The 49077-nt window shown below is 68.4% G+C and carries 51 protein-coding genes and 2 pseudogenes (1 of these 53 cut by a window edge); 12 read left to right on the top strand and 41 right to left on the bottom strand.

Going from position 1 to position 49077, the window contains the following annotated elements; translation table 11 throughout:
- From metK to pyrR, 13 genes are all read right to left on the bottom strand, one after another.
- Positions 1-1166: methionine adenosyltransferase (gene metK, locus BM150_RS13035; RefSeq protein WP_092927478.1), on the bottom strand; the 1166-nt coding region annotated here is incomplete at its 3' end.
- 113 nt (positions 1167-1279) lie between these two features.
- On the bottom strand, positions 1280-2542 hold the full coding sequence (coaBC, locus tag BM150_RS13030) for a bifunctional phosphopantothenoylcysteine decarboxylase/phosphopantothenate--cysteine ligase CoaBC (protein WP_092927476.1): 1263 nt from the start codon (positions 2540-2542) through the stop codon (positions 1280-1282).
- Positions 2539-2805 (bottom strand): DNA-directed RNA polymerase subunit omega, encoded by a 267-nt coding sequence (rpoZ, locus tag BM150_RS13025; protein WP_342752576.1) that lies wholly within the window; start codon positions 2803-2805, stop codon positions 2539-2541. Before rpoZ ends, coaBC begins: the two co-directional genes overlap by 4 nt.
- 216 nt (positions 2806-3021) lie before the next feature.
- A complete protein-coding gene (gene gmk, locus BM150_RS13020) occupies positions 3022-3609 on the bottom strand; it encodes a guanylate kinase (protein WP_092927550.1) in 588 nt (195 codons plus the stop codon).
- Between the two features lie 38 nt (positions 3610-3647).
- Positions 3648-3965, bottom strand: coding sequence for an integration host factor, actinobacterial type (gene mihF / locus BM150_RS13015; protein ID WP_092628730.1), 318 nt, complete (start codon positions 3963-3965; stop codon positions 3648-3650).
- Between the two features lie 476 nt (positions 3966-4441).
- The gene (locus BM150_RS13010; RefSeq protein ID WP_175496802.1) at positions 4442-5632 is read right to left on the bottom strand and encodes a glycosyltransferase family 87 protein; all 1191 of its coding nucleotides are present in this window, start codon (positions 5630-5632) and stop codon (positions 4442-4444) included.
- A 151-nt stretch (positions 5633-5783) separates the two neighbouring features.
- A complete protein-coding gene (gene pyrF / locus BM150_RS13005) occupies positions 5784-6629 on the bottom strand; it encodes an orotidine-5'-phosphate decarboxylase (protein ID WP_092927470.1) in 846 nt (281 codons plus the stop codon).
- Positions 6626-10003 (bottom strand): carbamoyl-phosphate synthase large subunit, encoded by a 3378-nt coding sequence (gene carB / locus BM150_RS13000; protein ID WP_092927468.1) that lies wholly within the window; start codon positions 10001-10003, stop codon positions 6626-6628. Before carB ends, pyrF begins: the two co-directional genes overlap by 4 nt.
- A complete protein-coding gene (gene carA / locus BM150_RS12995; protein ID WP_092927466.1) occupies positions 10003-11124 on the bottom strand; it encodes a glutamine-hydrolyzing carbamoyl-phosphate synthase small subunit in 1122 nt (373 codons plus the stop codon). Before carA ends, carB begins: the two co-directional genes overlap by 1 nt.
- On the bottom strand, positions 11121-11693 hold the full coding sequence (locus BM150_RS12990; RefSeq protein WP_092927464.1) for a PH-like domain-containing protein: 573 nt from the start codon (positions 11691-11693) through the stop codon (positions 11121-11123). Before BM150_RS12990 ends, carA begins: the two co-directional genes overlap by 4 nt.
- Positions 11693-13039 carry a dihydroorotase gene (locus tag BM150_RS12985; protein WP_092927462.1) on the bottom strand — a complete coding sequence of 449 codons (1347 nt, stop codon included), beginning with the start codon at positions 13037-13039 and terminating at the stop codon, positions 11693-11695. Before BM150_RS12985 ends, BM150_RS12990 begins: the two co-directional genes overlap by 1 nt.
- Positions 13036-13968 (bottom strand): aspartate carbamoyltransferase catalytic subunit, encoded by a 933-nt coding sequence (locus BM150_RS12980; protein WP_092927549.1) that lies wholly within the window; start codon positions 13966-13968, stop codon positions 13036-13038. Before BM150_RS12980 ends, BM150_RS12985 begins: the two co-directional genes overlap by 4 nt.
- On the bottom strand, positions 13968-14630 hold the full coding sequence (gene pyrR, locus BM150_RS12975) for a bifunctional pyr operon transcriptional regulator/uracil phosphoribosyltransferase PyrR (RefSeq protein WP_092927460.1): 663 nt from the start codon (positions 14628-14630) through the stop codon (positions 13968-13970). The genes BM150_RS12980 and pyrR overlap by 1 nt, the downstream gene beginning before the upstream one ends.
- Positions 14631-14893: 263 nt before the next feature.
- Between pyrR and bldD the strand changes: the two genes are divergently transcribed.
- Complete coding sequence (bldD, locus tag BM150_RS12970; RefSeq protein ID WP_043574581.1) at positions 14894-15382, top strand: transcriptional regulator BldD; 489 nt, start codon at positions 14894-14896, stop codon at positions 15380-15382.
- Between the two features lie 188 nt (positions 15383-15570).
- On the opposite strand, the pseudogene BM150_RS12965 reads toward bldD, so the two are convergent.
- The 9 genes and pseudogenes from BM150_RS12965 to BM150_RS12925 form a co-directional block, all read right to left on the bottom strand.
- Positions 15571-16251: pseudogene (locus tag BM150_RS12965) on the bottom strand (RNA-guided endonuclease InsQ/TnpB family protein); the annotation flags it as partial.
- Between the two features lie 155 nt (positions 16252-16406).
- Positions 16407-16832, bottom strand: a pseudogene (nusB, locus tag BM150_RS12960) (transcription antitermination factor NusB); the annotation flags it as partial.
- A gap of 75 nt (positions 16833-16907) precedes the next feature.
- Complete coding sequence (efp, locus tag BM150_RS12955) at positions 16908-17468, bottom strand: elongation factor P (RefSeq protein ID WP_092927456.1); 561 nt, start codon at positions 17466-17468, stop codon at positions 16908-16910.
- A 92-nt stretch (positions 17469-17560) separates the two neighbouring features.
- Positions 17561-18670, bottom strand: a complete 1110-nt coding sequence (locus tag BM150_RS12950) for a M24 family metallopeptidase (protein ID WP_092927454.1) — start codon at positions 18668-18670, stop codon at positions 17561-17563.
- 200 nt (positions 18671-18870) lie between these two features.
- Positions 18871-19083, bottom strand: coding sequence for a DUF397 domain-containing protein (locus BM150_RS12945; protein WP_092927452.1), 213 nt, complete (start codon positions 19081-19083; stop codon positions 18871-18873).
- Positions 19084-19275: 192 nt separating this feature from the next.
- Positions 19276-19785, bottom strand: coding sequence for an Imm1 family immunity protein (locus BM150_RS12940; protein WP_092927450.1), 510 nt, complete (start codon positions 19783-19785; stop codon positions 19276-19278).
- Positions 19782-20549: a DddA-like double-stranded DNA deaminase toxin gene (locus BM150_RS12935; RefSeq protein ID WP_092927448.1), complete on the bottom strand. Its 768-nt coding sequence runs from the start codon at positions 20547-20549 to the stop codon at positions 19782-19784. Before BM150_RS12935 ends, BM150_RS12940 begins: the two co-directional genes overlap by 4 nt.
- Positions 20550-20803: 254 nt before the next feature.
- On the bottom strand, positions 20804-21016 hold the full coding sequence (locus BM150_RS12930) for a DUF397 domain-containing protein (RefSeq protein WP_092927446.1): 213 nt from the start codon (positions 21014-21016) through the stop codon (positions 20804-20806).
- Positions 21013-21879, bottom strand: a complete 867-nt coding sequence (locus BM150_RS12925; RefSeq protein WP_092927444.1) for a helix-turn-helix domain-containing protein — start codon at positions 21877-21879, stop codon at positions 21013-21015. Before BM150_RS12925 ends, BM150_RS12930 begins: the two co-directional genes overlap by 4 nt.
- Positions 21880-22173: 294 nt before the next feature.
- Here BM150_RS12925 and BM150_RS12920 point away from each other — a divergent pair, with 294 nt between their 5' ends.
- The 8 genes from BM150_RS12920 to BM150_RS12890 all read left to right on the top strand — a co-directional run bounded on the left by BM150_RS12920 (position 22174) and on the right by BM150_RS12890 (position 27780).
- Positions 22174-22575: a hypothetical protein gene (locus tag BM150_RS12920; protein ID WP_092927442.1), complete on the top strand. Its 402-nt coding sequence runs from the start codon at positions 22174-22176 to the stop codon at positions 22573-22575.
- A gap of 324 nt (positions 22576-22899) precedes the next feature.
- Positions 22900-23262: a hypothetical protein gene (locus BM150_RS12915; RefSeq protein WP_092927440.1), complete on the top strand. Its 363-nt coding sequence runs from the start codon at positions 22900-22902 to the stop codon at positions 23260-23262.
- A gap of 3 nt (positions 23263-23265) precedes the next feature.
- Positions 23266-24165 (top strand): glycosyltransferase, encoded by a 900-nt coding sequence (locus BM150_RS12910; protein WP_092927438.1) that lies wholly within the window; start codon positions 23266-23268, stop codon positions 24163-24165.
- Positions 24162-25394 carry a glycosyltransferase gene (locus BM150_RS12905; RefSeq protein ID WP_175496800.1) on the top strand — a complete coding sequence of 411 codons (1233 nt, stop codon included), beginning with the start codon at positions 24162-24164 and terminating at the stop codon, positions 25392-25394. Before BM150_RS12910 ends, BM150_RS12905 begins: the two co-directional genes overlap by 4 nt.
- A gap of 9 nt (positions 25395-25403) precedes the next feature.
- Positions 25404-26318 carry a phosphotransferase family protein gene (locus tag BM150_RS12900; protein ID WP_092927434.1) on the top strand — a complete coding sequence of 305 codons (915 nt, stop codon included), beginning with the start codon at positions 25404-25406 and terminating at the stop codon, positions 26316-26318.
- A gap of 1 nt (position 26319) precedes the next feature.
- Entirely contained in the window at positions 26320-27141 is an 822-nt protein-coding gene (locus BM150_RS12895; protein ID WP_092927432.1) for a hypothetical protein, read from the top strand.
- Positions 27083-27475, top strand: a complete 393-nt coding sequence (locus tag BM150_RS24140; protein ID WP_165400658.1) for a hypothetical protein — start codon at positions 27083-27085, stop codon at positions 27473-27475. The genes BM150_RS12895 and BM150_RS24140 overlap by 59 nt, the downstream gene beginning before the upstream one ends.
- Complete coding sequence (locus BM150_RS12890) at positions 27472-27780, top strand: PTS transporter subunit EIIB (RefSeq protein WP_165400659.1); 309 nt, start codon at positions 27472-27474, stop codon at positions 27778-27780. The genes BM150_RS24140 and BM150_RS12890 overlap by 4 nt, the downstream gene beginning before the upstream one ends.
- 116 nt (positions 27781-27896) lie before the next feature.
- Here BM150_RS12890 and BM150_RS12885 read toward each other — a convergent pair whose 3' ends face one another.
- From BM150_RS12885 to BM150_RS12840, 10 genes are all read right to left on the bottom strand, one after another.
- On the bottom strand, positions 27897-28610 hold the full coding sequence (locus BM150_RS12885; RefSeq protein WP_092927548.1) for a formylglycine-generating enzyme family protein: 714 nt from the start codon (positions 28608-28610) through the stop codon (positions 27897-27899).
- Positions 28611-28815: 205 nt separating this feature from the next.
- Positions 28816-29910, bottom strand: coding sequence for an ABC transporter ATP-binding protein (locus tag BM150_RS12880; protein WP_092927428.1), 1095 nt, complete (start codon positions 29908-29910; stop codon positions 28816-28818).
- Positions 29911-29984: 74 nt separating this feature from the next.
- Positions 29985-31418 (bottom strand): xylulokinase, encoded by a 1434-nt coding sequence (xylB, locus tag BM150_RS12875; RefSeq protein WP_092927426.1) that lies wholly within the window; start codon positions 31416-31418, stop codon positions 29985-29987.
- Entirely contained in the window at positions 31415-32440 is a 1026-nt protein-coding gene (locus BM150_RS12870) for a zinc-dependent alcohol dehydrogenase family protein (protein ID WP_092927424.1), read from the bottom strand. The genes xylB and BM150_RS12870 overlap by 4 nt, the downstream gene beginning before the upstream one ends.
- 16 nt (positions 32441-32456) lie before the next feature.
- Positions 32457-33281, bottom strand: a complete 825-nt coding sequence (locus BM150_RS12865; RefSeq protein WP_092927422.1) for a DeoR/GlpR family DNA-binding transcription regulator — start codon at positions 33279-33281, stop codon at positions 32457-32459.
- A 184-nt stretch (positions 33282-33465) separates the two neighbouring features.
- Positions 33466-34500 (bottom strand): NAD(P)-dependent alcohol dehydrogenase, encoded by a 1035-nt coding sequence (locus BM150_RS12860; protein WP_245755466.1) that lies wholly within the window; start codon positions 34498-34500, stop codon positions 33466-33468.
- Positions 34497-35438 carry a carbohydrate ABC transporter permease gene (locus tag BM150_RS12855; protein WP_092927420.1) on the bottom strand — a complete coding sequence of 314 codons (942 nt, stop codon included), beginning with the start codon at positions 35436-35438 and terminating at the stop codon, positions 34497-34499. The genes BM150_RS12860 and BM150_RS12855 overlap by 4 nt, the downstream gene beginning before the upstream one ends.
- On the bottom strand, positions 35435-36361 hold the full coding sequence (locus BM150_RS12850; protein WP_092927546.1) for a carbohydrate ABC transporter permease: 927 nt from the start codon (positions 36359-36361) through the stop codon (positions 35435-35437). The genes BM150_RS12855 and BM150_RS12850 overlap by 4 nt, the downstream gene beginning before the upstream one ends.
- On the bottom strand, positions 36358-37827 hold the full coding sequence (locus tag BM150_RS12845; protein WP_092927418.1) for an extracellular solute-binding protein: 1470 nt from the start codon (positions 37825-37827) through the stop codon (positions 36358-36360). Before BM150_RS12845 ends, BM150_RS12850 begins: the two co-directional genes overlap by 4 nt.
- A 269-nt stretch (positions 37828-38096) precedes the next feature.
- Entirely contained in the window at positions 38097-38723 is a 627-nt protein-coding gene (locus BM150_RS12840; RefSeq protein WP_092927545.1) for a TetR/AcrR family transcriptional regulator, read from the bottom strand.
- An 80-nt stretch (positions 38724-38803) separates the two neighbouring features.
- Between BM150_RS12840 and BM150_RS12835 the strand changes: the two genes are divergently transcribed.
- The gene (locus BM150_RS12835; RefSeq protein ID WP_092927416.1) at positions 38804-39661 is read left to right on the top strand and encodes an alpha/beta fold hydrolase; all 858 of its coding nucleotides are present in this window, start codon (positions 38804-38806) and stop codon (positions 39659-39661) included.
- Between the two features lie 67 nt (positions 39662-39728).
- On the opposite strand, the gene aroQ is transcribed toward BM150_RS12835, so the two are convergent.
- The 7 genes from aroQ to BM150_RS12800 all read right to left on the bottom strand — a co-directional run bounded on the left by aroQ (position 39729) and on the right by BM150_RS12800 (position 45206).
- Positions 39729-40160: a type II 3-dehydroquinate dehydratase gene (gene aroQ / locus BM150_RS12830; protein ID WP_092927414.1), complete on the bottom strand. Its 432-nt coding sequence runs from the start codon at positions 40158-40160 to the stop codon at positions 39729-39731.
- Positions 40157-41266 (bottom strand): 3-dehydroquinate synthase, encoded by a 1110-nt coding sequence (aroB, locus tag BM150_RS12825; RefSeq protein WP_092927413.1) that lies wholly within the window; start codon positions 41264-41266, stop codon positions 40157-40159. Before aroB ends, aroQ begins: the two co-directional genes overlap by 4 nt.
- Positions 41267-41852: 586 nt before the next feature.
- Positions 41853-42374, bottom strand: coding sequence for a shikimate kinase (locus tag BM150_RS12820; RefSeq protein ID WP_092927411.1), 522 nt, complete (start codon positions 42372-42374; stop codon positions 41853-41855).
- Positions 42371-43579 carry a chorismate synthase gene (gene aroC, locus BM150_RS12815; protein WP_092927544.1) on the bottom strand — a complete coding sequence of 403 codons (1209 nt, stop codon included), beginning with the start codon at positions 43577-43579 and terminating at the stop codon, positions 42371-42373. The genes BM150_RS12820 and aroC overlap by 4 nt, the downstream gene beginning before the upstream one ends.
- Before the next feature lie 104 nt (positions 43580-43683).
- On the bottom strand, positions 43684-44388 hold the full coding sequence (locus BM150_RS12810) for a prepilin peptidase (RefSeq protein ID WP_092927409.1): 705 nt from the start codon (positions 44386-44388) through the stop codon (positions 43684-43686).
- Positions 44389-44517: 129 nt separating this feature from the next.
- On the bottom strand, positions 44518-44973 hold the full coding sequence (locus BM150_RS12805; RefSeq protein WP_092927407.1) for a PTS sugar transporter subunit IIA: 456 nt from the start codon (positions 44971-44973) through the stop codon (positions 44518-44520).
- Complete coding sequence (locus tag BM150_RS12800) at positions 44970-45206, bottom strand: PTS sugar transporter subunit IIB (protein WP_092628458.1); 237 nt, start codon at positions 45204-45206, stop codon at positions 44970-44972. Before BM150_RS12800 ends, BM150_RS12805 begins: the two co-directional genes overlap by 4 nt.
- Positions 45207-45510: 304 nt before the next feature.
- On the opposite strand from BM150_RS12800, the gene BM150_RS12795 reads away from it, so the two are divergent.
- Both BM150_RS12795 and BM150_RS12790 read left to right on the top strand, forming a co-directional pair.
- The gene (locus tag BM150_RS12795; RefSeq protein ID WP_092927405.1) at positions 45511-46779 is read left to right on the top strand and encodes a PTS transporter subunit EIIC; all 1269 of its coding nucleotides are present in this window, start codon (positions 45511-45513) and stop codon (positions 46777-46779) included.
- Between the two features lie 51 nt (positions 46780-46830).
- Positions 46831-47100, top strand: coding sequence for an HPr family phosphocarrier protein (locus BM150_RS12790; RefSeq protein WP_092927403.1), 270 nt, complete (start codon positions 46831-46833; stop codon positions 47098-47100).
- 377 nt (positions 47101-47477) lie between these two features.
- Here BM150_RS12790 and BM150_RS12785 read toward each other — a convergent pair whose 3' ends face one another.
- Together BM150_RS12785 and BM150_RS12780 are read right to left on the bottom strand one after the other, a co-directional pair.
- Entirely contained in the window at positions 47478-48371 is an 894-nt protein-coding gene (locus BM150_RS12785; protein WP_092927398.1) for a shikimate dehydrogenase, read from the bottom strand.
- A 67-nt stretch (positions 48372-48438) separates the two neighbouring features.
- On the bottom strand, positions 48439-49077 hold the 3' portion of the coding sequence (locus BM150_RS12780; RefSeq protein ID WP_092927396.1) for an endolytic transglycosylase MltG. 573 nt of this gene lie beyond the right edge of the window; only the last 639 of its 1212 coding nucleotides appear in the window; the start codon falls outside the window, past its right edge; the stop codon is at positions 48439-48441.

Genomic DNA, 49077 nt, shown 5'->3' with positions numbered 1-49077 from the left:
TCGGTGCGTTCCCAGGGCAGGTCCACATCCGTGCGCCCGAAGTGCCCGTAGGCCGCCGTCGGCGCGTAGATCGGCCGCAGCAGATCCAGATCCCGGATGATCGCCGCCGGACGCAGATCGAACACCTCGTTGATCGCGGCCTGAATCTTGACCGGATCCACGTTCTCGGTGCCGAACGTCTCCACGAACAGCCCCACCGGAGCCGCCTTACCGATCGCGTACGCCGTCTGCACCTCGATCCGGCTCGCCAACCCCGCGGCCACCGCGTTCTTGGCCACCCACCGAGTGGCATACGCCGCCGACCGGTCCACCTTCGACGGGTCCTTACCCGAGAACGCGCCACCACCGTGCCGCGCCATACCACCGTAGGTATCCACAATGATCTTGCGACCCGTCAGACCACAATCACCCATCGGACCACCCGTGACGAACCGACCCGTCGGATTCACCAGCAGGCGGAGGTCGGTGGTGTCGAGGCCGACACGCTCGATCTCCGGGTTGATGACGTGCTCACGGATGTCGGGAGCCAGCATGGCGTCGAGGTCGATGTCGCCGGCGTGCTGCGTGGACAGCACGGCGGTGTCCAGCCGGACCGGCTGGTCCCCGGCGTACTCGACCGTGACCTGGGTCTTGCCGTCGGCACGCAGGTAGGGCAGCACGCCCTCGTTGCGGACCCTGGTGAGCCTGCGGGACATGCGGTGCGCCAGGGCGATCGGCAGCGGCATCAGCTCGTGGGTCTCGTTCGAGGCGTAGCCGAACATGAGCCCCTGGTCACCGGCACCCTGCTGGGCGATCTCGTCGATGACACCCTCGACACGGGACTCGTGCGCACTGTCGACACCCTGACCGATGTCCGGCGACTGCGCGTCGATCGAGACGTTGATGCCGCAGGAATCGCCGTCGAAGCCCTTGACCGAGTTGTCGTACCCGATCTCCAGGACCTTCCCCCGCACGATCGCGGGCAGATCCACATAAGCCTCGGTCGTGACCTCACCGGCCAGGTGTACCTGACCCGTGGTGATCATGGTCTCCATGGCCACACGCGAACGCGGGTCCTGCGCCAACATCGCGTCCAGGATCGCGTCACTGATCGAGTCGGCCATCTTGTCCGGGTGGCCCTCGGTCACGGACTCACTGCTGAACAATCGACGCTGGTCGGGTCCCATCGACAAACCTCATCGCACCGCGCGGCTGGTGACGTCGGGCATTGGCCCGGGAGTCGCGGACAGCACCCGCTCACGTGACCGAGCAATCCGACGTCTCGGTACGAATTCTAGGCTCAGTGATCCGGGGCCGCAGCGAACCGCTCGACAACGGCGTCCCAAACCCTGGATGCGAGCAACGTCTTGGAGCCGTGCGGCACGGGGCGCTCCGCGCCCGAGGAAGCCAGCAGCCATCCCGCGTTGTCCTCGACCTCGAAGGCACGACCGTCGCCGACCGCGTTGACCACCAGCAGGTCGCACTCCTTGCGCGCGAGCTTCTTGCGACCGTACTCCAGCACCGTGGTGTCCGGGTCTCCGGTTTCGGCCGCGAATCCGGCGATCACCCCGGCACGCAGCCGACCGTTCGATCGCTGCTCGACCAACTCCCCCAGCACGTCCGGATTGCGCTCGAGCCGGACCGGTGGTGGTTCGCCCTCGTTCTTCTTGATCTTGTGCTCGGCACTCTCGGAGGGCCGGAAGTCGGCCACGGCGGCCGACATCACCACCGCGTCGGAACCGTCGGCGACCTCGAGCAGCTCCGAGCGGAGCTCCTCGGCGGTGCCGACCCGTCGGAGTCGCACCCCGGCCGGGACCACGAGATCGGCCGTGTTCGCGGCGACCAGCGTGACCTCGGCACCGCGATGCGCCGCGACTCGGGCCAGGGCGAACCCCTGTCTACCGCTGGAACGGTTGCCCAGGTAGCGCACCGGGTCCAGCGGTTCACGTGTCCCGCCGGCCGAAACGACGACACGCCGCCCTTCGAGGTCACGGGGTAGCCCCGCGGGCTCGGCCAGCAGCAACCGCGCGAGATCGACGATCTCACCGGGATCGGGCAGGCGCCCCCTGCCCGAATCGGACCCGGTCAGTCGTCCGCTGTCCGGTTCGGCGACCACGACTCCCCTGGAACGCAGCAGCTCGACGTTGTGTCGGGTCGCCGGGTGCTCCCACATCTCGGTGTGCATGGCGGGCACCAACAGCACCGGACAGTGCGCGGTGAGCAGCGTCGAGGTGAGCAGATCGTCGGCGAGCCCGTTGGCGGCCCGGGCGAGCAGGTCAGCGGTGGCGGGAGCGACCACCACCAGATCCGCCCGCTGACCCAGCCGCACGTGGGGCACCTCGGGCACGTCGTCGAACACGTCGGTCCGCGCCGGATGTCCTGACAGCGCCTCGAACGTGGCCGCTCCGACGAAGCGCAACGCGGCGGCGGTGGGAGCCACCCGAACGTCGTGCCCGCTCTCGGTCAGCCCGCGCAGCACTTCGCACGCCTTGTAGGCGGCGACGCCACCGCCCACCCCGAGAACGACGCGGGGCGCGTCACGCGCCCCCTGCTCGTCGCTCACGCGCCCTCGGAGTGCTGCAACACACCCGCGTGGATCTCACGGAGCGCGATGGAAAGCGGCTTCTCCCTCGGACCCGGCTCGACCAGCGGCCCCACGTACTCCAGCAGCCCCTCGCCGAGTTGGGCGTAGTAGTCCTGGATCTGCCTGGCCCGCTTGGCGGCGAAGATGGCCAGCGCGTACTTGGAGCTGACGTTGTGCAGCAGATCGTCGATGGGCGGGTCGGTGATTCCCTCGGCCGCGCCGCTGCTCGACTGGGACTGGATGTTGGCAGACTGGCCGCCGGGGAAGGCGGTCAGCGAGTTGGGGATGCTCACGTGTGTGGCTCCTGTGCTCTCCGACGGCGATCAAATTGGTCGGTCCGAGTCCCCACCGGCCCGGCGCGCGGAACCGTATCGAACCACCGGACGGCACTCGAAGGGACCGCTCGGGTGAAACACTCCGCCCCGCGGCGTCGCCGAAGCGACCGGATCGCGCGACGTCTACCGATCGTTCGAGGGCAGCGGCTGCCCGGGAGGGGGACCGACTATCAATCGTACCAACTCGTCCACCGCTTTCCGCACATCGGCGTTGACCACGGTGGCATCGAACTCGGTACGGGCGGCCAGTTCGGCACGGGCCGTTTCCAGGCGCTGGCGCACCACCTCGGAGTCCTCGGTCATCCGCCCGGTGAGCCGATGAACCAGGTCGTCCCAGGACGGCGGCAGCAGCATCACCAGCCGGGCGTCGGGCATGCTCCGCCGCACCTGACGAGCGCCCTGCAGTTCGATCTCCAGCACGGCGGGACGACCGGCCGCGAGCGCACGCTCGACCGGCGCGCGGGGAGTGCCGTAGTAGTTGCCCGCGTATCGGGCGTACTCCAACATCTCGCCCGCCGCGACCATGCGTTCGAACTCGGCACGGTCGACGAAGTGGTAGTGAACCCCGTCGATCTCCCCGGAACGGGCGGGACGGGTGGTCACGGACACGCTGAAGTAGATATCCGGTGCCTGTTTCCGCAGTTCGTCGAGCACGCTCGACTTGCCCACACCGGAAGGTCCGGATACGACGGTGAGCCGGGGCGTACCCATCGAGGCACGCCCCGGCAGCACGCCGTCGTCCGCGTCGATCACGCCCCGTTGAACTCGGCGAGCAACGCCTTGCGCTGACGCTCGCCGAGACCACGAAGCCTGCGGCTGCTAGCGATCTCCAGCCGCTCCATGATCTGTTGCGCGCGGACCTTGCCCACGCCGGGAAGGGCCTCCAACAGCGCGGAGACCTTCATCTTTCCGAGGGTCTCGTCGTTGTCGGCACTGTCCAAGACCTCGGCCAGGCTGGTCCCACCGCGCTTGAGGCGCTCCTTGAGCTCAGCGCGGGCGCGACGGGCGGCAGCCGCCTTTTCGAGTGCCGCAGCCCGCTGCTCCTCGGTCAGCTGGGGAAGGGCCACCATGTCCTCCGTGATGTGGGTTTTCTTGATCGGTGCGGCGACGGTACCGACCCAGGTCAGCTCGCTACAACGCGGGGCCGCCTTTTTCGAGTCGGTTTCATCGGTTCTCCCGTCGCCCGGCCTGTCGGGTGGCTCGCCCACGACGCTGACGACCACCGGCCGTTGCAAGTACTACCAACAACGAGGCTGAAGTGCACTAACCCGGGGCAAAACTGGCCCCAACTGTTCGATTTCCGGGCGGTTGAGCGACGCTGAGCGATTCATCGCAGGTCAGTAACCGCGATAACGGGCAGTCGGCGGAGGCTCGCGCACAACCGCGAACACCGGAGAACGGGAACCGGCGCGGCGGTCTCGAACCGCCGTCGGACGGTGGTGGGCCGCCCCCGCCCGTTCGAGCGTCTCCCACCGAAGAGTGGCCGATATCACGCCTCGTCGCGACAGTTCGCGCGACCTGCGATCGAGCGAACGAGTGACATTCACCGCCGAACGGCGGGATCCACACTCCGGAGACACCACCAGAGCGACAGCAACGCCACGATCGCGAGCAGCACATAACAATCCCCGATCAAATGCTGCGCCGGCGTCCAGGCCAGTTCGCGGCGTTGTCCGTGCGGCAGGAAGTGATAGGGCGCCACGACGAACACCGACGTCGTGAGCAGCGCGGCGCCGGGCAGCAGCAGACCACCACGGCGTACCGCCGCTCCGAACAACAGCAGCAGCGCGGGAACGCACCAGACCCAGTGGTTCGACCAGGAGGTGGGTGAGATCAGCAGCGACAGCAGTCCTACCGAGACCATGCCGGTCGGCGCGTCGCAGCGCCGCAGTATCGCCACGACCACCCCGACCAGGAACAGGGTCACGATCGCCCAGGACACCAACAGCCAGGACGAGTTCGGCACGGCCCGCGTCAACGCGCCCATGACCGACTGGTTGCTGTTGAGCGGGTGTCCCGCCACCTCGGAGGCTGGGCCGGTGCGGAGCCAGTAGTCGACCGAGGCACGGGCATCGACCGCGAAGCCGAGCGCGGTGCACCCCAGTCCGATGACGACGGTCCGCAGCGCGGCACGCGTGTCACGCCGCGCCAGGAAGAAGAGCAGGAAGGCCGCCGGGGTCAGCTTGATGGCGGCGGCGACACCGACCAGCACTCCGCGCGGCCATCTCGACCACGGCGCCAGGCAGTCGAGGGCGATCATCCCCATCAGCAGGATATTGATCTGGCCCTGGCCGAATCCGGCGTGGACCGGTTCGAGCAGCAGGCTCGGCGAGAGCACCGCCACGGTCGCAACGGTCGCGCCACGCGATCCGACCGAGTGCCAGGAGTGCCGGGTCACGAGCTGGATCACCACGGCCAGCGAAAGGACGTTCAGTGACCAGAGCAGCACGGTGGCCGCCCACATCGGCACGACGCCGAACAGGCTCAGCGGTAACACCGCGAACGGCGGGTAGACCCACGGCAGCAGGACTCCGTTGCTCAACGGCGCCCATCCGTCCGGGATCCGTCCCTCGCCCAGCCAGGAGCGAACCGCCCAGCGGTACACCTGCAGATCGCCGCGGATCCGGTAGACGGCCTCCCCTTCGCCTGACAGGTAGACGAGGCACAGCGCGCTCAGGGCGAGCAGCAGCACCAACGAGGCGAGCACGAACGAGGAGCGCCGACGCCGAACCACCGACGTACGGAGGAACTCGGCGACGTGTCGACCCGGTCTTCGGTGCCCCCTCGCGGGATCTGAGGAGTTCGTGGCTCTTCGTCGTGGCTGTGTCGGACACGGCCGGGATTCAATCACCACGAATCCCGGCCGTGCGGGTGTCCCACGAGATTCACCGTCCGAACACACCGGACAGATCGGCCCGCATCCGCCGGGTGGCGGCGCGGATCTCCGCGACGTCGGGGCCGTGCCGCAGCAGCTCGCGGGCGGCCGCGGGCAGCACGTTGGGCAGCGTTTCACCGAAGACCGAGCGCAGCCCCTGCACGGTGGCCCCCTGCGCGCCCAGCCCTGGGGCGAGCACGGGGCCGTTCAGTGCGGTTAGATCGAGTTCGCCCGGCCGCACCGTGGCACCGGTGACCACGCCTACGTGCCCCATCGGCTCCGCCCCGGCGTTGCTCTCCGCCGCGGCGTCCACGATGGACTGCGCCACCGTCTTCCCCTCCGAGGTGACAGAGCGCTGCAACCCGACCGCCTCCGGGTTGGAGGTGCGGGCGAGCACGAAGACGCCCCGACCGGTCTGCGCGGCGATGCCCAGGGCGGGCGCGAGCGATCCGTACCCCAGGTAGGGGGAGACGGTGATCGCGTCCGCCGCCAGCGGTGAGGAGTCGTCGAGATAGGCGGTGGCGTAGGCGGTCATGGTGGACCCGATGTCGCCACGTTTGACGTCGTGGACGACCAGCGTGCCCGTTTGAGCGCACTCGGCCACCAACCGTTCCAGCACCGCGAGCCCGCGGGAGCCGTAGGTCTCGAAGAAGGCGGACTGCGGTTTGACCACAGCGACCTCCTCACCCACGGCTTCGAGCACGGTCATCGCGAACCGCTCCAGTCCCGCGGGTGTCTCCTCCAGCCCCCACGCGTGCAGCAGCGCGGGATGGGGATCGATCCCCACGCAGAGCGGCCCCCGAGCGTTCACGGCTTCGGCGAGCCGCTGCCCGAAGGCCGCGTGAACCACAGTCATCGGGTCTCACCACTCCGATCGCTCCGCAGCGCCGCCTGCAACCGCTGCAGCGGCCGCACGCCGATGTTGCCGCGGATGGCGGCCTCCACACCCTGCACCGCGGCCGCGGCTCCCTGCACGGTGGTGATGCAGGGGACGTCCCGGGAGACGGCGGCGGTCCGGATCTCGTAACCGTCCACCCTGGGCCCCGGATTGCCGTAGGGGGTGTTGAAGATCATGTCGATCTCGCCCGCCTTGATGAGGTCGATGACGTCGCGGTCCCCTTCGGGGTCGGTCCCGGAGGGCGCGGAGGCGTAGGCCGGATCCTCGTTGTGCTTGCGGACCACGGTGCAGGCGATGTCGTTGCGCCGCAGGATCTCGGCCGTTCCCGAGGTGGCGCAGATGTCGAACCCGAGGTCGGCGAGGCGCTTGACCGGGAACACCATCGAACGCTTGTCCCGGTTGGCCACCGAGACGAACACACGGCCCGAGGTGGGCAGCGAGCCGTAGGCACCGCTCTGGGACTTGGCGAACGCCTGGCCGAACGCGGTGTCGATGCCCATCACCTCGCCGGTGGACTTCATCTCCGGCCCGAGTAGCGAGTCGATGCCGTGGCCCTCCGGGGTGCGGAACCGGTGGAACGGCAGCACGGCTTCCTTGACCGCGACCGGAGCGTGCGGCGGGAGGTCCGCACCGTCGCCGTGCGGCGGCAGTATGCCCTCGGCCCGCAGGTCGGCGATCTTGGCACCGAACATGACCCTGGCAGCGGCCTTGGCCAGCGGAGCGGCCGCCGCCTTGGACACGAACGGCACGGTGCGCGAGGCGCGCGGGTTGGCCTCCAGGACGTAGAGCACGTCGTCCTTGAGCGCGTACTGCACGTTGAGCAGTCCGCGCACACCGATCCCCTCGGCCAGTGCCTCGGTGCAGCGACGGACCTTGTCGATGTCCTGGCGGCCGAGGGTGATGGGCGGCAACGCGCAGGCGGAGTCACCGGAGTGCACCCCGGCCTCCTCGATGTGTTCCATCACGCCGCCGATGTAGACGTCGGTTCCGTCGCACAACGCGTCCACGTCGATCTCGATCGCGTCGTCGAGGAAGTTGTCCACCAGCACCGGGTGTTCCGGTGTGACCTCGGTGGCCCGTGCGATGTAGTTCTCCAGCGAGGTCTCGTCGTAGACGATCTCCATGCCGCGGCCGCCGAGCACGTAGGACGGGCGCACCAGCACGGGATAGCCGATGTCGTCGGCGATGCGCTTGGCGCCCTCGAAGGAGGTGGCGGTGCCGTAGCTCGGGGCGGGCAGTCCCGCCCGGTTGAGCACCTCGCCGAACGAACCGCGGTCCTCGGCCAGGTGGATGGCCTCCGGCGCTGTTCCCACGACGGGCACCCCGGCTTCGGCTAGCTTGCTCGCCAGCCCCAGCGGTGTCTGGCCGCCGAGCTGGACCACCACCCCGGCGACGGTGCCCGATGCCTGCTCGGAGTGCACGACCTCCAGCACGTCCTCGAAGGTCAGCGGCTCGAAGTACAGCCGGTCCGAGGTGTCGTAGTCGGTGGAGACCGTCTCCGGGTTGCAGTTGACCATGACAGTCTCGTACCCGCTGCCGCCGTTGTCGGGGGCGTCACGCAACCCCATGGCGGCGTGCACGCAGGAGTAGTCGAACTCGATGCCCTGGCCGATCCGGTTGGGGCCGGAACCGAGGATGATCACCTTCGGCTTCTCGCGCTGCCGGGCCACTTCGGACTCGGCGGCGGCATCGGACTCGTAGGCCGAGTAGTGGTACGGCGTGGCCGCGGCGAACTCGGCTGCGCAGGTGTCCACGGTCTTGTAGACCGGGCGCACGCCCAGCCGGTGGCGCAGCGAGCGGACCCCGTCCTCACCAGCGAGTTCGGGGCGCAGCGCCGCGATCTGCCGGTCGGAGATCCCGGCACGCTTGGTGCTGCGCAGCAGCTCGGCGTCCAGCACGGGAGCGGCCAGGATCTGCTCGCGCAGCTCCACCAGCGAGGCGATCTGGTCGATGAACCAGGAGTCGATCCCGGAGGCCTCGTGCACCTGGGCCACCGTGGCGCCCATGCGCAACGCGCGCTCGACGGTGTAGAGCCTGCCGTCGTGCCCGTCGCCCAGTTCGTCCAGCGTGGAGTCCAGCGTCACGCCCTCGGGGTCCGGGACGGTCCAGAACCCTGCGCGGGAGGACTCCAGCGAGCGCATCGCCTTGCCCAGCGCCTCGGTGAAGTTGCGCCCCAGCGACATGGCCTCGCCCACGCTCTTCATCGTGGTGGTCAGCCGGGTGTCGGCGCCGGGGAACTTCTCGAAGGCGAACCTGGGCGCCTTGACCACGACGTAGTCCAGCGTGGGTTCGAAGCTGGCCGGGGTCTGCTCGGTGATGTCGTTGGGGATCTCGTCCAGCGAGTAGCCGATGGCCAGTTTCGCCGCGATCTTGGCGATCGGGAAGCCGGTGGCCTTGGAGGCCAGCGCCGAGGAGCGCGACACCCGCGGGTTCATCTCGATGACGACCATGCGGCCGGTGCTCGGGTGGATGGCGAACTGGATGTTGCACCCACCGGTGTCCACGCCCACCTCGCGCAGCACGTCGATGCCCACGTCGCGCATGTGCTGGTACTCGCGGTCGGTCAGCGTCATCGACGGTGCCACGGTGACCGAGTCGCCGGTGTGCACGCCCATCGGGTCGACGTTCTCGATGGAGCAGATCACGACCACGTTGTCGGCGTGGTCGCGCATGAGCTCCAGCTCGTACTCCTTCCAGCCGAGCACGCTCTCCTCGATGAGCACCTCGTGCACCGGGGACTCCGTGAGCCCCAGCGAGGCCATGCGCTCCAGTTCCTCGTGGGTGTGCGCCATGCCCGAGCCGAGCCCGCCCATCGTGAAGCTGGGCCGGATCACCACCGGCAGCCCGCGCTCGGTGACGAAGTCGCGCACCTCGTCCATCGAGTTGCACACCTTGCTCTCGGGCACGCCGCCGCCCACCGAGCGAACGATGTCCTTGAACCGCTGCCGGTCCTCGCCGCGCTGGATCGCGTCGACGTCGGCGCCGATCAGCTCGACGCCGTACTTCTCCAGGACACCCCGCTCGTACAGCGCCACGGCGGTGTTCAGCGCGGTCTGCCCACCCAGCGTGGCCAGCAGCGCGTCCGGACGCTCGGCGTCGATCACCTTTTCCACGAACTCCGGGGTGATGGGTTCGATGTAGGTGGCGTCGGCGAACTCCGGATCCGTCATGATCGTGGCCGGGTTGGAGTTGACCAGGCTGACCCGGATCCCCTCGGAACGCAGCACTCGGCAGGCCTGGGTTCCGGAATAGTCGAACTCGCACGCCTGGCCGATCACGATCGGACCGGAGCCGATGACCAGAACGTGGTTGATGTCGGTCCTCTTCGGCATCAGCGTGCCTCGCTCATCAGTCGTACGAAGGAGTCGAACAGGTTTGCCGCGTCGTGCGGCCCGGCGGCGGCCTCGGGGTGGTACTGCACGCTGAACGCGGGCGCGTCCAGCATCCGCAGGCCCTCGACGGCCCCGTCGTTGGCGCAGTGGTGGCTGACCACCGCGCGACCGAACTCGGTGTCGAATCGCTCACCCGGCTCGCCGCGCACGGCGAACCCGTGGTTCTGCGCGGTGATGGCGACCCGGCCGCTGTCGGAGTCGATCACCGGGATGTTGATGCCGCGGTGCCCGTAGGGAAGCTTGTAGGTTCCCCTGCCGAGCGCGCGCCCGAGGATCTGGTTGCCGAAGCAGATCCCGAACAGCGGCAGGCGCCGCGAGAGGATCTCCCTGGTCAGCTCGACCGCGTGGTCGGCGGTGGCCGGGTCGCCGGGACCGTTCGACAGGAAGACCCCGTCGGGCTCCACCGCCGCGATCTCGGACATCGAGGAGGACAGCGGCAGCACGTGCACCTCGATGCCGCGTTCGGCGAGCATCCGGGGAGTGTTGGACTTGATCCCCATGTCCAGCGCCGCGACCGTGAACCGGCGCTCCCCCACGGCGGGCACCACGTAGGGCTCGGTGGTGGTGACGTCGCCCGCGAGGTCGGCACCCAGCATCCGGTCACCGGAGACGACCCGGTCGATCATCTCCCGATCGTCGGTGACCTCCGCGCCGGAGAAGATGCCGGCGCGCATCGCGCCCAGTTCCCGGATGTGCCGCGTCAGGGCACGGGTGTCCAGGTTGGCTATGCCCACCACGCCCTGATCGCGCAGCTCGTCCTGCAGCGAGCGGGTGGCACGCCACGAGGACGGCTTGCGCGCGGGGTCGCGTACCGCGTATCCCGCGACCCAGATCCTTCCGGACTCGTCGTCCTCGTCGTTCCAGCCGGTGTTGCCGATCTGCGGCGCGGTGGCCACCACGATCTGCCGGTGGTACGAGGGATCGGTCAACGTCTCCTGATAGCCCGTCATACCGGTGCTGAAGACGACCTCACCGAAGCAAGAGCCCTCACTGCCGAAGGCCTCGCCGCGAAAGATCCGGCCATCCTCCAACACCAGGGCGGCGGGGGCCTGCGCGGTCATGTTTCCTCCTGCCGCTCAACCGCGGCCTCGTCGTCGTACTCGGAATCGGTGGTCGTGGTGGGCCGCAACGCCTTGATCGCGCTCACCCACTCGGCGGGATCGGTCTCGTCGCCGTGGCGGAAACCGCTGTCGAACGCCTCGGTCGACGAGGAGTACCCGTCCGGGCGCCACGTGATCACCAGCATGCCGACACCCGGGACCACCTTGTTGGCCAGCTTGTGATCGACACGGGCGTCGTGCAGCGCCGAAACCGGTATCCAGAGCGGCTCGTCGCCGGACCGGTCCAGCAACACACCGGTGCGGTAGAGCCTGGCGGTGGCGTTCGCCCGGTTGCCGAGCGTCGCCGCGGTGACCCGGTTCTGCCAGTCACCGGCGACGGTGGTGCCCACGTACAGTCCCACCGAGGCGGGCAACAGCTCGGGCAGCGAGTCCAGTTCCGGCGGCACACCCGGCAACGACCCCACCAGGTCGTCGTGCCCGCGTTTGCGCTTGTTCCAACCCTTGCGCATACCGTAGATGACCAGGACCGCGAGGGCCGCCAGTCCGATCACCCAGAGCGTTCGTGCCATCAGGACCGCCCTTCCACCGGTTCGACCTTGCCGTCGCGCGCGGTGATCCGCCCCTCGGAGATCGTTGCCAGCACGCGTCCCGGCAGCACCATCCCCTCGAAGGGCGTGTTGACCGCGGTGCTCGCCAGCTCGGCGCCGCGCACCGTCCACTCGGTGTCCGGATCGACCAGGGTGAGGTTGGCCGGTTCCCCGACCTCGATCGGCCGCCCCTGCCGGGACAGCCCCGCGACGCGGGCGGGTGTCTCGCTCAGGACCCGGGCCACACCCCGCCAGTCCAGCAGACCGGGGCGGACCATGGTGCGCACCAGCACCGACAGCGCTGTCTGCAACCCGAGCATGCCCGGCCTGGCGGCCGACCACTCGCAGTCCTTGTCCTGGTCGGCGTGCGGTGCGTGATCGGTGGCGACGCAGTCCACGACGCCCTCGGCGAGCGCCGTGCGCAACGCGTGCACGTCGTCGTCCGTGCGCAACGGCGGATTGACCTTGTAGAGCGGGTCGTAGGTCTCCAGCAGCTCGTCGGTCAGCAGCAGGTGGTGCGGTGTGACCTCCGCCGAGACCGAGCCCGCCGTCGAACGGGACCGCCACCACCGCAGGAACTCCGCGGTGCCCGCGCTGGAGACGTGGCAGACGTGCAGCGAGCCGCCGGTGTGCTCGGCGAGCATGCAGTCCCGCGCCACCACGGACTCCTCGGCCGCCGCGGGCCAGCCCGCCAGCCCGAGCCGCGCGGCGTTCGGCCCCTCGTGGGCCTGCGAGCCGGGGGTCAACCTCGGGTCCTGGGCGTGCTGGGCCACCACACCGCCGAAGGCGCGGGTGTACTCCAGCGCCCGCCGCATCAGCAGCGGATCGTCCACGCAGTGCCCGTCGTCGGAGAACACGCGGACCTCGGCGGGGGAACGCGCCATCGAACCGATCTCGGCCAGTCGCTTCCCGTCCAGCCCGGCCGTGACCGCGCCGACAGGCCGCACGTCGACCAGACCGACCTCGCGGCCACGGCGCCGCACGTGCTCGACGACCACCGCGTTGTCGGCGACCGGATCGGTGTTGGCCATGGCCAGCACAGCCGTGTAACCACCGAGCGCGGCGGCCGTCGAGCCGCTCTCGACGGTCTCGGCGTCCTCCCCGCCCGGTTCCCGCAGGTGGGTGTGCAGATCCACGAAGCCGGGAAGCAGCACCGCACCTCCGGCGTGGACGATCTCGTCGGCGTCGGTGGCGGAGTGCTGTCCGATTCCGACCACGACGCCGTCGTCGATCAACAGGTCCACCGGATCACCGGTGCCGTAGGGGCGTACTTCGCGCAGCAGTACCCGCCGCCCGGATTCGCCCGCGGGGTGTTCGTTCTCGGTCACGCCGTGCTCTCCTCTCCGGCAAGCAGGTGGTACAGCACGGCCATTCGCACGTGGACCCCGTTCCGAACCTGCTGTTCGACGGCAGCGCTCGGCGAGTCGGCCACTCGCGGCGCGATCTCCATTCCGCGCAGCATCGGTCCCGGGTGCAGCACGACCGCGTGCTCGGGCAGTTTCGCGGTGCGCGCGGCGTTGAGGCCGTAACCGATCGAGTACTCCCTGGCCGTCGGGAAGAACCCGCCGTTCATGCGCTCGGACTGCACCCGCAGCGCCATCACCGCGTCGAGGGTGGGCAGCTGCGGATCCAGCTCGTGGGTGACGGTGGCTCCCCAGCTCTCGATCCCGTCGGGAACCAGCGTGGGGGGCGCGATCAGCACGACCTCGGCGCCGAGGGTGCGCAGCAGGTGCACGTTGGAACGCGCCACCCGGCTGTGCAGCAGGTCACCGACGATACCGACGCGTCTGCCGGACAGCTCGCCGAGTCGTTCCCGCAGCGTGGCGGCGTCCAGCAGCGCCTGGGTGGGGTGTTCGTGCGTCCCGTCGCCCGCGTTGACGACTCTCGTTCCGGTGTGGTCCAGCCACTCCGAGAGGCGGTGCGGGGCGCCGGAGGCGCCGTGTCGCAAGATCACGCAGTCCGCGCCCGCCGCCGAGAGCGTGAGCGCGGTGTCCCGCAGCGACTCGCCCTTACCGGTGGACGAGCCCGAGGCCGACACGTTGATCACGTCGGCGCTCATCCACTTGCCCGCCACCTCGAACGAGACCCTGGTGCGGGTCGAGTTCTCGTAGAACATGGTGATCACGGTGCGGCCACGCAGGGTGGGAAGCTTGCGCACCTCCCTGCCGAGCAGCGTCTGCTTGAGCGTGTCGGCGGTACCGAGCACCGTGTTCACCGTCTCGCTGTCCAGCCCGTCGGCCGTGAGCAGATGCCGTATCACTGTTTCCCTCCGGCCGAGTCGGCTGTGTCGGTTCCCGGTTCACTACTCGGCTCCGGCCCGGGGGTGGCACCCGACGAGGTGTCCGGGCGACGCAACAGCACCGCGTCGGTGTCGTCCACCTCGGTGAGCCGCACCGCGACGTCCTCACTGCGCGCCGTCGGCACGTTCTTTCCCACGTAGTCGGCGCGGATGGGCAGTTCACGGTGCCCGCGATCCACCAGCACGGCCAGCTGCACCGCACGGGGACGCCCCTGGTCGCGGAGCGCGTCCAGCGCGGAACGAACGGTGCGGCCGGAGAACAGCACGTCGTCGACGAGCACGACCAGCGCGTCGTCGACGCCCCCGGTGGGCACGCTGCTCGGTTCCAGCGGGCGGTTCGGCTGCTGGCGCAGGTCGTCGCGGTACAGCGTGATGTCCAACGCCCCGGTCGGAACCGTGACACCGCTGAAGGTGGCGATGCGCTCCGCGATACGTCGGGCGAGTGGCACTCCCCTGGTGGGAACCCCCAACAGCACGACGTGTTCGGCGCCGCTGTCGAGCGCGGTCTTCTCGATGATCTGATGGGCCATTCGGGCGACGGTGCGCGCGACGTCACCGGCCGAAAGCAATTCGCGCTCTCCGGCCGGAACCGCCGCGTCCGCCGATTGGCGTGACGCCACGGAAGGACCTCCTTCCCCGCCTCACTGGACGGGCCGTTAAAGGACGCCAGGAGCCCGGCAGCTGCCGGACTTGCCTTGTACGCTATCAGCGTCGGGGGGTCAACCGCCGGGGTGGTGTAACGGGATTCGTGCCACACTCACTCCAAGAGCAGCTTGACCTGGTGACGCTCGCGAGCGAATATTACTCTCCGTATCAATACTGAGCGTTCCTCCCCGGCAACTTGAACTAGGCTGACGGGGCGAATGAAACGGAGAACCGCCACATGGGCGACTACGCCAAGGCGCTGGGCAGCAAGCTCCGCGCTATCCGCCAGCAGCAGGGTCTTTCGCTGCACGGCGTCGAGCAGAAGTCAGGCGGGCGGTGGAAGGCCGTGGTCGTCGGGTCTTATGAACGAGGTGACCGTGCGGTCACCGTGCAGAAACTCGCCGAGCTGGCCGACTTCTACGGTGTTCCGGTAGCCGAGCTGCTGCCGGAGGGGCGGGTTCCCTCCAGCGCGGAACCCGCGACGAAGGTTGTGATCAACCTCGAACGGCTGCAACAGCTTCCCGCGGAGAAGGTGGGGCCGCTGGCCCGCTATGCGGCCACGATCCAGAGCCAGCGGGGTGACTACAACGGCAAGGTGCTGTCCATCCGCACCGAGGACCTGCGTTCCCTGGCCATCATCTACGACATGTCGCCGGGGGAACTCACCGAACAGCTCATCGACTGGGGCGTCCTTCCTCCCGAGGCCCGTCCGGCCCGCGAGGAGTGACGAACCCGTGGTCCGCACTCGTTCCGACACGGGTGCGGACCACACCGATGTCCGCCGATCGTCGGGACGGGAACGTCCACCGACCAGCCCGGTTCCCCACGGGTGGGAGATGACCCCGGCCGACGAGAACCGGGCTCGATCGGACGATTTGAATCCTCCTCCGTCTGGAGGCGGGGGGGATTCCTGACTCAGGCAGCCCGGTCACGCAGCAGGTGACCGGGTCTCACGCCCTCAACATCAGCCGGGGTGAAACCAGCCCGGACCAGCATCACGCGTGCGGAGTTCTTGTCCCTCGGGGATGAGGCTCCGCACGCGGTGCAGGTAAACGTTCGTTCTGACAGCGGCAGGCGGTGCTTGGCTCTCGCCCCGCAGTGCGCGCAGTCCATCGTTGTGTATTTCGGGTCCACCAACCGCAGGTCCCGCCCGTGCTTACGGGCCTGCTCGACCAACGCGGTCTTGGTCGCGCCGATCGCGGCATCGGCGGCCTTGCGGGCCATTGTGGTCTTGGCGAGGAACTTCGGCTTGAAGTCCTCCACGGCGATCTGGTCGTGGTGGCGGGCAACACTCTTCGCCCACTTACGGCCGGTGTCCTGCCGCTGACGGGCGACCTTCTCGTGCGCTTTCGCCGCTTGGCGTTGCGCCTTGCGGTAACCCTTGGTTTGCGGCTTGTTCCGTGGGCGCTCACGCCGCGACATCTGGCGTTGGTAGTGCGCGAGACGCTGCTGAGCGCGTTTGCCGTGCTGGGCGTGCGGCAGATCGTCCGCGCTACGTTCGCCCGGTGACAACACGACCCGGCCGGGGAACCGTTCGGTCCCGGACCGGGTCGATTTCGTGCCCGCGCCGAGGTCGGTGCCCGGTTCGGGCACCACACGACGGTCGCACCGTTTGAGGTTCTCCGTCACTCTCCGGCGGAGGCCGGAACGGGAAGTCGCGGTCAGCGCTCCGAAGCCGCGGGGAACTCCGCCTCGGCGGCCGAGTCCCGCTCGGCCGCGACCGTCTCGTCTTCCTCGACCGAGGTCTCCGGGGAACCACGCAGCGACTCCCGCTGCTGTTCGTCGATACCGGCCAACCTGCCGAGCACCCCGTTGACGAACCGGGGAGTGTCGTCCGTGGAGAGCGCCTTGCCCAGCTGCACGGCTTCGTCGATGACCACGGCCGGGGGAATGTCGTCCCCCCACAGCATCTCGAAGAAGCCCAGGCGCAGCACGGCCCGGTCCACGACCGGCATTCGGGAGAGCGCCCATCCCTGCGAGTACTCGACGATCAGCTCGTCGATCCGTTCGCGGTGTTCGGCCACCCCGGCGACGAGCGTGACGGCGTAGTCAGCGACGACCGGCGCCTCGGTGGAACCGACGCGCTGCCGGAGCAGCGCGTCGGGGGGAAGTTCGCGTAGATCGGCCTCGTAAAGCACTTCCACCGCGCGTTTGCGGGCCTTGCTCCGTTCGCCCAACTCACACCCTCTTTTCGGCAGCGCGCGGTCCTGGACAGCCCAACCGGACCAGCATACCGGCCGACAGTGAGCCGGTCACTTGACGCGTCCCAGATAACGCCCGTCGCGCGGGTCCACCCTGATCTTCTCGCCCGACTCGATGAACAGCGGGACCTGCACGGTCGCGCCGGTTTCGAGCTCGGCGGGCTTGTTGCCACCGGTGGAACGGTCCCCCTGCACACCGGGGTCGGTGTGGGCGATGGTCAGCTCCACCGAGGCGGGCAGCTCGACGTAGAGCGGCTCGCCCTCGTGGCGGGCCAGGGTGACGGTGCTGTTCTCCAGCATGTAACCGGCCGAGTCTCCCACTGTCTCGGGCGAGACGCTGACCTGGTCGTAGGTGTGGGGGTCCATGAACACGTAGTCGACGCCGTCGTTGTAGAGATAGGTCATCTCACTGCGGTCGACGTTGGCGGTCTCGACTTTGATCCCGGCGTTGAAGGTCTTGTCCACGACCTTGCCGGAGAGCACATTCTTGAGGGTGGTGCGCACGAAGGCACCGCCCTTGCCCGGTTTCACGTGCTGGAAACTCGTGACGGTCCACAGCTGCCCGTCGATGTTGAGCACGATTCCGTTTTTCAGGTCGTTCGTGGTGGCCACGGTCGGAGTCTCTCCTGTGCTAAGGCTACAGATGTTCGCCGATTCGAGCTGGCGCGCGACCGAGAAGCGGGATCGAGCGCACGTTGTCACACCTAGAGAATGACGAGCTCCTTCGTCGTCAAGGTGAGCAACTCCGGCGTGTCCGCACGCGCGACCAGCGTGTCCTCGATGCGGACGCCGCCCCGCCCAGGCAGATACACACCGGGCTCGGCGGTGACCGCCATTCCGGCCTCGATGGTACCCGCTCCGCGTTGGGACAACGCCGGTGCCTCGTGGATCTCCAGTCCCACACCGTGCCCCAGACCGTGCGAGAACCGCTCCCCGTAACCGGCCTCGGTGATGACGTCACGGGCAGCCGTGTCGGCCTCGGCCACCTCGGTTCCGAGGCGGATGGCATCCCGCCCCGCTGCCTGCGCCGTCGCGACGAGCTCGTAGATCTCGCGCTGCCAGTCGGCGGGTTGACCCAGCACGACCGTGCGGGTCATGTCGGAGTGGTAGCCGTCCACGAGCGCACCGAAGTCCATCTTGACGAAGTCACCCGAGGCGAGTTCGGCATCGGTGGGGCGGTGGTGCGGCACGGCCGAGTTCGCCCCGGTCGCCACGATCGTCTCGAAGGAGGGGCCGGCCGCACCGTGATCGAGCATCCGGCTCTCCAGCTCGCGCGCCACGGCGAGCTCGGTACGGCCCGGACGCAGCCCACCGTGCTCGATCAGCCCGGCCAACGCGCGATCGGCCGCCGCGCACGCCATGCGCAGCGCCTCGATCTCGCTCTCGTCCTTGATCAGGCGAAGCGTCTCCACCAGACCGGGGGCGCGGACCAGCTCCACCCCCGGGGCGGTGCGGCTCAGCTCGTCCAGCCCGTCCACCGTGACGTGCTGGCTCTCGAAGCCCACCCGCCGGTAGGTCGCGCTCCGCGACTCGGCGTATCGGGCCAGCTCGACGACGCTGGCCCGGTCGATGAGGTGTTCCAGTTCGGGGACCTGTGCGGCGGCCTGCGTCTCGTAACGACCGTCGGTGCAGAACACCGTGCGGGTCTCGTCGGTCGCGGTGTCGGCCGCGTGCACCAGCAGGGCCGCGTTGGAGCCGGTGAAGCCGGTGAGGTACCTGATGTTGAGCAGGTCACTCACCAGCATCGCGTCCACCTCGCGGTCGCGCAGGTGGCCCCGAAGGGATTCACGGCGATGTACGTGCGATTCGGGCATGCGGGCAGCTTAATTCCCGACCGGGAACCGCCGCCCGGGCACGTGGGGGGTGCGAGCTTTGCCGCGAGTCCACCACTCCGCGTGTGCGCTGCCGCGTGTCGACGGCGGGTGGGTCGCGGAGCCGGTGACGAAAAATCCTCCCGGCTCCGGCGAGGGAGCGGGAGGACGTTTCCGCGTTCGAGGGCCGAACGGCCGGCTGGTCAGCCGAACTCGCCGTCCTTCACACCGGCGACGAACGCCTGCCACTCGACCGGCGTGTAGTAGTGCGCGGGCCCGCTGCGGTCCTTGGTGTCACGCAGCCAGCGACCACCGTCGGCGGCCACGGCCACCTCGACGCAAGCCTGCTGGTCAGTGCTGTAGCTACTCTTGCGGAACTCGGCGTCCGGGGGGAAGTCGAGTGGGGATCGCGTCACTTGTGCACCTCCTGTGCTGCTCGGCGCAACATTCGAGCCGTTCACCAGCATCGCGGATATGGGAAGCCGTGACCGACCTGGCCACCTTCTCGCTCCCCGTCCACACCGCCCCGAGCAGCCGCGAAACTCTCACCAGACCACTTCGCCGTGACGCCATGGGCAGCGGAAACGACGTTGGAGAAGCAGGAGCGCTCAGGCTGCTCGGGTGGCCACGGTCAGGCGCTCGGTGATCCGACCGTAGTAATCACCGACCACCCAGAACACTGACGTGGGGCGTTTCCCGCCGGTGCGGCAGAACTCACGAACGGCATCCCGGGCCTGCTCGATGGGGATCGCGGTGAACCGATCGTGCCGGCGATCCGTGTCATAGTCACTGGCCAGATGCGGATCCTCCAATGGAGGGGAGGAGTTGAAGGTCACCCAGAGTTGTTGAGCCAACGAATCATCGGGATGCTCGGCGGGATCAACGTTACGGAACCACAGCAGCGCGGCGTATCCACTCCCGGGATCAACCGCGATTCGCAACTGGTACTCGCCGGGCTCACCCGTTGCCACATCACGGCCCACCTGCAGCCAGCCCGGGGTGTGGGGATCGCCGTAGTCCAGCGCATCGCTGATTGTCCGCTCCACCGCCTCGAGAGTGGTGGCGTGACGCCACTCCAAATCCGCATAGGCGGGAAGATCAGCGCTCACCGTGTTCATATGGTGCTCCCTCCGTACAGTTCTGATGGTACGTCGGCGCCGGGCAGCCAGACGGTAATGGAGGAGCCTTGCGGCAGGATGGCGCTCACCGCAGGACGACACCCCCAGTCTCCTCGACATATCCCTCGTGGATTGTTGATCACAACAGTCAGATGTTCCAAGCCACGTTTTCGCATCTCCATAGCGATCTTTGCCTCAACGTGTTCAGCGGAGGCGATGGGCACGTCAGCACGACGTTGCTTCGGGAACTGTGGGTGGTTCTTCAGGAAGATGTCGATCTCCTGCGCAGCGATGTCAGGACCGCTACGCAGATCGTCGAGATCAGTCAGCGCCGGACTGCCGTGATCGTCGAAGACAAGCCCAACCGTAGGCTTTCGGTGTTGAATATCCTGGCGAACATCATCGGCCCAACTCGCCGTGTTGAATCTCGGACGAGATACCATTGGAGCCTGCGACTCCGCGCTCGCCGATGGAACGCTGCATTGCCTCGGAGCGCTCGCGGCGATGGTGTGCCGATACCTCGTGATGAGGTCGTAAGCGCGCTTGAGGATCTGGTCTGCACGAACCATGTCCTCAGCGGCCTGTTCAGCACTGGAGAGTACTTGTTGGGCTTCTGTGTCGCGAGAGACCAGTAACACTCCGAACGCGTGGGGCTGTCCAGCCTCCTCGATAGCCTCCAGGGCACTGCGGAGCGCATCCTGCCCCTCATAGGTCTTGGCCAGACACTGATCCAGAGCATCGAGAACATCCTGCAGCGGTGACACAACGTGTTCCTACCGCACACCCACGACAACTCTTCGAATACGGACAACGATCAGAGCAGCTCCAACACTTCGAATCCGACCAGGCAGTTTCCACGCTGTGCAGCCCCAGAAGCACCACAAGACCCAAAATCAACACATGTACGCCGTCGCGTCACGACGGTGTGAGTCACGGGGCGAATGAGGAAACGTCCTCCCCGTCACCGCGTTCGGCAGGGGAGGACGTTTCCGCGTTCGAGGGCCGAACGGCCGGCTGGTCAGCCGAACTCGCCGTCCTTCACACCGGCGACGAACGCCTGCCACTCGACCGGCGTGTAGTAGTGCGCGGGCCCGCTGCGGTCCTTGGTGTCACGCAGCCAGCGACCACCGTCGGCGGCCACGGCCACCTCGACGCAGCCTTGGTGATCATTGCTGTAGCTACTCTTGCGGAACTCGGCGTCCGGGGGGAAGTCGAGTGGGGATCGCGTCACTTGTGCACCTCCTGTGCTGCTCGGCGCAACATCGCCTGCGAGTCTTCCTGGTTCGCGGCCTGCACCCGGAGGCGGGTCATAGCCCGCTCGTACAGTGCGACCTCGTCGGGCTTTTCGTAGTAACGGCCTTCGACGAGCCCTTCCAGATAGACGATTCCAGGGTCTCCAGTCATCTCGCCGGGAAACTTCAGGATCTGGAAACCACCGGACTGAGCCAGATGCGCTCCCGCGTTCAAGGGGAGTATCTGCAGATCGATGCGAGGGCGCTCACCGAGTTTGATCAGATGATCGAGTTGTTCAGCCATCACCTCGGTGTTGCCACGAGGACGATGGAGTACCGACTCATCGATGATAGCCCACAACCGAACCGGTTCCTCGGTGCGATCCAGGATGTTTTGACGTCCGAGTCGAAGTTCGACACGTTGCTGGACCTGCTCGTCGGTGAGTTCGGGATCGGCACGGATCACGGCTTCGGCATAGGCGGGTGTCTGCAGCAGGCCAGGGACAACGTAGGCGTCGAAGCTGAATACCTCGGTGGCTCCCGCTTCCAGCCCCAAGAACAGGTCGAACCATGACGGTACCGCGCCACTGAGTTTGTCCCACCAGTTCTTGCCTTTGCGAGCCGCTTCGACGATCCGCAGGAAGTCCGGAAGCCGATCGGGCTTGCCGTAGAAGTCGAGCAGGATCTCCAGCACGGGTTTGGAAGGGAGCCGTTCTGCCGTCTCGAGGTGTCCCACCTGGGCGCGCGACAGCCCGAGCCGCTGCATGACCTCGGAGCGTTCCTTGCCCGCTTCTTCACGAAGTTGGCGCAGGTTGAGGCCGATCCAGCGTCTGAGTAGTGCGGGGCTCGAAGTGGCAACCACGTGATGATCTCCTTCGCCTGTTGGTCAAGGTCCCGCCCTCGGCATACAGCTCATGGTCGGCTTCCAAGAAGAAGATCACCCGAACGGGGGCATGCACAACTCTTGGATCTGTAGCAGCTACATTGTAGCTTTTTTATGTAGCCGCTACAGAGTAGCGAATACAGAGAATGTGGCCGAGAAGATCGCCATGAGTGGAACCCCGGTACTTCTCCGGCCGCCGATGGCGGCGATCCCGACGTTTCCCCCGACAGCGCCGGGCTCGCCGCCACACTGACCGGCAACGGAAAGTCGGAGATGATCGACGACGAATCGCCACCACTGCTGTGGACACGACCTCGTCCGAGGCCGTGGACGGTCCCCTGTCTGATCACGACGAGCTCGTTCACGATCTTCGCGGAGGGGATTCCGGGAGCGGCGGCCTCGGTGTCCGTACTGGACCGCGACTACGGGCTGAGCGCTCACTGGAAACCGATCGGGGTGTTCGCCGAGACGCCGTACGCGTTCGTCGCGCTCGGACTTTTCGTGCACGTGGCGTGGTTCGCGTCGCGGAAGTACGTCGCGACACACACGCCCACTGCGTGTGGTCTCTGGTTCGACCAGCGTGCTCGGCCGCTGCTCTCCCAGCCGAAATCCCACGACACGAACGGCCCCTGCGCGGACTGCTTGACGGCCTGGGGAGACCACTATGGCCAGTGATAACCCCCTGTGGTCCGGCCCGACGAACACGGAGTCAGCGGGGGATCCCACCCGCACCGTAAGAGTGTGGATCGACCACACCGGAACGGTGCACGAACGACATACGCGAGATACCGGCCGCACGCTGTGCGGACTCAACGCCGGTCCCGACCACGACATCGAGCGCGGCCCTCGGATCTGTGCCACATGCGTGGGAATCCACCTCGACGCCGAGGCATCCGGCGCGAACACCGGGTGAGCGGCCGAGAGCCGGTGGTCCGGGCGCGGCTTCCCTCCCCCGCGCTCGGACCACCTCCCCCTGTTCCCATCCGGAAAGGAGTCGTCATGACCGCTGCCGAAGTGCCACGAACGGACTTGGAAGTCCCACTGCTGTCGTTGCGGCACGCCGGTCGTCCCGAGCGCGCGGCCCACGTACCCCCGAACCTGGACAACGACGAGATCCGGGCGTTGATCACAGCGGCGCATCCCGAGCTGGAGCAGATCCACCGACCACACCCCACGCACGGTGAGACCGTGCACGGTTATCGAGATCGTCGAACAGGGGACTGGGTCATCGTGTTCGAACGTGCCGAGAAGCAGTCCACGCTCAAGGAGTACGGCGATCCACTGTGGGACCGCATCGTCGCGCTCGTGAGCAGGTGGCAGGCCACCAGCCGTTCCACGAGTCACCACTCGCGGCAGGGCTGAACGATGCGCACAGCGAACATCGTGGTCGCCGTCCGCGGCAATCACCGGGAACTCGCGGGCCTGTTGCGGCACATCGCCGCCCAGGACTTCACCGGACGGATCGAGGTGATCCTGGTGGACAACCACCGTCGCCGCAGAATCTCACCGTCGGTGCTGGTCGAGGCGGGACTGGCCGGAACCGTGGTCCACGAGCCCCGCCCCGGGCTGAGCCGAGCCCGCAACACCGGGGTGGAGCACGTTACCGGGGAATTCGTGCTGTTCACCGATCCGGACTCGCGTCCTCATCCGGGCTGGGCCAGTGCTCTGATTCGAGCCCTCACCGAGACGGGCGCTTACTGCGCGGGTGGCCGAGTCGTCCCCCGTTTCGTGGGTTTTTCCGAACCACCCGCGCTCGAACCGGGCCTCGCGCAGTTCTTCGTCCCGCCCGACTGGCCGAGCGAGCCGTGCGAGCTGCGCCCGCCGTTCTGGCTGGTCGGATGCAACCTGGCCACCCGCTCCATGCCGAGGCCGGTGTTCGACGAGCGGCTCGGTGTCCGCCCGTGGCGACATCTGTCCTGCGAGGACCTGGAGCTGACCGTGCGTACCGAGCACGCCGGGCTCGGGGTGGTCGTGGCGCCGGACGCGATCGCGCGTCGGGCTATCCACGCCGCCGACGTGCGTCTGCCTCGGTTGTTGGCGCGTGGTTTCTGGCACGGCGTATCGGTCGCACGACTGCGCCGCCGCCACCCTCGTGCGGTGATCTACGACAGCGTGCGGCTGTCCGATGTGCTCGGCGCGGTCCCGCGCGAGCACTGGCGCACCGTGGCCACGCATCTGGCCCGCATCACCGGCTGGCGACTGGAAACGCTCCGGCCGACGCGGCGGGTATCAGCCGGCAAGGACGAGGGGGTGAAGAGCCGATGAGCGCCCCACCGTGGCCACTGTCAACCAGCGCGGCAAGCAGCGGCCCGACCGTGGCGGTGTTGCTGGATACGGCCGGGTTTCTGCGCACCCTGCCGCTGACCGGCGCGGCCGCGCGCACGGCACGGTTGAACGCGTGGCTGCATCGGCGGGGAGCGGAGACGACCCTGCTGTTGTGCGATCTGAACCCGGCCTCGCGGCCGAGCGGGGCGTGGCCGCTGCCGGTGCGCTACCTGCCCTATGCCAGCGTCTACGAACACACCGACCGGCTGCGGCTGCACCTGGCCGAGCTGGCACCGGACGTGCTGGTGCTGTCCAACACCCAGCTGACCGTGCGCTACGGCCGCGAGCTGGCCGAGGAGGCCGGGGCAGCGCTGGTCTACGAGATGCACGACGATGAGGCCGCCCTGTTGCGTTCGCTCGGCGATGCGGGGCAGGACACCGCGGCGGTGCTGCAAACCGCCGCCGTGGCCGCCGCCGACGGTGTGATCACGTTCACCGATCGCGATGCCGCGACCGCGCGCCGACTCGGCACCACTGCGGTGCACGTGGTGCCCTGCGGAGTCGACCCCGGGCCTGCCCCGAGGTCGCGGTCGAGTGCCGAGTCGCGGGTGGTGTTCGTCGGCAACGGCTATTACGAGCCGAACCGCCGTGCGATGCGGTGGTTGCACGAGGTGCTCGCACCGAGCCTGCCTCCCGGGACGGTGATCGAGGTGATCGGCCGCTATCCCGCTTCGCTGCGGGAACTCGCTGACCGTGTGCGGCTGCGCGGCCCGGTGCGCGACCTGCGTTCGGCGTTGGACAGTGCGACCGTGGCCGTCGCTCCGCTGGAGACCGGCGGGGGCATGAAGCTCAAAGTCCTCGACTATTGCGCCGCCGGGCTGCCCGTGGTCGGCACGGCCGAGGCGTTCGTCGGGTTCGCCGAGACCGAGCAGTGGGCAGTCGAGGCCGACCTGGCCGAGCTGCCCGGACACGTGACCGCGCTGCTGGGCGACGAGGTGCGCCGCCACCGTCTGGGCAGACGCGCACGGCACCTGGTCGAACAGCGCTACTCCTGGTCGGCCCAGGCGCGGGCCGCACACGCGGCCTACAGCGCCATCCTCGAGCAGCACCGCGCCGGTACACGCGGCAGCGTTCCCGACGCCGAGGCACGGGCCTTGGCTGCCGAGCCGCCGTACTGGCTGCGGGAATGGCGCGGCCACACAACTTCTCGCACGCATGCTCCCGAATAAGGATCCGACATGGACGACGACACCACCAGCAACGACGAGGAAGTCAGCAGCGAGCTCGCCGAAGCCATCGATAGTGCGCGACTCGCCGCCACCGCGGCCGTAGGCACGACATTCGCCTCCCACGCCTTGGTCGGCTACGGCGGACGCTCCGCGATCTTCCTGGCCGAGCACGCGGTGTTGAAGGTCTACACCCACCGGGGGCAGGAACGGTGCCACCGTGAGGCCGCCGGGCTGCGCGCGGCCGCCCACGCCCCCGAACTACGCGTGCCCGACATGCTGGCCCACGACGAACAGGCCGGACAGCTGCCCTGGCTGGCAACCACCCGATTGAACGGCACCCAACCGTCTCCGCACGAGGCGACCACGACGCTCGGCCAAGTCGCCGCCCAGCTGCACAGCCTGCCCGGTGAGCTCCTCGCGGCAATGCCCGAACACCGCCGACGACTGCGTGAGCTGCCGGACGGCACCAGCCCCACCCACCGGGCCGGGGCACAACTCGACACCGCACTGGCCGAGGCGACACCGGCGGCCGAGACGCGCTGCACCCGCGAGCGCGGATTCGTGCACGGGGACTTCTCCCGCCGCAACATCCTGCTCGCCGACGGCGAGCACCCCGGCGTCATCGACTTCGAGGGCTCCGGCATCGGCTGCCGCTACGAGGACCTCGGCACGCTGGTGCTGCACGAGAGCCTGCTCGGCACGCACGACCGGCGCGTGCTGCTGGCCGCCTACGACACCGAGCGCCGCCGCTGGATCCCCACCGCCGCCCCGGTCAGCGGTGACCACCTCGCCTACCACCTGGCCCTGCGCGCCCGCTGGATCCTGCAATGGGCCATCGACCTCGACCCCGAACTCGCCGAACAGGTCACCGCCCTGGTCCCGTGGCTGCTGGCGAGCCTGCACGACACCGGACAGGTGCTGTGACGTGCTGATCCTCGACGGAATGCCCGGGGCGGGCAAAACCACGCTCCTCGGAACACTGCTCACCCAGTGGCAGGCCGTGGTCTTTCCCGAAGCCCGCCCACCGGCCGAGGGCGATGACGAGACCGTGCTGCGGCACCTGTTGGCCGAGGACCACGCGCGCACCACCGAGACCGCCCGGCTGCACACGCACAGTCCGGAGCGGGTGATCGCCTCCGACCGCTGCCACCTCGGCGTGCTGGCCTACCGCTACGCCCTGGCCCGACTCACCGGCCAGTGGCACGACTTCCATCTCGCATTGACCCGCAGCCGCGAGCTCGCCCTCGACCAGCGCCACCACGACGACACCGTGCTGATCCTGCACCTGGAACCCGACGAGTCACGACACCGCCGCCGCGACCGAGCCGACGATCCCCGCTATCGCCTCTGGTACGACACGAACTTTCTGACCGCCTACGGCGAGTTCTTCCGCGAGCTCACCCGGTGGATCAGCCCCGGGCCCAGCTGGCAGCACCACCAGGTCACCGACACCGACCTGACCGCCACCGTGGCCACCCTGTTGCCCGCCTCGACGACCACACCGGCCGTGTCGAACGCCGACCTGGCCTGCGGCGGCGACTGCGGCCGACCGCGCTCGACGAGCGTGACCAGCCCGCACGGACGCACACAACTGTTCAGCCGCGCCCTGCACCACCAACCCCACGGCGGGCCCGTGTACTGCCTGACCAGCGCCACCGAGATCACCGACCATGTAGAAAGGAACCTCGATGGAGGACGACACCGCGACCGCACGCACCCTCCTGGCGACCTTGGCCAACGACCCTGACCCACACACCCCGACAGCCTGGAGCGCCCCCGCCCGACAGACCGCCACAGCGATCCGCGAACACCTCATCGACGCCACCCAGCACAGGCACACCACGGTGACCTTCACCGAACTACACCGCTGGCGCCGCGACCTCGACACCACCCTGGACCACCTCGCCACCACCGACCCCGCTCTATGGCAGCACTGGCAGTACCCCGGCACGTGGCTGGACTCCCTGCTACGGCTGCGATCCCTGATCGCCCACGTACTCGCCAAGGCGTACTGGAACGAGGCCGACCAGGTCGCCTACGCCGACATGGACGTGCCCCGCTACCTCTGGGGAGCCCGATGACACCACCAGAACAATCCACCTCGGACCCCTACACCCGCACCGCCAACGAGCTGCTGACCCTGCTCGGCGGGGCCGAAAACATCATCACAATGACCCACTGCGTCACCCGCCTACGCATCACCCTGGCCGACCACCAGGCCGTCGACGGCACCGCGTTACGCGACCACCCCGCCGTTCTCGGACGCCTCGACGACGGCGAAACCCTCCACCTTCTCGTCGGTCCGGCCGCAGTCGAACCACTCACACTCGCCTGCGTCACGCTCCTCACCGGATGCAAGGACCGCTGGGGCGACGAACGACGCTGACGGAGACTTCCCACTGAAACCGGGCCGACCGAACCTCTACCGGTCAGCCGTTCCCCGCTGTCGGTGGAGAAGACGCACAATGTCCTCGGGCCGGAACCCCACCGCGACCCGCTCGCTCACCCGTGGTGGGGTACGCGCGTCCAACCGTTCTCGCGTTCCGGCACGGCCCCGCGAGCTACGCGGAAACCGATGTCGTCGAGCCGGTTGGTGGGATGGGTGCGGCGGCGCACCGAGGCGCGGCAGCTCCAGTGCTCGTCGAACCAGCCGCCGCCGCGCAGCACCCGGTAGGTGCCGTACACCTCGGGATCGTAGAAGTCCCAGCACCACTCCCAGACGTTGCCGAGCGTGTCGTGCACGCCCCACGGGTTCGGCTGCTTGCGGCCCACTTCGTGCACGTGTGCGTCGGAGTTGTCGCGGTACCAGGCGATCTCGTCGAGCGGCCCGTACCGCGGCCCGGTGGTACCCGCTCGGCAGGCGTGCTCCCACTCCGCTTCGGTCGGCAGCCGGTAGCCGTCGGCCGTGGTGTCCCATTCGACGGTGTCATCCTGCTCGTGCAAGCGGTAGGCGGGAGTCAGACCCCGCAGCCGGGACAGCGCGTTGCAGCAGCGGACGGCGTCCCACCACGAGACGCTTTCGACCGGGAGCTGGTCACCACGTGCCGAGCTGGGCCGCATTCCGGTGACTTCGGCGTAGCTGGCCTGCGTGATCGGGGTCGCGGCGAGGCTATAAGGAGCCAGATCGACCGACCAGCTTCGCCGCGTCCGGCGATCCGTGAGCACCACCCGTCCCGGAGGCAGGTCGATCAGCTCGATCTCGGTACCGACAGTCACGGGCGCTCGTTTCGAGGAGTACGTTCGTTCGAAGGTGTCACCCCGCCCGGCGACCGCCGATCCCGCCCCGGTGGGAACGAGCACGGCGACTGGTGAGATCCGATGTGGCGTGGGCGACTGCTGGAGACTACCGGCTCCCGATACCGGGACGGCAAACCGTTTTCCACCACGCGGTCACCCACGCGAATCGCTTCGGGCGAGGCCCCTAACCGGCCAACCGCTCCCCGCTGTCGGCGGAGAAGACGTGCACCTCGTCGGCGCGGAACCCCACGGTGACCCGCTCCCCCACCTTCGGCGGGGTGCGCGCGTCCAGCCGCACGATGAGCCGTTCCGAATCCCCGGCGCCCTCCCCGCCGTCGACCACGCCGTGGCACAGCGCCTCGGCGCCGAGCTCCTCCACCAGCTCCACGGTCATCGGGATTCCCTCGCTGCCCAGGTGCAGCGATTCGGGACGCATCCCGAGCAGCACCGTCCCGGCGCCTTCCTCGGCGGCGGCATGCAGCGCTTCCCGCGACAACGGCACCGTGGTACCGCCGAGTTCGGCGCCGTCCTCACGCAACACCGCGCGGGGCAGGTTCATGGCGGGAGATCCGGTGAAGCCCGCGACGAACGCGTTGTTCGGGTGGTCGTAGAGCGCACGCGGGGTGTCGCACTGCTGCAGCACGCCCTCGTGCAGCACCGCCACCCGATCGCCCATCGTCATCGCCTCCACCTGGTCGTGGGTGACGTAGACGGTGGTGACTCCCAGTCTGCGCTGCAACGCGGCTATCTGGGCACGCGTGGCGGAGCGGAGCTTGGCGTCGAGATTGGACAGCGGCTCGTCCATGAGGAAGACCTGCGGCTGCCGCACGATGGCACGTCCCATCGCGACGCGCTGCCGCTGACCGCCGGACAACGCCTTGGGTTTGCGGTCGAGGAACTCCTCGATGTCGAGCAGCCGGGCGGCATCGGTTACCCGCTCCCTGATCTCGGGCTTGCTCATTCCCGCGATCTTCAACGCGAAGCCCATGTTGTCGGCCACCGACATGTGGGGGTAGAGCGCGTAGTTCTGGAAGACCATCGCGATGTCGCGGTCCCGGGGTGCCAGTCGGGTGACCTCACGTGAGCCGATGTGGATGCCGCCCCGATCGACGTCCTCCAACCCGGCCAGCATGCGCAGGCTGGTCGACTTGCCGCAGCCGGACGGGCCGACCAGCACCAGGAACTCGCCGTCGGCGATGTCGAGGTCGAGAGCGTTGACCGCCGGGGTGTCCGCTCCGGGGTAGTGACGGGTCGCGTCGTCGTAGGTGATCGTGGCCATCTCGCACACTCCTCTGCGGGGAGAATCCGCCCGGTGCTCGGAGGTTCCCCACCTGCTGCCCCGGGCGGTGATTTTCAACCGTGGACGTCCGGGTGCATCCGGTGCAGCGTCGAACGATGTGTCCGTCTGATTCGTGCGCCGTCCGATGCCTCGGAAACCGGCAGCTCCACTTCGGTCTCGACCGGCCATTCCGGCGGCCGGTCGGTGCCCGCCAGCGTCCAGGCGGCCTGCCGCGCCGCGCCGATGGCGACGTACTCGGCCGGGGCCGGAACGGTGACCGGTACGTCGAATACGCGCGGCGCCGCCCGACGCACGGCCTCGGAACGAGCGGCACCGCCGATGAGCAGCACGCGGCGCACCGGAACGTGCTGCTCCCGCAGCGCGTCCAGCCCGTCGGCCAGGCCGCACAGCATCCCTTCCACCGCCGCGCGGGCCAGGTTCTCGGGGGTCATGTTGTCCCTGCGGAGCCCGTGCAGCGTCCCGGTGGCGTCCGGCAGGTTCGGGGTGCGTTCACCGTCCAGATAGGGCAGCAGCGTCAGCCCGCCCGCACCGGGCTCGGCCGCGCAGGCGAGCCGGTCGAACCCCGCGCTGTCGGTGCCGAGCAGGTCCGCTGTGGCGGTCAGGACCCGGGCCGCGTTGAGCGTGCACACCAGTGGCAGGAATCTGCCGGTGGCGTCGGCGAACCCGGCGACCGTGCCCTCCGGATCGCTGGTGGCGGTTTCCGAGCAGGCGAACACGGTGCCGCTGGTTCCAAGCGAGACCACCACATCACCGGGGGTGATGCCGAGGCCGAGGGCCGCGGCCATGTTGTCGCCGGTGCCCGCCGAGACGAGCCTGCCGGACGGTGTGGTCCCGGCCGCCTCCCCCGGGGCGAGCACGCGCGGGGTGTTCGGCGAACGACCGCCGAAGGCACGTGCGAGCAGGTCGTGGCGGTAGCGTTCCTCGTGCGGTGACCAGTAGCCGGTGCCGGAGGCGTCACCGCGATCGGTGACGTACTCCCCTCCGGTGAGCTTGGCCGTGAGCCAGTCGTGCGGCAGCAGCACGTCGCTGACCCGATCGGCCAGCCGCGGCTCGTGCTCGGCCATCCAGCGGAGTTTGGTGATCGTCAGGCTCGCGACGGGAACGGTTCCGGTCAGCTCGGCCGTAGCGGCGGCTCCCCCGCACTCGGCGATGAGCTGCTCGGCCGCTTCCGCCGAACGGGTGTCGTTCCAGAGCAGCGCGGGACGCACCACCTCCCCGGCGGAGTCGAGCGCGACCATGCCGTGCTGCTGGGCACCGACGCCGACGGCCGTCACACCGTCCAGCAGGCCGTCGGTGGCACCGCACAGGGCGTCCCACCAGACCTCCGGGTCGATCTCGGTCCCACCGTGGTGCTCGGCGGTGCCGGTACGCAGGATCTTGCCGCTCGCCGCGTCGCAGACCACTACCTTGGTGGACTGGGTGGAGGAGTCGATTCCGGCGACCAGCTCGCCGGAACCGAACGTGGGTTCGTAATCGTCGTTGTTCATCGACTGCCATCCTGCGACTGATGCGTCGAGTTCGGAAGGATCTGGAGTTTGCGACCGGTCCCGGCGCGGAACTTGCGGACCGCGTCCTCGTAGGAATCCAGCGGGAAGGCGTCGCTGATCATGGTGTCCGCGTCGACCGCGCCGCTGCCCATGAGCTCCACGGCGCGCGAGTAGCTGTGCAGCACGGCCATGCTTCCCACGATGGTGATCTCGTCGTTGTAGACCCGGAAGGGGGAGAACGAGGCGGTGGCCTCGCCCGGGGCGACTCCGAACTGCTGGAAGGTGCCGCCGGGGCGAACCCTGCTCAGTCCGTCCTCGATCGCGGCGATGACGCCGGTGCAGTCGATCACGACCTCCCAGCCGTGGCGGTGGCTCAACGAGTCGGCCGTGGTCGCCGTGGCGTCGGCACCGAGCTGTTCGGCCACCTTGAGGCGCTCCTCGTTGAGGTCGACGACCGAGACCGAGGTGGCGCCGCCCCTTCGGGCGAGCTGGGCCATCAGCAGGCCCATGGTTCCCGCGCCGTAGATCAGGTAGTGCTCGCCGAGCTTGCGGGGCAGCCTGTCGAAACCGCGCACGGCGCAGGAGAGCGGTTCGATGAGCGCGGCCTGGGCGGCGGTCACACCTTCCGGCAGCCGGTGGCAGTTCGCGACGGGAGCCACCGCGTACTCGGCGCAGGCACCGTCGCGGGTGTTGCCGATGGCGTTCCAGTCCTCGCACAGGTTGCCGTGCCCCAGCGAGCAGTAGTGGCAGCTGCCGCAGAACAGCGAGGGGTCCACCGCCACCGCGTCGCCGACCCGCAGCGACGTCACCCCGTGCCCGAGGGCGGCCACCCTGCCCGCGAACTCGTGACCGGGCACGATCGGGTAAGGAGCCGGTGCGAAGTCACCGTCGACGATGTGGATGTCGGTGCCGCAGATACCGCAGGCATCGACCTCGACGACGACCTCACCGGGGCCGGGCTCGGGATCGGGAACCGTGGTGACCGACAGTTTTCCGGGTGTTTCGATAACCGCTGCGCGCACTGGAGTGCCTCGTTTCTCAATCTCGAACGGGCTCGCCGGGGAACTCCGCGGCCGGATCGACGTGCGTGACCCGCACTTCCGTACCGAATTCCCGGATGGCCGCTATTTCTTCTTCCGGGGTGGCCTCATCGGTGACCACCAGGTCGAATGCCGCGACGGTGCCGTGGGAGTAAGTGGCCGTCTTGCCGAACTTCGAGTGGTCGACGAGCAGCACACTGCGTTCGGCCGCCGCGCACATGGCTTCCTTGATCTCGGCGAAGTCCTGCATCGGGTGGAACAGCCGCCCGTCGGTGATCGCGGTGGCCGACATGACGGCCAGGTCGGCACGCAGCCGGGAGAGCCCGCGCAACACGTCCGGTCCGGTGCAGGAGTCGAACTCGCCCCGGAAGCGTCCTCCCAGCACCAGCACTTCGCGTTCGGCTCCCGACAACGTCCGCGCCACGCCGAACGAGTTGGTCACCACCGTCAGGCTCTCGACCGCGGTGAGCCTGCGGGCGCAGGGGAACAACGTGCTGGAGTCGTCCAGGACGACGGTGGTGTTCGGGCGGACCTCGTCGACGGCCACCGCCGCCAGGGCCTCCTTCTCCGCGACGTGCAGCCCGACGCGGAACCTGGTCGCCGTCTCCATCGTCAGTGACGGGAAGGACTCCACCCGGCCCCGCAACTTGTGCAGCAGGTGCCGTGCGGCCAGATCGTCGAGATCGCGGTGCATCGTCATCAGACTGACGCCGAAGTGCTCGGCCAGCTCGTCTATGCGTGCCCTGCCGCGGTCGACGACGAACCGCAGGACCTCCTGCCTGCGTTGCTCGACCGCTGCCTCGGACGGGCGGGCCGCTGCCATCTCCCCTCCCTCACTACTTGGTAGGACTGTGTCGAGACGGTTTGCGTAGTTGGTTCCGTGGCGGAACCTCTCGCACGGCTCTCGCTGCGGGGAGGCCCGACATCGGGTAGCGGCGCCCGGTCGAATCCCGGCTTCGTCTCGTCGGGAAACGACCGTGCGGGTACGCGGGACATGTCCGGAACGGTCATTCCCGGGGGCGCACGACCGACTTGACCGCCGTCTCGTCGCGGGCCGAGGCGGTGAGCGCCTCCGGAACCCGGTCCAGCCCGAACCGGTGAGTGACCAGCCTGTCGAGCTCGACCGCGCCGGAAGCGGCGAGTGCTATGGCGGTCGGCCAGGTGTTGGCGTAGCGGAAGGTACCGGTCAGCTCGATCTCCCGGGTCTGCACGTGCGCCAGCGGGATCGGCAGTTCGTCACCGCCGAGTCCGACGAACACGCCACGCCCCGCGCGGGCGAGTATGCCGACCGCCTCGGCACCGGCCTTGGGATTGCCGGAGCACTCCAGCAGCACGTCCGGCTCGTAGCCACTGTCGGTCAGCCCGCGCTCCCGGACGTCGATCGTCTCGGCCGAGGCCAGTTCGGCGGCCATCCGCAGCCTGCGCTCGGACACATCGGTGGTCACGACCTCGGTGGCGCCGAACGCCCGTGCTGTCTGCGCGGCGAGCAGCCCGATCGGCCCCGCTCCGGTCACCAGCACCCGACTGCCGGGCGAGACCCCTGCCTTGCGGCACGCCCACACCGCCACCGAGAGCGGCTCGACGAGTGCGGCGGCCTCGTCGGACATGTCCTCCGGCACCGGGTAGGCGAACTGCTCGTGCAGCGTGACGTACTCGCAGAACGCGCCGTCGACGGGTGGGGTGGCGAAGAACCGCACCTCGGGGCACAGGTTGTAGCGCCCCGACCTGCACTCGTGGCAGCTGCCGCAGGGAACGCCCGGTTCCAGCGACACCCGGGTTCCGGGAGCGTGCCCGGTCACCTCGGAGCCGCGGGCGACGACCGTGCCGGACGCCTCGTGCCCGAGGATCAGGGGCTCGCGGACCACGAACCCACCGACCCGGCCGTGTTCGTAGTAGTGGGTGTCGGAACCGCACGTACCCACAGCGGACACCCGTACCAGCACCTCGTGCGGGCCGGGTTCCGGTACGGGGCGGTCCTCGACGGCGATGTCGCCGACCGCGCGCAGCACGGAAGCGCGCATCGATGTCGGAAGTTCGTTCATTCTCCGGTCACTGCTCCCAGTGTCAGGCCGGTGACCAACCACCGGCGGACTGCCAGTCCCGCCAGCATCATCGGCACCACGACGAACGTGCCGATGGCGCACAGCTGGCCCCAGTCGATGCCGGACTGCGTGACCAGCTGGCTGGCGGCTATCGGTAACGTCTGTGAGTGCGGGCCGCTGAACACGAGGGCGAACGCGTAGTCGTTCCAGGCGAACACCAGGCAGAGCACGAAGGTGGTCACCAGCCCGGACTTGGTCAGCGGCAACACCACGTACCGGAAAGCCTGCCAGTTGGTGCATCCCTCCACTCTGGCCGACTCCTCCAGCGCTCGGGGGACATCGGCGAAGAAGGCGCTCAGCAGCCAGATGGCGAAGGGCAGGTTGAAGGTCAGGTAGGCCAGTATCAGCCCCGGGAGGGTGTCGATCAGCCCGACCTGGCGGAACATCAGGAACAGCGGAAGCACCACCGCGGCGATGGGCGCCATCCTGGTCGAGATGATCCAGAACGACAGGTGCCTCTTGCCCCGCATCCCGCTGCGCGCGAGACCGTAACCGGCCAGCGCTCCCAGGACCACCGAGAGCACCGCGGATCCCCCGGCTGCGGCGACGCTGTGCCACAGGTAGGGCGCCAGTTCGTTGCCGCCGGTGAACAGCCCGGTGTAGTGCCGCAGGGTCGGGTTGAACAGCCACTGCGGTTCGGCGGAGTTGATGGCCTCGCTCGGCTTGAGCGAGGACAGCACCATCCACACCAGCGGGACGAGGGTCCACAGCAGAGCCAGGGTCAGCGCGATGCCGATCACGACCCTGGTTCCGGTGCCGGTTCGTTCCAGCGGACTCAGTCGTGAACCGCGGGTGCCCGCGGGTCCGCCACGGTTGTCGTCCGTTCCCCCGTCGGGGGCCGATGCGGCGCGGGAGTCCGCGGTGTCGACCACGCTCATCGGGCGAGCCCCTTCCTGTCCAACATGCGTACGAACGTCCGGGCCACAACGATGGAGGCCAGCAGCATGGCGAGCCCGATGACGGCGGCGTAGCCGAAGTCGAAGAACCGGAAGGCCGTCTCGTACAGCCGGACCGGAACTATCTTCGTGGCGTTGGCGGGACCACCGTTGGTGGTGACCCAGATGATGTCGAAGTAGCGGATCGCGTCCATCGCCCTGATCAGCAGGGCCACCAGCAGCACGTTGGAGATCGAGGGCAGCACGATGTGGCGCAGCGTCTGCCACCGTCCGGCCCCGTCGAGCGCCGCCGCCTCCCGCAGCGGGAGGGGCACCGAGGTGAGTCCCGCGAGCGTGATCAACGCGATCAGTGGTGTCCACTCCCAGACGTCCATGGCCACCACGGCCGCGAACGCGGAGAAGGTTCCGCCGAGCACGTCCCCGCCGTAACCGAGCTGTTCCAGCAGCCAGCTGTAGAGACCGATCGTCGGGTCGACGAGGAACCTGCCGAGCAGACCGACGAGCACCGGGGCGACGAACATGGGCAGCAGCAACATGCTCAGCACCAGGTTCCGGCCGCGGATCAGGCGCCACACGCACAGCGCGAGCAGCACCCCGAGCACCATCTCCAGTCCCAGGGTCAGCACGAAGTACAGCGCCGTTCGCAGCCAGAACCAGCCCATGTCGGGGTCGGTGAAGAACCGCGCCCAGTTGCTCAGCCCGGCGAAGTCCAGGCTCAGCCCGCCGAGCAGATGAACCTCGGAGAAGCTCATCACGACGATGGTGACGAACGGCAGCACCGTCAGCGCGGCGAGCAGCGCGATCCCGGGGGCCATCATGCGCCCGGTGAATCCGATGCGGCGCCGTGGCGGCGCGGGCTCCGCCGAGCGGGCCGCCGTGGTGGGTGATTCGGTGTCAGTGGTCATCGCGCTGCCACCCACCCTCTGGAGACGATGCGGTCCACCTGCTCGGTCGTGTCGCGCATGGCTTGGGCCGAGGTGGCGTCACCCGCCAACATTCGGGACAGCTCGGTGTAGATGGCGGTGTCGCACTCGCTCCACATCGGGATCTTCGGCCGCATGCCCGAGTACTCCGGTTGCCACGCCCGCTGCACCGCCGGAGCGGTGAGCATGGTGGGCATGTCGGTGGGCCGCTGCTGTGCACCGCGTACTTCCGGCAGCTGGTAGATGGAGCTCAGGGTGGGAGTGGCACCACCGACCTCGCCGGTGAGGTTGCGCAGCTGGGTCCGCCGGGAGGTCGCCCAGTTCAGGAACAACCAGGCGGCCTTGCGTTCGTTGGGGGCGGTGTTGCCGTTGATGGCGATACCCGCGCCGCCGTACATGTTGGCGGACTTGACCGGACCGCTCGGCAGGGCAGCGTAGCCCACCTTGCCGGGCAGCGCTCGTTCGTTGTCGGCGGCGAACTCGTGCCAGTTAGGGCACATCGCCACCCTGCCCGCGGCGAAGGCGGCACCCACACCGGTCCAGTCCCAGGTCCGGGAGGCCGGGTCGGCGACCGAGAGCAGGCGCCGGTAGAACTCCGCGGCCTCCAGCGCGGCATCGGAGTCCAGCTGGCAGGGGCCGGGGTCGACGGCGCCGTAGCGCCCGACTCGTTCCCCGTCGGGAAAGTACTGCCCGCCGTGGGCGAACAGCACGTTGGAGAAGTCGCACATCAGCGAGTCGTGCTGTTTGGCCTGGTGACCGGTGCCGTAGGCGACCTCGTCGACGTTGTCGTTGAACCACTGGGCTATGCGGAAGTACTCCTCCCAGGTCCGTTGCGGGCCGGGGGTGGGATCGAATCCCAGATCGGCTGCCATGCGGTCGTGGTAGGTCTCGAACAGATCCTTTCGGTACTGCCAGATCATCGTGGCGCAGTCGTAGGGCAGCGCCAGGATTCGTTCCCCGTCGCCGAAACGCCCGGAAACGTCCATCTGCAGCGGAACGAACTCGTCGAACCGCGAGGTGTCGCCGGGCAGCGACGGATCTCCCGCCGGTTCCCGCAGGTCGACCAGCCCCTCGGCGTAGGGCGCGAGCACCTGGTAGGAGTCGGCGTAGAGCACCTGGTACTGCGACTGGCCGGAAGCCAGGTCCAGCGCCACCTTCTGCACGAGGGCGGACAGTTCCAGGGTCACGATGTTGATGTGGATACCGGTCAGCTCGGTGAAGCGCTGCGCGTCGGCGGCGATGGCGCTGGTGGGCGCCGTGTTCTCCGAGACGAAGTTCAGGGTGCATCCGGCGAACTGCCGCCAGGGATCGGCCGTGTCGCGGCGTCGTACGTCCTGTCGAGTGGAACAACCACTCAGCACACCGCCACCGGCCATGGCGGCTCCTCCGGCGAGTGTTCCCGTCAGCAGACGTCTTCTGCTGACGGCCGCTGGTTTCGGATCGACCATGGGCTCTCCCGCTACTCACCCGTCCGTGTGACTGGAGTCATTCTTAGCAGAGATAACCCATCTTGTTAACACTTTCTGCGGTATCTATTGGTAGACACCTCTCCACGGGCTCTTGATCACCGGAAAGAGACCCCGCACCCGTGCGGCCGTCCCGAGCGGCGGCGAAGGGCCGGGTTAATCGCGACGCCGTGGGTCCGGGCCATGATCCGCCTGCCGCTTCGAGGGCGGGGCGGACACGGGTTCCCGCTGTACGTAAGGTGCGGGTTCGGCTAGCGGGAGGAGGGCTGATCGGCCAGGTGGCCGGGCAGCGTGCCGGTCACGAGCATCTTCGCGGCCGCGCGAGCGGCAGCCACGGCCGAATCGTCGTTCACGACGGCGTAGCTGATGATGGCACCTTCGTGCAGGCTCAACAGCTGCGTGGCGAGAGCCTCGACGTCGTTCCCGTCAGCCGCGCCCGCCTCGGTGAGCAGGTCGCGAAACAGGGCGCGCAACCACGTCTTCTCCGCGACGGCGATTCGCCTGCCGGGATGGTCGGCGTCGGGCAGCTCGGCGAAGGCGTTGCTGAAGCCGCAGCCTCGGGTACTCGGCGCGAGCCATTCCGGGAGCGCGTCGAACGGCACCAGCACGCGGGCCACCGGGTCAGGTGGCGCGTCACGGAGGCGAGCGGTGACCGTGTCGCGCCAACGCCGGTCCCGGGCGTTCAGATAGGCGGCGACGAGGTTGTCCTTCGACCCGAACCGGTCGTAGAGGGTCCGCTTGGTCACGCCGGACTCGGCGGCGATGGTGTCCACCCCGACAGCGTTGATGCCGCGCCAGTAGAACAGCTCCGAGGCGACGTCGAGGATCCGCCGCGCGCCGGGCGTCAGCGATTGTTCCGAGTGTGTGCCAGTGCTCATCGTCACCCCAATTGACTTCACAGACCTGTATACCTACAGTCGTACAGGCAACTTCACAGATCAGTGTAGGAGATACAGCGATGACCTGGTCACTGGACAACGAGTTCGAGACACCTGGCGGGATGATCCGTTGGACGGCCCTGGGAAGCGGGGAGCCGCTCGTGCTCGTGCACGGCACCCCGTACTCGTCCTTCCTCTGGCGCGACCTCGCGCCCGCGCTCGCCCGAACGCGGCGGGTCTACGCATTCGACCTGCTCGGCTTCGGCCGATCCGAGCAACGCGAGGGACAGGACCTCAGCCTGGCCGCGCACGCCCGGAACCTCGCCCGGCTCCTCGATCATTGGGAACTGTCGAACCCCAGTGTCGTGGCGCACGACATCGGTGGGGCGGTCACGTTGCGCAGCATGCTGCTGGAAGGGGCGAGCTTCCGGGATCTCACACTGTTCGACGCCGTGAGCGGCGGCGAGTGGGAACGCGGACTGTTCCAGCTCATCCTGGAACACGCCGAGGTGTTCCATCGGCTTCCGGGCTACGCCCACCGGGAAGTGGTCGCCGGTCACATGCGCCACGCCACGAACCTCGGATACCCGCAGGCGGTCCTCGACGCGTTCCTCGACCCATGGCGCGGCGAGACCGGACAGGCCGCCTTCTACCGCCAGTACAGCCAGATCAAGCAGGAGCACACGGCGGCCTACGAGCACCTGCTCGGCGAGATAACCATCCCGACGCGCCTGATCTGGGGCACCGAGGACCGCATCCTCCCGCCCCGCTACGCGCGGTGGCTGCACGAGCGGATCCCGCACGCCGAGCTGCACTGGGTCGAAGGCGCGGGCCACGTGCTGCAGGAGGACGCACCGGCGCAGCTGCTGGCCCATCTCACGTCACCGTTCGACAGCCCCTCGAACACCGCCGCTACCTCCGAGCGGGAGAGGGCTTGAGCCAACCGTAGCCGCGGATGTGCCCGCGTTCGACGTGCCCGGTGGACACAGCCGGTCGAGCTTCCGTTCAGCTCGCGGTGTCGGCCAACCAACGCAGCGCGAGCGCGTAACCGCGCACCCCGAGCCCCACCAGCACACCAGTGGCGATGTCGGAGATGTAGCTGTGTCCCCGGAACGACTCGCGCTGGTGCACATTGGACAGGTGCACCTCGAGCAGCGGCGCGCGCAGCTGGGCGCAGGCGTCCCGCACGGCGATCGAGTAGTGCGTCCAGGCGGCGGCGTTGAGCACGACGGGCCGCCGCGAATCGGCGGCCTCGTGCAGCCAGCCGACCATCTCGCCCTCGTGGTCGGTCTGGCGCACCTCCGCCTCGATCCCGAGCTCGGCGGCCGTACTCCGGCACAGCTCGACGAGGTCGGCATAGGTGTCGTGCCCGTACTTGTCCGGCTCCCGGGTACCGAGCCGTCCCAGATTGGGACCGTTGAGCACCAGCACGTTCAAAGCAGAACCTCTTGTCCCGACTTGGCCCCGCCCTCGGCGAGCGCGGAGTAGGCCGCCGCCAGCAACGACGGGTCCGGCCCTTCCAGCCTGCCCGGCTTGGCCAAACCGTCCAGCACCACGAACCGCAGCACTCCCGTGCGGGTCTTCTTGTCGGTGCGCATCAGTTCGAGCAGGTCGTTGAGGGCGTCCGCGTCGTAGGAGACCGGCAGCCCCAGCCGGTCCAGCACGGCACGGTGCCGATCGGCGGTCTCGTCGTCGAGGCGACCCGCCAGTCGCGCCAGCTCGGCGGCGAAGACCAGCCCGATGCTCACGGCCGCACCGTGGCGCCAGCGGTACCGCTCCCGGCGCTCGATGGCGTGGCCGAGGGTGTGTCCGTAGTTGAGGATCTCGCGGTGATGGGACTCGCGCAGATCGGCACCGACCACAGCGGCCTTGACCCGCACCGCCCGCACGACCAGCTCGGCCAGCACGTCGCCCGCCGGCTCCAGCGCGGCGTCGGTGTCGGTCTCGATGAGCCGCAGGATCTCGGGATCATCGATGAAACCGCACTTGACGATCTCGGCCATCCCCGCGATCAGCTCGTTGCGGTTCAGCTCATCCAGTGTGGCCAGGTCCGCGAACACCCGGGACGGCTCGTGGAAGACCCCGACGAGGTTCTTGCCCGCATCGGTGTTGATCCCGGCCTTACCACCCACCGCGGCGTCGACCATGCCCAACAGCGTGGTCGGCACGTGCACCACCCGGACACCTCGCATCCAGGTGGCCGCGACGAAGCCCGCCAGATCCGTGACCGCGCCACCACCGATGGAGACGACGACACCGCCGCGGTCCATGCCGATCTTGCCGAAGACATCCCAGCAGAATCCGGCCACGGCGAAGGTCTTGCCGTCCTCGGCGTCGGGAAGTTCCACCCGATGGGCGTCCACCCCGGCCTCGCTCAGCTCCTCCCGTATCGTCTCCACGGTCGTGGTGAGCGTGGGTTGGTGCAGCAGCGCGACAACCGAGGCGTCGCCGAGGAACTCGACGAGCTCACCGAGAAGTCCACGTCCGACCAGCACATCGTAGGGCTTCTCGGCATTGACGGGGATTCGCTCGGGCTCGCTCATCGTGTCCTCTCGCTCTCAACGGGCTCGTCCCGCATTGTCCCGCGAGTCGCCGCACCGCCACGCACAGGGTGGGCGTTCGAAGTAGCGCGACCGAGTACACGGCGTCACCTGACGGCGCTTTGCCAGTCGCGCCACCGCCACAACGACCACTCGCACCAGGCAGGCGGGAAGCCCATCTCGTTCAGGGAGCGTCCGGTAGGTGGGAGGACTGTGATCAGCAGGTCGATGAGATGGTCGCGCCACCGCTGCCACGTGTGCGCGTCGGCACTCTCGGCAAGTACGCCTCAGCCAAGCACGTCCTCTTCCGGCGTCCGGACACAAGAAAACCAGCCCGTGATCACAAAGATCAGAGGGGCTGGCCATGTTACTGAACATGGTAGGAGAAGATGTCCGTCGACCGCGGCTCCCCGTACTGAACGCCACTACGACCAGGCCATGCCACTGTTTCCGGCCCTACCAGCAGGACATGACTCGGTCATGGAATCGCTGAGATACACCGCGATGCGGAGATGATTCCGATCATCCCACGGTACCCGTCGCGGCTCGGGCCGTACCCGCCGAGGCCGAGACTCGTTACCGCAGGCACCTACACCTGGCTGTCGGTGCCGCCGATGCGGAGCAACAGGTCGTCGACGATCTCGGCTGGGGACGACTCGTCGGTGTCCACTTCCCAGCCGGCGACCTCGCGGTAGAGCGGCAGTCGCTCCCGCAGCAACGCCTGGAACGTCGCCCTGGGATTCACCCCGGTCAGCAGCGGACGGGGAGCGGACAGGCCGGTCCGACGAACCCCCTCGGCCAGACCCACCGACAGGAACAGCACCGGATGCCCCGCCAGCAGCGACCGGTTCCGCTCGGTCGTCACGGCTCCCCCGCCCAGCGCGAGCACGCCCGAGTGCTCGGCCAACGCGGCGGTCAGAGCACGTGTCTCCAGCTCCCGGAACGCGGGTTCACCGTCATCGGTGAAGATCTCCGGTATCGTCCTGCCCGCCAGTCTCTCGACGTCCTCATCGGTGTCCCGGAACGGCACCCCGAGACGTTCGGCGAGCGACTTCCCCACCTCGGTCTTGCCCGCCCCGGGGGGTCCGACGATCACCAACCGCGGGCTCATGAACTCTCCCCTCGCGATTCGGCGCGCTCCTGCAGTGCCGTGAGGTAGCCCCGCACGTTTCGCCGGGTCTCACCGATGGAGTCACCGCCGAACTTCTCGATCACCGCTTCGGCCAGCACCAGCGCGACCATGGTCTCGGCCACCACAGCCGCGCGAGGCACGGCCGTGATGTCGGAACGCTGGTGCATGGCCTGCGCCTGCTCACCGGTGCGCACGTCGACGGTCGACAGCGCGCGGGGCAGGCTGGAGATCGGTTTCTTGGCGGCCCGCACGATCAACGGCTCCCCGTTGGTGATGCCGCCTTCCAGCCCGCCTGCCCGGTTACTGGCACGGTGCACCCAGTTCGGCCCGTGGGCGGGGTAGAGCTCGTCGTGGGCGGCGCTGCCCCTGCGGCGCGCGTTGGCGAACGCCTCACCGATCTCCACGCCCTTGACCGCCTGGATGCTCATCAGCGCCTGCGCCAGTTTGGAGTCGAGCTTGCGGTCCCAGTGGACGTGCGAACCCACCCCGGGCGGTAACCCGTAGGCGACCACCTCGACCACGCCGCCCAGCGTGTCACCCTCGGACTTGGCGGCCTCGACCTCGGCCATCATCCGCTCGGTGGCGTGATCGCCGAAGGCCCGTACCGGGTTCTCGTCGATGGTCGACAGGTCGGCTGCCGTGGGCAGCGTCTCGTGCTCGGCGTCCACGTCCCCCAGCGAGACGACGTGGCTGACCAGCTCCACTCCCAGCAACTGGTGCAGGAAGTGCCGCGCCACGGTTCCCACGGCCACTCGGGCGGCCGTTTCCCTGGCACTGGCGCGCTCCAGCACGGGACGGGACTCGTCGAAGTCGTACTTCTGCATCCCGGGAAGATCGGCGTGGCCCGGGCGCGGCCGGGTCAGCGGTTCGTTGCGGGCCAACGAGGCCAGCACCTCGGGATCGACCGGATCAGCGGCCATCACCTGCTGCCACTTGGGCCACTCGGTGTTGCCGATCCGCACGGCCACCGGGCTCCCCTGGGTGAGGCCGTGTCGGATGCCCCCGATCACTTCCAGCTCGTCGGACTCGAAATTCATCCGAGGGCTGCGACCGAACCCGAGCTTGCGCCGCTCGAGCTGGGCGTTGATGTCCTCGGTGGTGACCTCGACGCCGGCCACCATTCCTTCCAAAATTCCCACCAAAGCGGGACCGTGTGATTCCCCGGCGGTCATCCAGCGCAGCACGTCCACGATCCTGCCACGGCGTGCCTCGTTCCGGACAGCACGGGTTGAAAAGCACGTCGAGTTCCGAGTGGACACCACTCCCTCAACCGGCGGGACGCCCGGGCTCAACCCGTCGGAGGTCCGGTGGGGAGCGGAATCGGAAGAGGCGGGGCGGGAAGCGGTAGGGCGGGAAGCGCCGTGACCAACCATGCGGGCAGCAGCATCGCCGGCCCGTGGGGTATCCGCCACCGCAGGGTGAGGGCCGCGGCCAACAGGGTCAGCGACGCCGCGGCGAGCATCACGGCGGGCACGCCCAATGGATCCGCCGCCCCCAACGGAAGACCGAGCACGCAGGCGAGTTTCACGTCACCGGGGCCAAGGGCCGCGGGCCGGACCAGCCGCACCAGCGCGTAACAACCACCGAAGAGCAACGATCCCACCAGACCGCACCACAGTGCCGACCAACACCGGGTCACCGCTGCCCAGTGGCACAGTACCGCCAGTAGTGGAACGAGGGCGGGGAACGTCAACCGGTCCGGCAACCGGGCCGCGATCAAGTCGCAGGTGGCGAGCGCGACACCGAACCAACCGACCAACATCGGAACCGGCAACCACCGGAGGTCGAGGCCGCCGTAGCACACGGCGGGGGCCAGCGAAGCCCACAGAACCGCCAGAGCCGCCCGGCACGGCAACCCCCGGATCGGTGTCGTGCCTCCCAGTGCCCGGGCGGCGAGCCGAGCGCACTCCGCGCCGCAGGACCACCCCAGTGGGAAGAGCACTCCGACCGCCAGGGAAACCGATAGCGGAGTGGCGAGCGAACCGTCGAACACATCAGCAGCGTCGGGGCCTGCTCCCCGACGCGCACGCGAGCACGACGATGTCACCGGCGTGTCGGGAACCGCGACCGGCGAATCGGCCGCGACCCCCGACTCACGAACGGCGACAGCGTGCGGAGCGCATCACGAGTCGACGGTGAACAGGGGGTCTCCGTGATTGACCCGCCCGTCGTCGGCCATGTCCGACAACGCCTCCTGCCCCACCTCGAGTGCCACTACGGGACACACCGAGGAGTAGCCCTGCCGCTCGACCTCGGTGGGATTCCAGGTCACGATCGGGCTGCCTGCCGTGACACGCTCCCCCTTGGTCGCGTGCAGCGCGAATCCCGCACCTTCGAGCTCGATCGTGTCGATCCCCAGGTGCACCAGCACGGCACTGCCGTCGTCGGTGGAGACGACGAAGGCGTGCGGATGCAGAGTCGACAGGATGCCTTCCACCGGCGCCACGGCCTGCGACTCTCCACCGCTCGGTTTGACCGCCACGCCGGGGCCGACCATCGACTGGGAGAAAACGGGGTCCGGCACCTCGCTTATCGGGGCCACCAACCCCGTCACCGGACTGAGCACTTGAACACTCACAACAAATCCTCGATATCGCTCGCGATGGTGTCCGCCTCCGGCCCCACCACGACTTGGACGACCGTGCCCTGCTGCATAACGCCGTGCGCCCCCGCCTTCTTCAACGCGGGCTCGTCGACCTTGGCGCCGTCCTCCAGCTCACAACGCAGTCGCGTAATGCACGGCTCGATCTCGACGACGTTGCCCTGACCGCCCAGCGCGGCCAGGATCGCCGAAGCCTTGTCATCAGCCACCGAAATCCTCCACTCTCGATCACTCGCACATCGAGTGTCCCCACACAGCTAACCACGTCGCCCCGGGCACGTCCGATGTCGAACCGGCAACGAATCGGCCACCCGCTTGACACCTGTTCACCCGGAAGCGCAAGGTTCCCTCCAACTGGTTTAGACCTTACCGTACCAACAGTCTGGCGAAGGTACGAGTGATTCGGCGGAAAGTAAGCGACAGGTGATCCCACCCCGACCGGGAACACCGGGTCGAACTGGCCGCGACGTGTCGAAACCGTTCCAACGCACCGGTGTATCCAGGAGGTACTCGATGAGCACCAGCCCGTCCTCGGGCGGCAGCAAGACTTTCGCGCAGCTACAGCGGCTGGGCAAAAGCCTGATGCTCCCCATCGCAGTGCTGCCGGCGGCGGCACTGCTGCTTCGACTCGGACAGGATGACCTGATCGGCGCCATCCCCGGGCTGACCGAAGTCGGCAGCGTCATCAGCTCCGCGGGCGGGGCGTTGTTCGACAACCTGCCGCTGCTGTTCGCGATCGGCGTGGCGATCGGGTTCGCGCGAAAGGCCGACGGCTCCACCGCCCTGGCGGGTGCGGTGGGCTATCTGGTGCTGGCCGGGGTGCTGTACCAGATGACCGGTACCGAGGGCGACACCGTCTACAACAAGGGGCCCTACGGGGTGCTCGGCGGTATCATCGCCGGTCTGGTGGCCGCCACACTGTGGCAGCGCTTCCATCGGATCAAGCTGCCCTCTTATCTGGGCTTCTTCGGCGGACGTCGGTTCGTCCCGATCATCACCTCGGTGGTCATGCTGGTCATCGGCGTGGTGCTGGGCATCGTCTTCCCCTACTTCGACCAGGCACTGACGGCGTTCAGTGACGCGGTGACCGGCAGTGTCGTCGCGGGCGGCGGAATCTACGGCGTGGTCAACCGACTGCTGCTGCCGATCGGCCTGCACCACATCCCGAACGCCATCCTGTGGTTCAGCACCGGCGAGTACCAGGGCGCCCAGGGAGACATCAACCGGTTCTTCGAGGGCGACCCCAGCGCGGGAACCTTCATGACCGGGTTCTTCCCCATCTTCATGTTCGCGCTGCCCGCCGCCGCGCTGGCGATCTACCACTCGGCCAAGCCCTCCCAGCGCAAGCTGGTCGGCGGTATCATGTTCTCCACGGGGCTGACCGCCTTCCTGACCGGTGTCACCGAACCGCTGGAGTTCTCGTTCATCTTCGTGGCCTGGCCACTGCTGATCGTGCACGCGGTTCTGACCGGGACCTCGCTGGCGCTGGTCAACGCGCTGGACATCCACCACGGTTTCGGGTTCTCGGCGGGGGCCATCGACTACCTGCTCAACTTCGGAATCGCGCAGAAGGCGCTGTGGTTGATCCCGATCGGGCTGGTCTACGCCGTCATCTACTACTTCCTGTTCCGGATCATCATCACGAAGATGAAGCTGCCCACGCCGGGCAGGGAGGAAGACGCGGAAACCGAGCAGTCCGAGACCGAAACCGCTTCGGCGGCAACGGCGAGCACCAGTTCCGTGGAAACCGGTGATTCCACCACCAGCGGGAGCAAGACCTGATTCTCGACGACTCACGAGGATCGGTAGGCAACGACGAGAACGGACGAGGAGATGCCTGAACGACACGTCACCGTCGCGAGCAAGGTAGGTCTGCACGCACGGCCCGCGGCCATGCTGGCCAAGGAAGCGGCCGCGCAGTCGGTGAAGATCACCATCCGCAAGCAGGAGACGGACCCGGTGGAGGCCGCCAGCATCCTGGGGTTGATGACCCTCGGAGCCGCGTACGGCGACGAAGTCGTGCTCGCCGCCGATGGCGAGGGAGCCGACGACGCGCTGGATCGGATCGCCGATATGGTCAGCAGTGAGCTGGACGGCTCCTGATGGAAACTGTAGTGGCTCGGTCTCCGTAGTGGGCCGCTTGGCGGAACCTCTGGCACGGCTCTCGCCGCGGGCGCCCCGACATCGGAGTCACTACACGACGTCGGAGCCGTCCTCGCGAGAACCGCACCGGAGAACCCGCGGCGGTGCCGATCGCGTGAGTGGTCGGAGTTCGACCCGCGGGGGTGGTCGGGGTTCGCCCTTCGACGAAGCGGCCCGGCGATTTCGCGAGAAATTGACGGCGTCGGGAATCCCGAGAATCCGCACATGTAACTGTGGGCCGGCCCCCGGGCGCGGGGACCGGCCCACGTGCGTGCGAAACATCGCGGCACCAAGACGACCGGGCCACACCGGCACGTTCACCGCGGCGGACCACCCGCTCACAGCAGCGGGAGCGGCACTCTCCCGCCGGTGGCCTCGGACAGCGCGTCCCGCATCGCCGGTCGCGGAGCCCGTTTCCCCGTGAACGACTCGACCTGGCCGAACGACTGGTGCAACAGCATGTCGAGCCCGGTCGCCAGTCGACCGCCCGCCGCGTGCACGGCCCCGGCCAGCGGCGTGGGCCAGGGGTGGTAGACCACGTCCAGCACGCGGCCCGCCGCTGCCAGCTCCCGGACGTGGTCATCCACCGCTCCGGCAGGCAGGGTGGACACCACCACATCGGCCTCAGCGGCGGCCCTCGCCAGATCCAGCGAGCCCAGCGCCCGGCTCTCGGCCCGCACACCGATGCGCTCGGCCGTGGCCAGCGCGGAACCGGCCCGGGCGGGATCGCGTACCGCCAGAGTTACAGTACGCACCCCCAGCTCGGCGAACGCGGCGATCACGGCCAGAGCGGTGCCACCGGCACCCAGCACCAGCCCGGTGCGTTCCTCCTCGTCCGCCGCACCGGGGAATCCGCAGGCCGCGCGCAGTGCCCCGGTGATGCCGTCGACATCGGTGCAGTCCGCGTACCACGCACCGTCGGAACGCCGGACCAGCGTGTTGGCGGCACCGACGGCGGCGGCGCGCTCACTGGCCTCCGAGGCCAGCTCCAGCGCCACCTGCTTGCCCGGCATGGTCACCGACAGTCCGCGCCAGCTGGGATCGAGCTCACCGACCAGAGCCCGCAGCCCCTCGGCGTCCCGTTCGATGCGCTGGTACGACCAGTCCCGCAGCCCCAGAGCCGCGTAAGCGGCGCCGTGCAGCACCGGGGAGAGCGAGTGCTCCACCGGTGAGCCCACCACTCCTGCTCGCACCGCACGGGACTCCACCGACTCGGGTGACTGAGCGGACATTCCCGGAAGCTCCCTTTCGAAACCGGACTCTCGTACGAACGTCGCGGGCGGCGCTCACGGGCGAACGTCACACACCGTTGCTGTCTGCCTTTTCCTGGGCCTGTTTGTGCCCCTCGAACGTCTTGGAGAAGCACGAGGTGCCGTCCTTGCGGCATTTGACGAAGTACTTCCAGTCGCCCTCGGCGGGATTGGCCGCCGCTTTGACAGCCGCCGTGCTGGGCGCGGAGATCGGTGTGGGTGGCAGCCCGGTTCTGTTGTAGGTGTTGTACGGGCCTTCCTTAGCCCTGTCCTCGTCGTCGGTGTAGAGCTGCGGGTCCTCGACAACGTAGTTGATCGTCGAATCGAGTTCGAGCCGCATGTCGATGGCCAACCGGTTCTCGATCACACGTGCCACCTTGCCGAAGTCCTCGGTGATGCCCTCGCTCTGCACCAGTGAGGCGATCCGCAGCAGTTCGTAGCGCGAGTGGCCGGACTCCGAGGCCAGATTCGACAGCCCCACGGCACGCAGCTTGTCGAAGGAGTCCGACAGCACCGAACGCAGCACCTCGACGGGGCCGGCGGTGGGTTGGACGTGATAGATCCCCGGCAGCAGGAGCCCCTCGAGGCGTCGCCTGGGGTGGGGAACGTCCGAGACCGCGCCGGCGGCCCAGTCGGGGATCCCGAGTTCGGCAGCCGGGGTCTCGGTGGCGGCCCGGGTCAATTCCTC

It is taken from the genome of Actinopolyspora alba, assembly GCF_900112765.1.
In the GTDB taxonomy this organism is placed as follows: domain Bacteria; phylum Actinomycetota; class Actinomycetes; order Mycobacteriales; family Pseudonocardiaceae; genus Actinopolyspora; species Actinopolyspora alba.
This window is presented reverse-complemented; position numbering and strand designations above follow the sequence as displayed.

Coding starts and splice junctions, on each gene's coding strand:
- gmk (WP_092927550.1), bottom strand. CDS start 3,609: ATGGGTACGCCCCGGCTCACCGTCGTATCCGGACCTTCCGGTGTGGGC.
- pyrF (WP_092927470.1), bottom strand. CDS start 6,629: ATGACTGTGGTTCACGCGGCCTTCGGGCAGCGGCTCGCCGAAGCCGTG.
- carB (WP_092927468.1), bottom strand. CDS start 10,003: ATGCCGAAGAGGACCGACATCAACCACGTTCTGGTCATCGGCTCCGGT.
- carA (WP_092927466.1), bottom strand. CDS start 11,124: ATGACCGCGCAGGCCCCCGCCGCCCTGGTGTTGGAGGATGGCCGGATC.
- BM150_RS12990 (WP_092927464.1), bottom strand. CDS start 11,693: ATGGCACGAACGCTCTGGGTGATCGGACTGGCGGCCCTCGCGGTCCTG.
- bldD (WP_043574581.1), top strand. CDS start 14,894: ATGGGCGACTACGCCAAGGCGCTGGGCAGCAAGCTCCGCGCTATCCGC.
- BM150_RS12950 (WP_092927454.1), bottom strand. CDS start 18,670: ATGCCCGAATCGCACGTACATCGCCGTGAATCCCTTCGGGGCCACCTG.
- BM150_RS12940 (WP_092927450.1), bottom strand. CDS start 19,785: ATGAACACGGTGAGCGCTGATCTTCCCGCCTATGCGGATTTGGAGTGG.
- BM150_RS12920 (WP_092927442.1), top strand. CDS start 22,174: ATGATCGACGACGAATCGCCACCACTGCTGTGGACACGACCTCGTCCG.
- BM150_RS12915 (WP_092927440.1), top strand. CDS start 22,900: ATGACCGCTGCCGAAGTGCCACGAACGGACTTGGAAGTCCCACTGCTG.
- BM150_RS12910 (WP_092927438.1), top strand. CDS start 23,266: ATGCGCACAGCGAACATCGTGGTCGCCGTCCGCGGCAATCACCGGGAA.
- BM150_RS12905 (WP_175496800.1), top strand. CDS start 24,162: ATGAGCGCCCCACCGTGGCCACTGTCAACCAGCGCGGCAAGCAGCGGC.
- BM150_RS12900 (WP_092927434.1), top strand. CDS start 25,404: ATGGACGACGACACCACCAGCAACGACGAGGAAGTCAGCAGCGAGCTC.
- BM150_RS24140 (WP_165400658.1), top strand. CDS start 27,083: ATGGAGGACGACACCGCGACCGCACGCACCCTCCTGGCGACCTTGGCC.
- BM150_RS12890 (WP_165400659.1), top strand. CDS start 27,472: ATGACACCACCAGAACAATCCACCTCGGACCCCTACACCCGCACCGCC.
- BM150_RS12880 (WP_092927428.1), bottom strand. CDS start 29,910: ATGGCCACGATCACCTACGACGACGCGACCCGTCACTACCCCGGAGCG.
- xylB (WP_092927426.1), bottom strand. CDS start 31,418: ATGAACAACGACGATTACGAACCCACGTTCGGTTCCGGCGAGCTGGTC.
- BM150_RS12865 (WP_092927422.1), bottom strand. CDS start 33,281: ATGGCAGCGGCCCGCCCGTCCGAGGCAGCGGTCGAGCAACGCAGGCAG.
- BM150_RS12860 (WP_245755466.1), bottom strand. CDS start 34,500: ATGAACGAACTTCCGACATCGATGCGCGCTTCCGTGCTGCGCGCGGTC.
- BM150_RS12855 (WP_092927420.1), bottom strand. CDS start 35,438: ATGAGCGTGGTCGACACCGCGGACTCCCGCGCCGCATCGGCCCCCGAC.
- BM150_RS12850 (WP_092927546.1), bottom strand. CDS start 36,361: ATGACCACTGACACCGAATCACCCACCACGGCGGCCCGCTCGGCGGAG.
- BM150_RS12845 (WP_092927418.1), bottom strand. CDS start 37,827: ATGGTCGATCCGAAACCAGCGGCCGTCAGCAGAAGACGTCTGCTGACG.
- BM150_RS12840 (WP_092927545.1), bottom strand. CDS start 38,723: ATGAGCACTGGCACACACTCGGAACAATCGCTGACGCCCGGCGCGCGG.
- BM150_RS12835 (WP_092927416.1), top strand. CDS start 38,804: ATGACCTGGTCACTGGACAACGAGTTCGAGACACCTGGCGGGATGATC.
- aroB (WP_092927413.1), bottom strand. CDS start 41,266: ATGAGCGAGCCCGAGCGAATCCCCGTCAATGCCGAGAAGCCCTACGAT.
- BM150_RS12820 (WP_092927411.1), bottom strand. CDS start 42,374: ATGAGCCCGCGGTTGGTGATCGTCGGACCCCCCGGGGCGGGCAAGACC.
- BM150_RS12795 (WP_092927405.1), top strand. CDS start 45,511: ATGAGCACCAGCCCGTCCTCGGGCGGCAGCAAGACTTTCGCGCAGCTA.
- BM150_RS12790 (WP_092927403.1), top strand. CDS start 46,831: ATGCCTGAACGACACGTCACCGTCGCGAGCAAGGTAGGTCTGCACGCA.
- BM150_RS12785 (WP_092927398.1), bottom strand. CDS start 48,371: ATGTCCGCTCAGTCACCCGAGTCGGTGGAGTCCCGTGCGGTGCGAGCA.